Annotated in this window: 56 protein-coding genes (2 of these 56 cut by a window edge); 24 read left to right on the plus strand and 32 right to left on the minus strand. The window is 44.3% G+C overall.

Translation table 11 applies throughout. The features are described 5' to 3' along the window. Positions 1-779, plus strand: partial view of an NHL repeat-containing protein gene (locus tag K7G75_RS00995; protein ID WP_222981873.1) — the 3' portion only. It extends 82 nt beyond the left edge of the window; the window shows 779 of its 861 coding nt (coding positions 83-861); the start codon falls outside the window, past its left edge; its stop codon occupies positions 777-779. Here the strand turns inward: K7G75_RS00995 and K7G75_RS01000 are convergent. Next, the gene (locus K7G75_RS01000; RefSeq protein WP_222981875.1) at positions 776-4,492 is read right to left on the minus strand and encodes a metallophosphoesterase; all 3,717 of its coding nucleotides are present in this window, start codon (positions 4,490-4,492) and stop codon (positions 776-778) included. The two genes, K7G75_RS00995 and K7G75_RS01000, sit on opposite strands and share 4 nt — an antisense overlap. Before the next feature lie 53 nt (positions 4,493-4,545). On the opposite strand from K7G75_RS01000, the gene K7G75_RS01005 reads away from it, so the two are divergent. Next, a complete protein-coding gene (locus tag K7G75_RS01005; RefSeq protein WP_222981877.1) occupies positions 4,546-5,739 on the plus strand; it encodes a Pycsar system effector family protein in 1,194 nt (397 codons plus the stop codon). 8 nt (positions 5,740-5,747) lie between these two features. On the opposite strand, the gene K7G75_RS01010 is transcribed toward K7G75_RS01005, so the two are convergent. Further along, positions 5,748-8,120 carry a GAF domain-containing protein gene (locus K7G75_RS01010; RefSeq protein WP_222981879.1) on the minus strand — a complete coding sequence of 791 codons (2,373 nt, stop codon included), beginning with the start codon at positions 8,118-8,120 and terminating at the stop codon, positions 5,748-5,750. 130 nt (positions 8,121-8,250) lie between these two features. Between K7G75_RS01010 and K7G75_RS01015 the strand changes: the two genes are divergently transcribed. Further along, on the plus strand, positions 8,251-9,147 hold the full coding sequence (locus K7G75_RS01015) for a metallophosphoesterase (RefSeq protein ID WP_222981881.1): 897 nt from the start codon (positions 8,251-8,253) through the stop codon (positions 9,145-9,147). 117 nt (positions 9,148-9,264) lie between these two features. Beyond that, the gene (locus K7G75_RS01020) at positions 9,265-9,909 is read left to right on the plus strand and encodes a hypothetical protein (protein ID WP_222981883.1); all 645 of its coding nucleotides are present in this window, start codon (positions 9,265-9,267) and stop codon (positions 9,907-9,909) included. On the opposite strand, the gene K7G75_RS01025 is transcribed toward K7G75_RS01020, so the two are convergent. The 11 genes from K7G75_RS01025 to K7G75_RS01075 all read right to left on the minus strand — a co-directional run bounded on the left by K7G75_RS01025 (position 9,910) and on the right by K7G75_RS01075 (position 19,782). Further along, positions 9,910-12,072, minus strand: coding sequence for an acylase (locus K7G75_RS01025; RefSeq protein ID WP_222981885.1), 2,163 nt, complete (start codon positions 12,070-12,072; stop codon positions 9,910-9,912). Between the two features lie 51 nt (positions 12,073-12,123). Continuing rightward, entirely contained in the window at positions 12,124-13,173 is a 1,050-nt protein-coding gene (locus K7G75_RS01030; protein WP_222981887.1) for a TPM domain-containing protein, read from the minus strand. A gap of 78 nt (positions 13,174-13,251) precedes the next feature. Then, positions 13,252-13,584 carry a 2Fe-2S iron-sulfur cluster-binding family protein gene (locus K7G75_RS01035; protein ID WP_222981889.1) on the minus strand — a complete coding sequence of 111 codons (333 nt, stop codon included), beginning with the start codon at positions 13,582-13,584 and terminating at the stop codon, positions 13,252-13,254. A gap of 51 nt (positions 13,585-13,635) precedes the next feature. Next, positions 13,636-14,694, minus strand: a complete 1,059-nt coding sequence (locus K7G75_RS01040) for an NAD(P)/FAD-dependent oxidoreductase (RefSeq protein ID WP_222981891.1) — start codon at positions 14,692-14,694, stop codon at positions 13,636-13,638. A gap of 64 nt (positions 14,695-14,758) precedes the next feature. Continuing rightward, the gene (locus K7G75_RS01045; RefSeq protein ID WP_222981892.1) at positions 14,759-14,998 is read right to left on the minus strand and encodes a NifU family protein; all 240 of its coding nucleotides are present in this window, start codon (positions 14,996-14,998) and stop codon (positions 14,759-14,761) included. Positions 14,999-15,000: 2 nt separating this feature from the next. Further along, positions 15,001-16,140: an Mrp/NBP35 family ATP-binding protein gene (locus K7G75_RS01050; protein ID WP_222981893.1), complete on the minus strand. Its 1,140-nt coding sequence runs from the start codon at positions 16,138-16,140 to the stop codon at positions 15,001-15,003. 120 nt (positions 16,141-16,260) lie between these two features. Next, the gene (locus tag K7G75_RS01055) at positions 16,261-16,587 is read right to left on the minus strand and encodes an MGMT family protein (RefSeq protein WP_222981894.1); all 327 of its coding nucleotides are present in this window, start codon (positions 16,585-16,587) and stop codon (positions 16,261-16,263) included. 1 nt (position 16,588) lies between these two features. Further along, positions 16,589-17,218 (minus strand): LysE family transporter, encoded by a 630-nt coding sequence (locus K7G75_RS01060; protein WP_222981899.1) that lies wholly within the window; start codon positions 17,216-17,218, stop codon positions 16,589-16,591. A gap of 3 nt (positions 17,219-17,221) precedes the next feature. Then, positions 17,222-17,890 (minus strand): tRNA (guanosine(46)-N7)-methyltransferase TrmB, encoded by a 669-nt coding sequence (trmB, locus tag K7G75_RS01065; protein WP_222981901.1) that lies wholly within the window; start codon positions 17,888-17,890, stop codon positions 17,222-17,224. A gap of 144 nt (positions 17,891-18,034) precedes the next feature. Then, a complete protein-coding gene (locus K7G75_RS01070; protein ID WP_222981903.1) occupies positions 18,035-19,096 on the minus strand; it encodes a sensor histidine kinase in 1,062 nt (353 codons plus the stop codon). Continuing rightward, positions 19,096-19,782, minus strand: a complete 687-nt coding sequence (locus tag K7G75_RS01075) for a response regulator transcription factor (RefSeq protein ID WP_222981904.1) — start codon at positions 19,780-19,782, stop codon at positions 19,096-19,098. Before K7G75_RS01075 ends, K7G75_RS01070 begins: the two co-directional genes overlap by 1 nt. Positions 19,783-19,971: 189 nt before the next feature. Here K7G75_RS01075 and K7G75_RS01080 point away from each other — a divergent pair, with 189 nt between their 5' ends. The 5 genes from K7G75_RS01080 (at position 19,972) to K7G75_RS01100 (ending at position 25,971) form a co-directional block, all read left to right on the plus strand. Then, positions 19,972-22,800: a TonB-dependent receptor gene (locus tag K7G75_RS01080; protein ID WP_222981905.1), complete on the plus strand. Its 2,829-nt coding sequence runs from the start codon at positions 19,972-19,974 to the stop codon at positions 22,798-22,800. Between the two features lie 20 nt (positions 22,801-22,820). Continuing rightward, positions 22,821-24,005 (plus strand): autotransporter outer membrane beta-barrel domain-containing protein, encoded by a 1,185-nt coding sequence (locus K7G75_RS01085; protein ID WP_222981906.1) that lies wholly within the window; start codon positions 22,821-22,823, stop codon positions 24,003-24,005. A 144-nt stretch (positions 24,006-24,149) separates the two neighbouring features. Then, positions 24,150-24,458, plus strand: a complete 309-nt coding sequence (locus K7G75_RS01090; RefSeq protein ID WP_222981907.1) for a T9SS type A sorting domain-containing protein — start codon at positions 24,150-24,152, stop codon at positions 24,456-24,458. Positions 24,459-24,595: 137 nt separating this feature from the next. Then, positions 24,596-24,919, plus strand: coding sequence for a T9SS type A sorting domain-containing protein (locus K7G75_RS01095; RefSeq protein ID WP_222981908.1), 324 nt, complete (start codon positions 24,596-24,598; stop codon positions 24,917-24,919). A gap of 65 nt (positions 24,920-24,984) precedes the next feature. Then, a complete protein-coding gene (locus tag K7G75_RS01100) occupies positions 24,985-25,971 on the plus strand; it encodes a LuxE/PaaK family acyltransferase (RefSeq protein WP_222981909.1) in 987 nt (328 codons plus the stop codon). On the opposite strand, the gene K7G75_RS01105 is transcribed toward K7G75_RS01100, so the two are convergent. Together K7G75_RS01105 and tyrS are read right to left on the minus strand one after the other, a co-directional pair. Further along, positions 25,968-26,342 (minus strand): hypothetical protein, encoded by a 375-nt coding sequence (locus K7G75_RS01105; RefSeq protein ID WP_222981910.1) that lies wholly within the window; start codon positions 26,340-26,342, stop codon positions 25,968-25,970. The genes K7G75_RS01100 and K7G75_RS01105 overlap by 4 nt on opposite strands. Positions 26,343-26,396: 54 nt before the next feature. Then, positions 26,397-27,692, minus strand: a complete 1,296-nt coding sequence (gene tyrS / locus K7G75_RS01110; protein WP_222981912.1) for a tyrosine--tRNA ligase — start codon at positions 27,690-27,692, stop codon at positions 26,397-26,399. A gap of 84 nt (positions 27,693-27,776) precedes the next feature. Between tyrS and K7G75_RS01115 the strand changes: the two genes are divergently transcribed. Then, positions 27,777-28,781: an NAD-dependent epimerase/dehydratase family protein gene (locus K7G75_RS01115; protein ID WP_222981914.1), complete on the plus strand. Its 1,005-nt coding sequence runs from the start codon at positions 27,777-27,779 to the stop codon at positions 28,779-28,781. A gap of 2 nt (positions 28,782-28,783) precedes the next feature. On the opposite strand, the gene K7G75_RS01120 is transcribed toward K7G75_RS01115, so the two are convergent. From K7G75_RS01120 to K7G75_RS01130, 3 genes are read right to left on the minus strand one after another with little or no spacing between them, the layout of a single operon-like run. Continuing rightward, on the minus strand, positions 28,784-29,212 hold the full coding sequence (locus tag K7G75_RS01120) for a DUF4296 domain-containing protein (RefSeq protein ID WP_222981916.1): 429 nt from the start codon (positions 29,210-29,212) through the stop codon (positions 28,784-28,786). Between the two features lie 2 nt (positions 29,213-29,214). After that, entirely contained in the window at positions 29,215-30,549 is a 1,335-nt protein-coding gene (locus K7G75_RS01125) for a dihydroorotase (RefSeq protein WP_222981918.1), read from the minus strand. A 2-nt stretch (positions 30,550-30,551) separates the two neighbouring features. Then, on the minus strand, positions 30,552-31,280 hold the full coding sequence (locus K7G75_RS01130; RefSeq protein WP_222981921.1) for a polyprenol monophosphomannose synthase: 729 nt from the start codon (positions 31,278-31,280) through the stop codon (positions 30,552-30,554). Positions 31,281-31,401: 121 nt separating this feature from the next. On the opposite strand from K7G75_RS01130, the gene K7G75_RS01135 reads away from it, so the two are divergent. The 3 genes from K7G75_RS01135 to K7G75_RS01145 are packed head-to-tail and all read left to right on the plus strand — an operon-like array spanning position 31,402 to position 34,466. After that, positions 31,402-33,063 (plus strand): ArnT family glycosyltransferase, encoded by a 1,662-nt coding sequence (locus K7G75_RS01135; RefSeq protein WP_222981923.1) that lies wholly within the window; start codon positions 31,402-31,404, stop codon positions 33,061-33,063. Further along, complete coding sequence (locus K7G75_RS01140) at positions 33,060-33,716, plus strand: DUF4271 domain-containing protein (RefSeq protein ID WP_222981925.1); 657 nt, start codon at positions 33,060-33,062, stop codon at positions 33,714-33,716. The genes K7G75_RS01135 and K7G75_RS01140 overlap by 4 nt, the downstream gene beginning before the upstream one ends. A 6-nt stretch (positions 33,717-33,722) precedes the next feature. Beyond that, entirely contained in the window at positions 33,723-34,466 is a 744-nt protein-coding gene (locus K7G75_RS01145; RefSeq protein ID WP_222981926.1) for a uroporphyrinogen-III synthase, read from the plus strand. Positions 34,467-34,516: 50 nt separating this feature from the next. Here the strand turns inward: K7G75_RS01145 and pckA are convergent, their stop codons facing one another. Both pckA and K7G75_RS01155 read right to left on the minus strand, forming a co-directional pair. Beyond that, positions 34,517-36,133: a phosphoenolpyruvate carboxykinase (ATP) gene (pckA, locus tag K7G75_RS01150; RefSeq protein WP_222981927.1), complete on the minus strand. Its 1,617-nt coding sequence runs from the start codon at positions 36,131-36,133 to the stop codon at positions 34,517-34,519. A 63-nt stretch (positions 36,134-36,196) separates the two neighbouring features. Beyond that, complete coding sequence (locus K7G75_RS01155) at positions 36,197-36,589, minus strand: DUF423 domain-containing protein (RefSeq protein WP_222981928.1); 393 nt, start codon at positions 36,587-36,589, stop codon at positions 36,197-36,199. 79 nt (positions 36,590-36,668) lie between these two features. On the opposite strand from K7G75_RS01155, the gene K7G75_RS01160 reads away from it, so the two are divergent. From K7G75_RS01160 to K7G75_RS01175, 4 genes are all read left to right on the plus strand, one after another. Beyond that, positions 36,669-38,042: a saccharopine dehydrogenase family protein gene (locus K7G75_RS01160; RefSeq protein WP_222981929.1), complete on the plus strand. Its 1,374-nt coding sequence runs from the start codon at positions 36,669-36,671 to the stop codon at positions 38,040-38,042. A gap of 48 nt (positions 38,043-38,090) precedes the next feature. Then, positions 38,091-38,561, plus strand: coding sequence for an Lrp/AsnC ligand binding domain-containing protein (locus tag K7G75_RS01165; RefSeq protein ID WP_222981930.1), 471 nt, complete (start codon positions 38,091-38,093; stop codon positions 38,559-38,561). Between the two features lie 38 nt (positions 38,562-38,599). Further along, positions 38,600-38,926: a hypothetical protein gene (locus K7G75_RS01170; protein WP_222981931.1), complete on the plus strand. Its 327-nt coding sequence runs from the start codon at positions 38,600-38,602 to the stop codon at positions 38,924-38,926. A gap of 116 nt (positions 38,927-39,042) precedes the next feature. Continuing rightward, positions 39,043-39,567, plus strand: a complete 525-nt coding sequence (locus K7G75_RS01175) for a ferritin (protein WP_222981933.1) — start codon at positions 39,043-39,045, stop codon at positions 39,565-39,567. Positions 39,568-39,612: 45 nt separating this feature from the next. Here K7G75_RS01175 and K7G75_RS01180 read toward each other — a convergent pair whose 3' ends face one another. The 6 genes from K7G75_RS01180 to K7G75_RS01205 form a co-directional block, all read right to left on the minus strand. Further along, the gene (locus tag K7G75_RS01180) at positions 39,613-40,155 is read right to left on the minus strand and encodes a DinB family protein (RefSeq protein ID WP_222981935.1); all 543 of its coding nucleotides are present in this window, start codon (positions 40,153-40,155) and stop codon (positions 39,613-39,615) included. A 4-nt stretch (positions 40,156-40,159) separates the two neighbouring features. Continuing rightward, a complete protein-coding gene (locus tag K7G75_RS01185) occupies positions 40,160-40,507 on the minus strand; it encodes a winged helix-turn-helix transcriptional regulator (RefSeq protein ID WP_222981937.1) in 348 nt (115 codons plus the stop codon). 135 nt (positions 40,508-40,642) lie between these two features. Next, entirely contained in the window at positions 40,643-41,344 is a 702-nt protein-coding gene (locus K7G75_RS01190; protein ID WP_222981939.1) for a zinc metallopeptidase, read from the minus strand. Positions 41,345-41,437: 93 nt separating this feature from the next. Next, positions 41,438-42,538, minus strand: coding sequence for an alanine dehydrogenase (gene ald / locus K7G75_RS01195; RefSeq protein WP_222981941.1), 1,101 nt, complete (start codon positions 42,536-42,538; stop codon positions 41,438-41,440). Between the two features lie 191 nt (positions 42,539-42,729). After that, positions 42,730-42,984, minus strand: a complete 255-nt coding sequence (locus K7G75_RS01200) for a SemiSWEET family sugar transporter (protein WP_222981943.1) — start codon at positions 42,982-42,984, stop codon at positions 42,730-42,732. Positions 42,985-43,088: 104 nt separating this feature from the next. After that, positions 43,089-46,187 carry a leucine--tRNA ligase gene (locus tag K7G75_RS01205; protein ID WP_222981945.1) on the minus strand — a complete coding sequence of 1,033 codons (3,099 nt, stop codon included), beginning with the start codon at positions 46,185-46,187 and terminating at the stop codon, positions 43,089-43,091. Positions 46,188-46,275: 88 nt separating this feature from the next. Here K7G75_RS01205 and K7G75_RS01210 point away from each other — a divergent pair, with 88 nt between their 5' ends. The 5 genes from K7G75_RS01210 (at position 46,276) to K7G75_RS01230 (ending at position 49,736) form a co-directional block, all read left to right on the plus strand. After that, positions 46,276-47,154, plus strand: a complete 879-nt coding sequence (locus tag K7G75_RS01210) for a cell division protein FtsX (protein WP_222981947.1) — start codon at positions 46,276-46,278, stop codon at positions 47,152-47,154. Positions 47,155-47,163: 9 nt separating this feature from the next. Continuing rightward, complete coding sequence (locus tag K7G75_RS01215; protein ID WP_222981949.1) at positions 47,164-47,427, plus strand: DUF3098 domain-containing protein; 264 nt, start codon at positions 47,164-47,166, stop codon at positions 47,425-47,427. A gap of 1 nt (position 47,428) precedes the next feature. Further along, a complete protein-coding gene (locus K7G75_RS01220; protein WP_222981950.1) occupies positions 47,429-48,223 on the plus strand; it encodes an undecaprenyl-diphosphate phosphatase in 795 nt (264 codons plus the stop codon). A 31-nt stretch (positions 48,224-48,254) separates the two neighbouring features. Continuing rightward, complete coding sequence (truB, locus tag K7G75_RS01225; protein WP_222981951.1) at positions 48,255-48,944, plus strand: tRNA pseudouridine(55) synthase TruB; 690 nt, start codon at positions 48,255-48,257, stop codon at positions 48,942-48,944. 75 nt (positions 48,945-49,019) lie between these two features. Then, on the plus strand, positions 49,020-49,736 hold the full coding sequence (locus K7G75_RS01230) for a hypothetical protein (RefSeq protein ID WP_222981952.1): 717 nt from the start codon (positions 49,020-49,022) through the stop codon (positions 49,734-49,736). Here K7G75_RS01230 and K7G75_RS01235 read toward each other — a convergent pair. The 6 genes from K7G75_RS01235 to K7G75_RS01260 all read right to left on the minus strand — a co-directional run bounded on the left by K7G75_RS01235 (position 49,719) and on the right by K7G75_RS01260 (position 56,491). Then, positions 49,719-50,351: a thioredoxin family protein gene (locus K7G75_RS01235; RefSeq protein WP_222981953.1), complete on the minus strand. Its 633-nt coding sequence runs from the start codon at positions 50,349-50,351 to the stop codon at positions 49,719-49,721. The two genes, K7G75_RS01230 and K7G75_RS01235, sit on opposite strands and share 18 nt — an antisense overlap. Positions 50,352-50,442: 91 nt before the next feature. Then, on the minus strand, positions 50,443-51,384 hold the full coding sequence (locus K7G75_RS01240; RefSeq protein ID WP_417949810.1) for a YitT family protein: 942 nt from the start codon (positions 51,382-51,384) through the stop codon (positions 50,443-50,445). A gap of 3 nt (positions 51,385-51,387) precedes the next feature. Further along, complete coding sequence (locus K7G75_RS01245; RefSeq protein ID WP_222981954.1) at positions 51,388-52,803, minus strand: TolC family protein; 1,416 nt, start codon at positions 52,801-52,803, stop codon at positions 51,388-51,390. Beyond that, the gene (locus K7G75_RS01250; protein ID WP_222981955.1) at positions 52,787-54,139 is read right to left on the minus strand and encodes an HlyD family secretion protein; all 1,353 of its coding nucleotides are present in this window, start codon (positions 54,137-54,139) and stop codon (positions 52,787-52,789) included. The genes K7G75_RS01245 and K7G75_RS01250 overlap by 17 nt, the downstream gene beginning before the upstream one ends. Before the next feature lie 6 nt (positions 54,140-54,145). Then, positions 54,146-55,813 carry a peptidase domain-containing ABC transporter gene (locus tag K7G75_RS01255; protein ID WP_222981957.1) on the minus strand — a complete coding sequence of 556 codons (1,668 nt, stop codon included), beginning with the start codon at positions 55,811-55,813 and terminating at the stop codon, positions 54,146-54,148. Then, entirely contained in the window at positions 55,814-56,491 is a 678-nt protein-coding gene (locus tag K7G75_RS01260; RefSeq protein WP_222981963.1) for a TetR/AcrR family transcriptional regulator, read from the minus strand. Positions 56,492-56,633: 142 nt separating this feature from the next. Between K7G75_RS01260 and K7G75_RS01265 the strand changes: the two genes are divergently transcribed. Then, on the plus strand, positions 56,634-57,011 hold the full coding sequence (locus K7G75_RS01265; RefSeq protein ID WP_222981965.1) for a hypothetical protein: 378 nt from the start codon (positions 56,634-56,636) through the stop codon (positions 57,009-57,011). Positions 57,012-57,232: 221 nt separating this feature from the next. Further along, positions 57,233-57,671, plus strand: partial view of an NADP-dependent isocitrate dehydrogenase gene (locus tag K7G75_RS01270; RefSeq protein ID WP_222981967.1) — the beginning only. It continues 1,001 nt past the right edge of the window; the window shows 439 of its 1,440 coding nt (coding positions 1-439); its start codon is at positions 57,233-57,235; the stop codon falls past the right edge of the window.

Genomic DNA, 57,671 nt, shown 5'->3' on the forward strand with positions numbered 1-57,671 from the left:
AAGGAACTTTTCCATCCAACCTGGATGAAGTCTCTGGAATGGAGATGGATGATAACGGTGTATGGGTAATAGAGGATGGCGGCAATGATGACAGGATATATCAACTGGACAAGAAGGGCCAAATCATTAAAACCCTGAAAATAGATAACGCCAAGAACAGGGACTGGGAAGATTTGGCCATGGACAACAACGGCAATCTTTACATCGGAGATTTTGGGAACAATAACAATGACCGAAAGGATTTGACCATTTATAAGGTGTCCCAATCGGAACTGGCCAAAAAAGAACCCAAAGCTGAAAAAATAGAGTTTCGATTTCCAGAACAGCAGGATTTTCCGCCCAAAAAAAACAGCCTCTTTTTCGATGCCGAAGGCTTTTTTCATTGGAATGACAGTCTGTACGTTTTTACCAAGAACCGTACACGCCCTTATAATGGACAAACTTTTATTTACAAAGTCCCTGCCGAAAAAGGGGAATACAACGCAGAATTTTTGGGAAGCATAACCCTCTGCGATGACCAAGACCGGTGTTCCGTAACGGGAGCGGATATTTCCGAGGATGGTAAGACCATTGCACTGTTGGGGTACGGCCTTGTTTTTTTGATTTCAGATTTTGATTTTTCCAATCCCGGTGATTCCAAGGTAAAAACCATCAATCTTGTATATCGCTCTCAAACCGAATCGATAAGTTTTCAGGACAAGAATACCCTTTGGATTGCTGATGAAAGGAACAACTCAAACGGAGGCCAACTGTATTCGCTTGATATAAAAATGGATTAAAATCCAAATCCAACCCCAAACGAAAACCGAAGCCCATCGGCACTGCCGAAAAGTCCCATATTGGCCGACAAAATATCCGCTCCGTTCAAAAAGAAACCTCCCCCGTAGGAATTGTGCCATCTATCCGATGAATCTCCTGGAAACCAGACCCTGCCATAGTCAAAGCCCCCAAAAACCCCTGGGGTAACAGGAAGCAGCCCTGTTTTTCTTCGCCTGAAACTATAGCGCAGATCTGAATTCTGGTAAAAGGCCGATTTGCCGGTGAAACGTTGAAATCGAAAACCCCTGAGCCCATTGTTTGCGCCAATACTTGCTCCTTGGTAAAACTCGAAATCATCACCGAAATTGATATGGCCCTTGATCTTTGTGGCGAATACCAACCTGCCATTGGAGCTCAACCTATGGTCTACGGACAAACTGGGAATGAGGTATCCAAAAGTCCTACTGGATTCGTTCAAATTGGTCTTGTAACCCCCCACTAGGTTAAATCGCATGCCGATGGTCGGAAAGGCTTCATTATCGGAATTGGCATAGTCATATTCGGCCTCCGCTCCAAAAAACCGCTGTTGGTTTTCCTCCCCGTTTTGCACAAAGAATTGATTGATGAAACGATCTTCCGTCTCTTCCACCTCGATGTCCTCATACGAAACCCCCAACCGCACTTTGGAACCCAAATAACCCCTCCAAACCAAGGAAGGAGTCAATTTTATCGTTCTTAATCGGACCCTATTAAAATCAAGCCCCAAAGGTTCGTCATCATCATTGTTCTCGGTTTCGTTCCCAAATCCAAAAAAGTTCTGTGTGAAGTTGGGACTGGTGAACCTTGCTGCCAATTGCAAGTTTACTTTGTTGATCACATGTGAGAATTCCCCGCGATAGCCCAAATCAAAACCATTGGTGGCAAAATAAAAGGAAGCCGAAAAGATATGCTGTTGGGTAAAAGGGTTCTGTTTGAATGCATTGTAGGTATAGGTATCCGTAATCCCCACCTTTATGCCGTCATCCGGATTAAACCCAAGGAACGGCAAAAATTGATTGTTACTGGCCTTTACCTTCAAAAAGTTGTAATTGTTTGTATTATAATCGTTCACTGTATGCCTTCTGCCCGAGTAGGCTTCATCATAAGTGTTTTTCTTTGTCTTAAAATCATAGGTATGGACTTTTTTGGAACTTTCAGCGATTTTATAGGTGTCATTGTTGTGTCCTCCAATAACCCGTAGGGTTATCTTGGAAGAAACCGTGTTGATATCGAACACATCATCATCATCCAATCCATACAACCATACCTCCTTTGTGAACTTGGGACTGAATGTTTTTTGAAAGAACAGATCGGATTTTTTACCATCCTTTATTCGGTAACCCAAAATCTCCAGACTACCATCGGCCCCAGCTGTTATATTGAAATAGTCGTCCTTATCGGTTCCGGTGACCACACTGTACTTGTTGATAACCTCAAAATATTCCCGCGCCGTTTGGACCAATCCATTCTTTCTTGACAATAAGGCCCTTTTAATCCCATCCACAGTATCATCCCTAACTTCTTCCGGAAATTGTAGCAAGGCCCTGTCGATTACATCACCATTAATATGCTGCTGTATATACTTCGCCTGTTCTTCCCAAAGTTGCAGGTCTGTTTGGGACAACAATGCCATGTCCAGTGCAAATGTCCTCGGTGAAGAGGTAAACCCTTTTATGTTCCTAATTTCTTCATTGAATCCTTCAAATATTCCCAGACCGGGTATAGCCCTGGTCCCAAATCCCAGGATCAATCCGTCTCCCCATTGGGAAAATGCCTGGTCCCTGTCCCTTGGAATAGGTTTGTACACCTTGTTCCCGTTTTCATCCTCAAATTCTGCCCAACGCCACTGATCTACATGACGGTCCCAGTCGCCTATAAGGAAATCGAAAAGTCTTGCCTTTACATATTCCTTTTGGTCAAGTTTGTATTCCTCGTCTTTACGGAGTTTTTCCATCAAGTCGTTGGTACTCTCAATTTTCTTGGTCCTTCCAAAACTTTCCAGATCATCATGCCCGTCGGACACATGTTCCTCTATCATATAAAGGCCATCCCCAAATTCAGAATTATACGCTCCCAATGTTGACTGTTTTGGAACATAATAGAGGGTAGGATTTGTATGGTATATGTCTACCGCATCTGCCAAAACCCCAATGGTAAAAGGAGCATAGGGGTGAGCTCCGGTATACAGGTCCAAAAGCAATTCCTGGATATAGGTGTCCTCGAACTGCCCTATGATATATTGATCCTGAAATGCTATTGCTTGCAGATATCTTTCAGCACTTTTTCTCAAGTCACGCATCACAAATTGCCTACCGTCCCCATGTTCCAGTCGCAAAGAGTTGGATTGATTTCCCCCACCTTTCCGAACAACTTTAAGTCCACCATAAAGGGTGTCCAAAAGCACGGTAGGTGCCTTTACCTTGGTGCCATAATACTTTCTATATCTTTCTCCCCAAAGCCATTTATGGAATCCAGTTTTGGTGATCTCCTCCTGAGAATAGACCGATGCTTCCATAAAAGGAGGAAATTCCTCAGCATATTCTGTGGTCTCCACAGATGGATCTTTCGGCAATATCCCAGACTGAAATAATAAGCCCTCACCTGGTTCTTCGGCTCCATAAAAGGCAACCTCGGAGGAACCGTCGGTAAATACTTTCAAGACCGCATATCCCATTTTCCCAGTTGAAAATTTGCTTCCATTCAATAATCGCGTGGCCCCCGTTTTGGCCCCTGCCCCGCTCACAATCTGCGGTATCCCATCCTCCACAATATATTGTAGCGTGTGTTCGTGGCCCGAAACAAGGATGACTTTTTCTGAATACTGGGCCAAGGTCAACAACCGTTTTCTTAACGCATTGTATTTTTTATTCTGCATATCGGCTATTGATGCCCCCGAAGTTCTTCGCAAAAAATTTGCGACTGATCCCAAGATGGGCATGGGTACTTTGCCATTATTTGGAAAGAAGTGTTTCTTGAACGAATATTGTCCTCCATGAGTTCCGTAGGAGAACATGGGGTGGTGCATGGCTATGATCGTGGTTTTTTGCCTGTTGTCTTTGATTTCATCTTCCAGTTCCACAAAAAAACGATCCCTATCCTTGATTTCACATTCATCGTTAATGTCGGGTCTTTTATCCCAATTGGTAAGATACCATTCCGTATCGATGGTAATCACCAAGATGTCGTCCCCTATTTCAAAGGTCTCCATGGGACATCCGTTTTCAGGAAAAAAGACCTCTTTGCTATCCAATGCTTCCTCGATATACTTTTCCTGCCTTTTTAGTCCCACGAGTCCTTCGGTATACCAATCGTGGTTCCCAGGTATAAAAACCTTTTTGCCGCTAAAATTCTCAAGGGTATTAATCTGGGCATCCAAATGGTTCTTGGCCTCAATATAGGCCTTGGTAGAATCTTTCTTATCCGGTAAGCCTGCCGGATAGATATTGTCCCCCAGAAAAATTGCAGTGCTGTTTTTGGGGGCTTTGTCCAAAGCCGCTTTAAACTTTTTCAGGGCGGGGTTTAAATCCCCAATGGGTGATACGCCGGCATCCCCGATCAAATAGAATGTGTGCTCAATATCCTTTTCCAAACCATAATCTTGACCAATATCAAACGGTTCTGCATATTTTGCTTCATACGTTGCACAGCCAAATGCCAAAAGAAGGAAACAAGCTAGGAAGCAATGTTTTTTCATAGGGTCAAGGTTGATTCCAAAATTTCGTAATTTGGATACTTCAATATACAACTATGTCGGAAATCCTTCAAAAAGCTGAAACTTATGTTACAAATTTGTTGACCAATGAGTTAAATCCTGACTTTTTATACCACAATTTACGGCATACACAGCGTGTTGTGGAAAATGCCAAAGAGCTAATTGACCATTTCAAGCTGGACGCCAAACAAGCAGAAGAGCTTGAACTTGCTGCATGGTTTCACGATACGGGTTATACCAAAGGGGTTGAAAATCATGAAAAAAGCAGTTGTGGAATTGCAGAAAACTTTTTGAAAGAACACGGTTTGGATAAAAAGGGCATCAATACCATTTCAAGGTTGATCATGGCCACCAAGCGGTTTTATGAACCTGTCAGCTTTGATGAGGAGATCATAAGGGATGCCGATGCTTCGCATCTAGGGCAAAAAAGCTATCTGGAAACCACAGAGCTGCTCAGGGAAGAGCTTTCCCGGTTGGGCCTCGGTGATTATACCACGGAGGAATGGCGCGAGATGAATATTGAAATGTTCCGTGTCGAACACAGGTTCTACACGGACTATGCCATAGAAAATTGGCAGCCCCGAAAGGACAAAAACCTGCGAAAGCTCATCCAAGCGATAAAAGACCGTAAAAAGCTGGCCAAAAAGGAAGAACTAAAGGCCAAGTTTAAAAGTGAAAGCCCGGAACGGGGCATCCAGACCATGTACAGGGTTACGATGCGGAACCACCTAAAACTCAGCGACATTGCAGATACCAAGGCGAATATCTTATTGTCAGTCAATGCTATAATCATTTCGTTGGTGCTGGCAAACCTCATTCCCAAATTGGACAATCCGTCAAACACCTATTTGATATATCCCACGGTTATTTTCATAATTTTTAGCGTGGTCTCCATGATTTTGTCAATTCTTGCTACCAGACCCAATGTTACCCGGGGCGAGTTTACCAAAGAGGATGTGGAGCAGAAAAAAGTAAATCTTCTGTTCTTTGGCAATTTCCACAAAATGGCTCTGAAAGATTATGAATGGGCCATTCAAGAGTTGGTAAAGGACAAGGACTACGTGTACTCCTCCCTGACTAAAGATCTTTATTTTTTGGGTTTGGTGCTTAATAGAAAATACCGCATTCTCCGGCTTACCTATACCATTTTTATGGTAGGCATGGTCATTTCGGTGATTGCCTTTGGTATTGCCTTTCGGTTTTTTGGACCTGACAGGGTGCTGCCTTAACCACTACATTACGATTTCAATTCCTCCATCAAGTCGTCGTAGGTATAGGTCTTTTCCGATTTTTTATCCTTGCGGTACAGTATTTCGGCACGAATGGCCTTTAGGCCGGATACGCCCTGAAGTCCTTCCAACTCAACAATTTCAATGTTGTTGGTAAAGTAACCTTTCGCTTTTAGGAACTGAATATACCGCATGTATTCCCTTTCGTCCTTGAGCTGGGAGTAAACAATGGCCAGTTTACCTTTTTGGGTCAATCTTTCATTGGTTCCCTTGATGTACGACTTGTCTATACGCTTTTTGATCACCTCGTACCTTGCGTTATAGGTGCCATCCACGTCGAAGCGCTTTTCATCCATCCTAAATCGTATGGAAAGTGAGGTGCTGTATACCAAAATCATTGAAGCTACATCCAATTTTACGGGCAATTTGGGCTTCAACTCATAGTACCTGTTTTCCATGTCGCACATCACCTGGAGCTGCCATAAGCGTAAATTACTCAAATACAGATCATTAAAAGGTTTGTCATGGGCAATTGAACTCCCTATGTACATATTGTGTTCCACACCGTCGGTCTTATACCGTTCAAAGTAATGTGGGAACATGGCCTGTGCCTCTTCCTGTTTTTTGTCCAAAAGCGCTGCCAACTGCATATTGGCTTCCATCACGCTTTCGTCATAGTTGCGTCGATGATCGTAGTACGACTCGGTATTCTCATCAATTTTAGCTTCGTATGCCTCAATGTGGTTGGCAAGGATTTTGTTTTCCTGTTTCAAGTGTCTCAAAACCGGGGTCACTTCTTCCTGAACAAAATCGAAAACGGCTTGCTCGGTATGGGTGTAAAGTGTTTCCTTGACTTCTTTGAGGTACATATCCACACGGAACATGAGTTCCTCATAAATGGGAAGCTTATATTCCTTCACGGCTCCTTCCAAAATACCGTTGATCTCAGAAAGCTGTATCATCAAATCCCTTTGGATGGAAATGTTGCGCTCTCGTGACGAATCCTTGATATCCACCTGGCCGTAAAGGGGGTAAACATCTTTGAAAACAATATCGTTGAAAACAGGCTGTTTTCCGGCGAGGTCGTCCACCATAAAACGTTTGGCCTCTTCCTGAAACTTCCAATATACCGAAGCGTGCACCGTAGTACATTCGTGCTGGATGATGGCATCCACAAGGTTTTGTTCCTCCTCTATAGATCGCAGTACCGCAGATACGATATACGGCATTACATCGTCCAGTTTGTTGGCGTTGATGCTGTTGAGTTCGTTTGCCTTTTTGGAAACCAGTTCCAGGACACCCAGTAGGTTACCATCCTCAGCAATTGGGGCCAAAATGGCACTTTTTATTCCCTGCTCGTGAAGGTTCTTGTAGGGTTGTGCCCCTCCGGATTTTTCAAAATACTTGGCCACATTGGGAATGGCAAAATATGAGTTTTCCTTAAAAAGTTTGGTATGCGAATAATCACAAAGCATATCATTGCAGGACTCTCTTTCCTTGCCCTTTAGAACATAGCTTTCAATTCCCTTGCCATGTATCTTCAAGAAACGATTGGAATTGACATCGTATCCCGCAAACCCAACATTGATGCTCTTTAGGTTGAACAATGACCTAAAGGTGGCCTGAAAATTTTCCATGAAACTTTCATTGCCCCGTTTGTTGCTTCCGATCAAAGTCGATTTTATCTCGGAAATGGAGTGCTCCGCAGTGACATCGAACATGTTGCAAATAACGAACCCTTTGGAAACAAAGCTGTTCGGTGGTATTTTTTCCTTCCAAAGTTCCAGATTGTCAAAATTCTCCAACAGTTCATCAAAATCGGCCTGGGTAAGGTTCTTTGCCCTTTCGGTCGGCTCCAATTCCATGAAATCTGCATTGTACAAAATGCGATAATGCCTCATTACTCCATTGGCATCGGGAATGTCAAAAAAGAGCGGACGTCTAAAATCAACTTTGAACCCATAGTAAAAACCAAGAATCACCGTACACTGCATGATGTAGTGTATGTCATCCGACATGTTTTGGATTTCCAGTTCAAAACCGTCGCCGGCATCCTCCAAAATCTTCTGGAACCTTTTCGATGAATTGAACACTACATTGGCAAAAGCTATGGAAGCAGCCTTTATCTCATTGTGCGTCAAAGCAGTGGAAAAAGTGTCGCCCAAAATGGTTTGAATGACATCTTTCCGCTTTTCCAAAATGGAAAGGTCATCAAACCCTTCCCGAAGTTCCGGGTAAGGTCTCTGCGCATCCAAAATATATTGGGCCCGTGAAGCAGCAAACTCGTCCTTGCTCTTCGCCAATTCGTCATAGTGTTCCAACAATTTGTTGAAACTGACCAGTTGGATCAAAGGGGCTTCACCCTGATTGCATTTTTCCATTGTCCGAGGTTGTATGCGATTGGTCGCAATTGGACTGGTAAAGTTACAAAAAGTTGAACATGCCTTCCCATAACAGTCTTAATTCTGTGTTAATAGCCATTTTTTCATGATATTTAGGCAAATTTATTCCATGTCGTCCACGAGTAGATTGAACCGGGCCTACCTGCAAGCGAAGCTCATCCCCTTTGATGATGCTTCCAAGTTCATCTTTTTCAGCGATTGCCATCGGGGCGACAACAGCTTTGCGGATGACTTTGCCAACAATAGGAACATCTACTTTCATGCATTGAACCACTATTATCGGGAAGGCTTCCATTATTGTGAGCTTGGCGACGGTGACGAACTATGGGAGAATCTGAGTTTTGAGGCTATTTTCGAGGCCCATAAAAATGTGTATCAGCTCCTTAGAAAATTCCATTTGGAAAAAAGGCTGCACATGGTATGGGGCAACCACGATATGATTTACCAGAGCAAGCCGTATGTGGACAAACATCTTTCCCATTATTTTGAACCCATTGATGGGAAGGACAAGGAGCTTTTTGAGGACATAAGCTATCACGAAGCACTTGTGCTTCAACATGAAAAAACCGGACAGACCCTCTTCTGCACCCATGGGCATCAAGCCGATTGGTGGAACTATGTTTGCTGGCGAATTGGACGCTTTTTGGTCCGGGTACTTTGGAAACCACTTCAGGTATGGGGCATTGCAGACCCCACCAGTCCCGCAAAAAATTACAAGGAGCTCATCAGGATTGAGAAAAGAATCAAGCGATGGATAGTTAAGAACAAACTGCAGATCACCATTGCCGGACACACGCATCGTCCCAGGTTTCCAGAACCTGGTCAGATTCCGTTTTTTAATGACGGTAGCTGTGTACATCCTCGAAGCATTACCGGTATTGAGATTGAAAGTGGACATATTTCCCTGATCAAGTGGCATATTGATACAAAAGTGGACGGCACACTCCAAATTGTAAGGGTGCTGCTGGAAGGTCCCGAGAAGTTGATAGATTATATTTTGGATTGATTCGGTCGCAAGCCATAAATGGCGGGGTCAAGCATCCTCTTAACGATTTAACGCCATTTTATCACCTACATGGCAAGGTATTTGTTAACTTTAATAAACACATTCGACCTATTTGCTATGAAAAGGCTGATTTTTGTTTTCCTTGGATTTTCCCTGTTGTTTCCCTTGACCATGTCATCGCAAGGCGACATTTCCACTACGCGACCCTTGCAGATCGGAGACAACAACAATCTGGATGTAAAGGCCAGTGATCAAGGGACATTGCTTCGCATGCCTTCCGTAATAGATGAAAATCTTACGTCAAAGGATGACAAACCGGGTGTAAAAATGCTTCCGGACAAGGAATTGGTCCAAGCGGGACATGACCTTGTCATCGACCCCAAGGTGGGGGAAAAAGAAAAGAAAAGCTCCAACGAACATTATGGGGACCAATATTTGGGTGATGTAAAGACTTCCTCAAGATTTGTGGGCGTCGTATGCCGGGACCATGAATATGTGGATGGCGATCGCATAAAGATATATCTCAATGGGGAGGTTGTGGAATATAATGTGCTCCTAAGCGGATCCTTTAAGGGTGTTAATATAGACCTTACGGAAGGTTTCAACCGCATAGAATTTGAAGCCCTCAATCAAGGTTCTTCTGGGCCCAACACCGCCCAAGTGGTGGTGGCCGATGAAAAAGGACAAGTTATTCATAATAATCGCTGGAACCTTTCCACAGGGTCTAAGGCAAGCCTTATAATAGTAAAGGAGGGAGAATGATCATTCCCCTGGTTTATAGCTCCTAACCGCCCGTTTCAGCACATCATCCTTGTAATAGGCTACCTCTTTAAAGTCCACATCGGCGTAGCGCTGGGCCTGATCATCAAAGTGGGGAGAATTTGGATCCCCACTCTGTCCACCAGCCAATATTGTCTTGGCTTTGACTTTTTCCCCAAACTCAACCACGGCCACAAAACTGTTTCCCCGGGTACCGTATATTTTTTTGGTATCATTGTCGTACCTGGCGCCATAGGCGGCCAAAGCCCCCCATGTGCCACTGGCAAAACCAATGGGAATGCTTGGTTTGGCATCATCAAAGGCTTGAAAAATATCCCCATTTAATCTTTGGTAACGGTTGACCTCTCCCCAAGGAATGTTCCAGGTTCCAAAATCGGCTTCAAGTTTTTCAACAGCTTCGCTGAACAGGGCAATCTTTTCCTCGTCAGGGGATTCACTCCCCCAATACTGCACCCATTGCATCGCATACATGCCCTCCGGCCTCTCTGCCTTTTTATAACAAAGGGTTCCATAAAAATGGGCCAAGGTCATGGCTACAGATTCCTTGGAAGTCCTAAAATCCCAATTGCGAAGCATTTCTATGGGATCTTTCAAAGATTTTGACCGGTCCACCTTGTCATAGGCTGCGACCAATCCGGGAATAAGCGCCTCAAATGCGGGGAGATGGGAATCGTGGGCCAATTGAATCAAACTGTCCAAAGTGTACCCTTCTTTTCCCTTCAATAAATTGATGGCGTGCACACCCCTGAAATTTTCTTGGTCCCGCGACATATATTTGGGGTAATCCTCTCTTTTTGGACTAAACTCCAAAGCTGCTGTATAGGGTGTGGAATTGCAATTTTGAATCCATCCGTTTTCAGGATTCAGAATCAAAATATTCTCTTCAACGGTATGCAGTCCTTGCCAATCCGTCCTTGGGTCGCTCCCATCCACCGGTTGGGTATAATCAAAAATGGTATCCCGCTTTGGAATGAAGTTACCGTGGAAATAGGCAATATTTCCTCCTGCATCGGCATAAACGGTATTGTTGGAGGAGTTGGTCCTTATGTCCATCATTTTTCTAAAGCCTTCATACCCATCCTGTTTCGCTCGGATATAGGATTGTTCCAAAGCTTTCGCCGGCTCCCACATCATGGCAGAAGCCGTCCACTGTCCATTCACGGAATGGGTGATAGGGCCATGATGGGTGCGATATACGGGAAAGGTCTTTTCCTTTATTTCATCTCCGGATTTATAGTTGAGCGTGACCTGTAACGAATCCACAGGGCGCAATTCTTCCCCATATTGGTAAAATAGATTTCCATCATTTTGGATTATGGTCTCCTTAAATTCGTCCAAAACGTCCGTATAGGTCGAGGTATGCATCCATCCTGTTTTCTCATTGAAACCCTGGTAGACAAAAAATTGGCCCCAGGTAACTGCCCCATAGGCATTCAGACCTTCTTCGCTCACCACGTGCACTTCGCCCCTAAAATAAAAGGAAGTATGTGGGTTGATCAACAACATGGCATTCCCGGATTGCGTCAATTCTCCAGAAATGGCAATGCCGTTGGATCCCTGCGGTTCGGCCAATTCCCTTTTTCTCTCTTCTTCCATCAATTCCATTTCTGGAACTCCCATACCACCCTCATAAAAGGCCTTGATTTTTTCGGTAGAAATGCGTTCAATATCTCCGCCAATGGACCCTTCACTGAAAAACATGGGCATCCAAGGTTCAAAACGGGTTAGGAGTTTGGGGTTCACCTCGGGGTGGGTGTATAGGTAATAGTTGATGCCATCGGCAAAGGCATTGCAAAGTTCTTTCAACCAAGCGGGACTGCTCTCATATTGTTTTATAGCTTCTTCCTTTGTCATGAAAAGGTTGGCCCGCAAATCGCTGTACAATGCCTCCTCTCCCTCTACCTCAGCCAATCTGCCAGTGGCCCAGATATAATTTTGCTCCACACGGTTAAAGTCATCCTCGCATTGGGCATAGAGCAATCCAAACACCGCATCGGCATCAGTTTTTCCATAAATGTGGGGGACTCCAAAATCATCCCGGATTATGGTTGCGTTTTCGGCTTGACTTTTCCATTTCTCAAGCTCGTTGTTTTTTTGGGAACAGGAAACCAGAAGGGCCAAGGCGGCAATCGCAATATATTTCATTTTGAATCTATTAAAACTTGCTATGGTGAAAATACGGGAATTCCGGTTCATTTACCAACTTCCGCTGGCCCCGCCACCGCCAGAACTGCCCCCACCCCCTGAAAAACTGCTCGAGCTACTGGAACCCCCACTGGAGCTTGATCCAAAAGAGTGGCTTCCCGAGGAGGAAAAAGTCTTGCCCATATAGGTGCTATCCGACTTTACCCAAGATAGTTTGAATCCTTCATTCCCCTTTATGATGATTTTTAAAATGGCCAATAGTATTGCAACGCCAAGGAAACCAAAAAGCACATAGTAGGCCCAAGATACATCATCAACAAGACTGTCAAAATCAATATTGACGTTAAAAACCATGGAAAGAAAGAACAGGGGCATAAGCATAAAAACCAAGCCGAATCCCGTCGGAAAAAGCGATGTAAATGCCATGAACATACCAGGTATAATTCCCAACTTGCCAACGAACATCCCCCTGAAAACTTCAATCAAAGACCTATAGCTTTTATAGAAAACAAACCCTCCGGCAAAAATGAAAACAGAAAGGAAAAGGGTCATTATCAAGAGTGCCCACCATGGCCAATCTTCCTGATTTTCCATTTCTATTTCCCTCTTGAATTCCTCAAGGGTCTCCGGATATTCCAAAAACCCAATGATCTGATCGGTGGCAATGTCGATTCCCTCAAAATATTGCCCTTCCTTGAATTGGGGGACCATCGTGTTTCTAATTATTCGGGATGCCACGGCATCGGTAATGTACGGTTCCAGTCCATAGCCTACTTCAATACGGACCTCTCTATCCATCTTGGCAAAAAGGATCAATATGCCATTATCCGTCCCCTTCTGTCCCAATCTATTTTTATTGAAGGTGCCATTGGCATATTCCTCTATGGTCTCCGCACCCAACCCATCAATGGTAAGCACCACCAATTGATTGGTAGTCTCGGTCTCGAATTGTGTGAGCTTTGTCCTTAACCCATCCAGCTGCGTCGCAGTAAAAATTTGGGCTTCGTCTGTTACAATCTGGGTCAACTGTGGATAGTGTTCTTGACCGAAACCTCCCGAATGAAAAACGAAAAAGAATATGAAAAGAAAAGTCTTCCTCATAACTTGACACAAGAAAGACTAAATATAGTGTTTTGTTCAGCTATCAATCATCATGATTTGATAGATAAGGGATTTGGATCAACCTTCTTCTGGGGCCAATTCAACTTCCAGCCCATCCAAGTCATCCGTAATATGGATTTGACACCCTAGGCGACTGTTCTCCTCAACAAAAAAAGCCTCTGCCAACATAGCCTCTTCGTCATCCGATTTTTCTGGTAGTTCGTGATTGGATTTTATGTAGCATTGACAGGAGGCACACATGGCCATACCACCACAGATACCAATGGTGCCCTCGGGTGCTAGTTCGTACGAGCGCACCACTTCCATCAAGTTCATGTTCATATCTGTGGGCGCATCCACTTCGTGAAGTACACCTTCCCTATCGGTAATCTTTATTTTGATGTCACTCATAATCAATCAGGGAAACAACTCCCAATGCCCTACAAAAGGGGATTAAAATCCTTAATTAATTGCCTTGACCACTGCCTTTGGCGCTTCTTTTTTACTTCCGTCAAAACCAATGACGCCACCAACCGTGGTATATTTCATCACATATTTTTTGTTGGGGTATATTCGTTGATAGGCGCTTTGGCACATCAATGTTGCCTCGTGGAAACCACAAAGTATAAGCTTTAGCTTGCCAGGATAGGTGTTGACATCCCCAATGGCATATATTCCTGGAATGTTGGTCTGATAGTCCAAGGAATTGTCCACTTTTATGGCATTTTTTTCAATTTCAAGGCCCCAATCGGCAATGGGACCCAGCTTGGGAGACAGTCCGAACAGTGGGATAAAATTGTCTACTTCAACTTCCAGTTCCTCTTCAGTATCCGTCCGCTGCACCGTAACCTTTTCCAATTTGCCTGCACCATGAAGTGCCACAACCTCCGCTGGGGTGATCAAATTTATTTTGCCCTTATTTTTAAGCTCCTGCACCTTCTCCACCGAATCCAAAGCCCCCCTAAATTCGTTGCGGCGGTGCACCAAGGTGACCTCCTCGGCCACATCGGCCAAAAAAATGGACCAGTCCAAAGCGGAATCCCCTCCCCCGGCTATCAAAACTTTCTTATTACGATAAATTTCGGGCTCTTTGATCATATAGGCCACGCCCTTATCCTCATATCGGGATAAGTTCCCCAACAAGGGCTTTCTAGGCTCAAAGCTTCCCAGACCACCTGCTATCGCTACTACGGGCGCATTGTGTTTTGTTCCCTTGTTGGTTGTCACCACAAAGGACCCATCTTCCAGCTTTTCAATGGTCTCTGCACGCTCCCCTAGGGTAAAACCAGGTTGAAATGGTTTGATCTGTTCCATAAGATTGTCCACTAGTTCCCCAGCCAATATCTCGGGAAATCCTGGAATGTCATAAATGGGCTTTTTGGGATAAATTTCGGCACATTGGCCGCCCGGTTGGGGGAGGGCATCGATCAAATGGCATCTAAGTTGTAAAAGTCCCGCTTCAAAAACGGCAAAAAGACCCGTGGGTCCGGCCCCAATGATCAATATATCGGTTTTAATCATTTATACTTGTTTTTGGGAGCGCAACATATTATTTGCGGCGGAAAGAGACCATGATTTTTGTCATTTAACTCAGGTTGATGACTTCCTCAATTTGGGGTGCATATTTTTTGATGGTCATCTCCACCCCACTTTTTAAAGTCATTTGATTGACACTGCAACCGATGCAATTGCCTTCCAACCTCACTTTTACTGAAGTATCGTTATCTATGGAAACCAATGTTATATCTCCCCCGTCACTCTGCAAAAAGGGCCTTATCTCCTCCAGGGCTTTTTCAACGTTGTTCTTGATTTCTTCGGATGTCATGCTCATTTCTTTTTAACGGCGGCACAACCGGCCATCGTTGTTATTTTGATTGCCTCCGTAGGAGGCAGATCTTCATTTCTTCTTACCAATTCGCGGACCACATTTTTAGTCAGTTCCTCGAAGGCTTCCTCCAATGGGGTAGCCGTTTGCAAGGCGGCAGGTCTTCCCACATCTCCTGCTTCACGAATGCTCTGTACCAAGGGAACTTCGCCCAAAAACGGCACTTCTAAATCCTCCGCCAGATTTTTTGCCCCATTTTGTCCAAAGATATGGTATTTGTTGTTAGGCAACTCTTCCGGTGTGAAATAGGCCATATTCTCGACAATCCCCAAAACAGGGACACTAATGGCCTCTTGTTGAAACATAGCGACTCCCTTTCTGGCATCTGCCAGGGCAATTTCCTGGGGTGTGCTTACCACCACGGCTCCTGTAACGGGCAGTGCCTGCATTATGCTCAAATGTATGTCGCCTGTACCGGGTGGAAGATCTAGCAATAAAAAGTCCAACTCGCCCCAATGGGCATCAAAAATCATCTGGTTCAATGCCTTTGAGGCCATGGGACCCCTCCAGATGACTGCTTGGTTGGGCTGGGTAAAAAACCCTATGGAAAGTAACTTCACCCCATAGTTTTCAACCGGCTTCATCTTCGTCTTTCCATCTACGTTCACAGACAGTGGTTTTTCCAGAGCAACATCAAACATAATGGGCATGGACGGTCCATAGATGTCCGTATCCAACAACCCCACCTTAAACCCCATTTTGGCCAAAGTAACTGCCAAGTTGGCCGTTATTGTTGATTTTCCAACGCCTCCTTTTCCCGAGGCCACGGCAATGATGTTCTGGATTCCTGGGATGGGTTTCCCTTTGATTTGATTCACCTTGGGCTTTTGGGGCGCATCAACCTTTAGGTTGATTTTTATTTTTGCCTTTTGATATACTTCGGTGTGAATGATCTTCAAAATCTCCACTTCGGTCTTCTTCTTGGCCTGAAGGCTTGGATTCTTGATGGTTACGTCCACCTCAACCTCATCGCCGAATACCTGCACATTGGTCACAGCCCCGCTTTCGACCAAATTCTGGCCTTCTCCCGGTGCGGAAATTTTTTCCAGTGCCTTTAGAATATCTGTTTTTTTCAACGTCATCAATCCTGTTTTTTCCTGCAGTCGTTCGCATTTATGCTGCCTTACAAAGATACGCCATAAGGTGGATATGTAGAAGTTCGTTCATTGAAAATGAAGATGGTGGGATTGCGATGAATTATACTAACCCAATTCCTTGGCCGGGTCCCAAAAATGTTTCTGAAAATCCACAATTTGATTGTCGACCACCTTAATGCCCTCATTTTCCAAAAGTTGTTGCATCAGGTTGGTCCCATCGAAGTGATGCTTCCCGGTCAATATCCCAACCCGGTTCACCACCCTATGGGCCGGGACATCTTTGGAACCAGAATTGTTCATGGCCCAACCCACCATGCGGGCACTACGTGTCGCTCCAAGATACTTTGCAATAGCACCATAAGAGGTCACTTTCCCGTAGGGAATTTGCCTTGCGACCTCATAGACTTTGTCAAAAAAATTTTGCTCTTCCATTTTAGCGATAAAAAATCCGGATTACAGTAATGACCAAAAGTACAAGCATTAAAGCACTAAGGATGTAATTGGAATTCTTTGAAAACCTATTGGTCCTGGTTTCCAACTTGTTGAAATAAAAAGTATATAGATATAATACTGAAAATGTCCCCATTCCGGCGGCAAGTACAAAGGTGATGATGTCCTGGGCCTTAAACTGGATCCATCCGGCCTCGTTCCACATGGCATTGAGCCCGCTGTAGTAGGGAATGGTCAATAAATTCAACGCGGCCAGAAGCATTCCTTTGTAAAAACTGTTCTTCTTGCTGACCTTGACCTCCTTTGGTCTTTGATCTTTGTTCCGCTTTGCGGTAATAAAGAAATAGATGGCGAAAAATGCAAAAACCGCTATGGCAATCTTCAACAAAAGATCAATGACTTCCGGGTTACGATACAAAAATTTGGAGATTAGCACCGCAATATAGGCCTGAAGCATGATCATGGAAGACACTCCCATACTGAAGATAACTCCATTTTTCTTGCCTTTTTCCACACTGGTCTTGGCCGCGTTCATGTTGAGCAGCCCAGGGGGCACTGTGGCCATAAAAGCAGCCGAAAATGTGGCAAAGAATAGAATGAGTATATGGGTCATTGGTCAGTTGATCCTAAATTGGATATAGGTTATCGGTTTTCCTTTTTCAAGATACTGTTTTTCATAAAAGGTCTGTATTTCCAGAACTTCTGCTGGGCTACCCTCGTTTCGGTACACATTATGGTTCGCATAGCAGATTTCGTGTCCAAGGCCCTGGAGCAGTCCTAAGGTGTAACCGTGCATGAACTCGCTGTCGGTTTTCAGGTGTACAGTTCCTTCCTTCTTCAGAATGCGTTGATACCTCTCCAAAAACTGGGGATTGGTAAGCCGATGTTTGGTACGTTTGTACTTGATCTGCGGATCGGGAAAAGTAATCCAGATCTCATCCACTTCGTCTTCGCCAAAAAAACAGTCGATCAGTTCAATCTGTGTTCTAAGGAATGCCACATTCTCCAGGCCTTGTGCCAGGGCCGACTTGGCCCCACGCCAAAAACGGGCTCCTTTAATATCAACCCCAATATAGTTTTTGTCAGGATTTCTTTTGGCAAGCTCTACGGTATATTCCCCTTTTCCACAGCCCAATTCCAGAATAATTGGGTAATCGTTCTTAAAGAAAGAGGCCCAATTGCCCTTCAGCGAAAATCCTTGAAGGGCTTCATCCCTTGTGGGCTGGACCACATTTGGGAACGTTTCGTTCTCCTTGAATCGTTTTAGTTTGTTTTTGCTCCCCATGGAAAAGGATTGTGAAAAAATCAATTTTTGTCAAAGCTAAGGAAACTAAAGGCAACCTTGATGCTGATTTTCATCCCAGTAAATGATAAAAGCAAAATCCTGAATCCGAAACATAATAGGTTAATCAGACTGCGGAGCACCCCCTTACTTTTTAAGGCCAGTATTTGCTGTTTTTTCCAAAGTGAATGAAAATTCGGAACCTACCCCTTCCTCACTTTCCACGTAGATCTTTTCGCCATGGGCCTCAATAATGTGCTTTACAATTGCCAGCCCAAGCCCTGAACCTCCCTCGCTGCGGCTACCGCTTTGGTCTACCCGGTAAAAGCGTTCAAAAAGTCGGGGGATATGTTGCCTTGGAATGCCCTCGCCATTATCCGTGACCCGGACTATCACCCTATTCTTTATCAGGTTTTCCACGCTGACTTCCGTGGTTCCGTTTGGTGAGCCATATTTGATGGAATTCACGAGCAGGTTGCTGATCACCTGTTGGATTTTTTCCCTGTCGGCATTCACATAGATTGGGTTTTTGTATTCCATATCAAAGGTTAGGGAAATCTCTTTCTGGGCCGCTTTCATCTCCAACAAATCGAACACATTTTTGATCAGCTCGATTATGTCAAAATCCTTGCGTTCCAATTTAAGCCCGCCAACTTCAAGTTTTGTGATAAGGTCAAGATCTTTTACGATATAGATAAGGCGTTCCACGCCCTTGGCGGCCCTTTGCAGATATTTTTCCCTGAGTTTCCTGTCCTTCATGGCTCCATCCAGCAAGGTCAAAATGTAGCCCTGTACCGTAAATAGTGGGGTTTTTAACTCATGGGAAACATTACCAAGAAAGTCTTTTCTGTATTCTTCGCGAATCTTGAGTGTATCTATCTCTATTTTCTTGCCTTCGGCAAATTTTTCAATTTCCTCGGTAAGTGTTTTCATGTCAGTGGTCACAGGTCTGGATGAAAACGTGGAAGATTCAAGGAGTGACACGTCATCATATATTTTCTTTATCCTTCTGTAGATGAACCGCTCTACCCGAATTTGGAGCACCGTAAAGCAAACTATGAAACAAATGATCGCAAAGGGAAAGGCGTGCAGCCAATCAAGGCTTTCATTGGCCAAAAGAAAAACCAGAAATAAAGCAGTGATAATGGCAGTGATGAAAAGGGAGGACCTAAAGGCAAATTTATAGGATTTCCTAAGCTTTATGGCCATTACAGAACAAACTTATACCCCACTCCCTTGACGGTCTTAAAGTGATGGTCCCCAATTTTTTCACGAAGTTTTCTAATGTGTACGTCTATGGTCCGGCCCCCGACAACCACTTCATTGCCCCAAACCTTGTCCAGGATCACTTCACGTTTGAACACTTTGCTCGGTTTTGAGGTGAGCAGGGATAAAAGTTCAAATTCCTTTCTTGGCAGGATGATTTCCTCCCCATTGTTAACGATTTTGTACTCTTCCCTGTTGATGACGATATTGCCAACCTTGAATATGTCGTCGACTTCCTTTTTTTCTTCCTTCAAACGACGGAGCAACGCCTTTACCTTGCTCACCAAAACCTTAGGTTTTATGGGCTTGGTTATATAATCATCGGCCCCGGCATCAAAACCGGCCACTTGGGAATAGTCTTCACCACGCGCCGTTAAAAATGCAATGATCGTGCCCTCCAGTCCCGATGTGCTTCGTATGATCTCACAGGCCTCAATGCCGTCCATTTCCGGCATCATTACGTCCATGATTATCAAATGTGGTTTTTTCTTCTTGGCCTTGGCCACCCCTTCCAAACCGTTTTTGGCGGTAAAAACTTCATAGCCCTCGACAGATAGGTTATACCCTACAATCTCCAAAATGTCCGGCTCATCATCCACCAAAAGAATCCTTATATCCTTGTTCTTCATCCGAAGTTTTTTTTGCTGTTAGTCATCCAAATGTAAAGATAATACTATAACCGCATAAATGCTTAACGTTCATTTAATCTGGTAACCTTATTGTAACGGTTTTAAAATAAACACTTAACAAACAGCTAACACCCCTTTTACAACCTCCATGTTTCTTTGCCCCCGAAATCAAATTGTACCAGAAAGTAAATGAAAAATTCACTGATATTGCTCTTTTCACTGTTTACCATCCTAGCCTATGGTCAAGAAAATGGAAGCATTGTAGGTAAACTGACAGACAAAGAGCTCAACGATGAACCACTGGCATTCGCCAACGTATTGATAAAAGGAACCACCAGCGGAACCACATCCGATTTTGACGGTCTTTTTGAAATATCTGGCTTGGAGCCTGGCTCATATACGGTTGTGATTAGCTTTTTGGGTTATGAAACCTTGGAAGTCCCCAACGTGGTCATTGAACCGGGAAAAGTGACCCAAGTAAGTGCAGGACTGGGGGCAGCCAGTGTGGGTTTAGATGAAGTGGTGGTAACCACGTCTGCAAGACAAGACTCCGAAGTGGCCCTGTTGTTGGCCCAAAAACAAGCATTGGTAATCCAGGAAGCTATCAGTGCAGAGGCCCTTACCTTAAAGGGAATAGACGATGCGGCAGCGGCCGTTGCACAAATTTCCGGGATTTCCAAACAACAGGGATCCAGCAACGTATATGTAAGGGGTTTGGGAGATCGTTATCAAAACACAACGATGAACGGCCTTTCCCTGCCTTCCAATGATGTCAATAAAAAGAACATAAACCTTGACCTGTTTTCATCGAGCATAATTGAAAATGTTGCGGTGAGCAAGGCTTACAACTCCACTTTTTTCGGCGACTTTTCCGCGGGGAATGTAAACATAGACTCCAAGGAATACACTGGTGATGGATATATTGAGGTGGCTTTGGGGAGTGGCATCAATACAAACGCATCGGGAGAGGATTTTGTGAGAAGTGAAGGACCCAGTAATTTTGGATTCTATAACCGTTATGACAACGACCCTTTTGCCATAATACTTTCGCATGGGGTGGATCCGCAGGAGGCATGGAGCCCCATCAATATTTCTGCGGCCATTGAAGGGGGCTACTCCTTCAACTTCAACAATGAGAAATCCAGGTTGAGCTTTTTTGGGGCTGCAAGCTTCGAGAATGGTTATGAACTCTTGGAAGGGCCCGCCCGAGATTTTACCAACGTACTGAAATTCGACTTTCCGAGTGTAAGGGAGTTTTCCTATAAAACGGCCACTACGGTTTTGGGGAATGTCACATACAGGATCAACAACGAAAACAAGATAAAATTCAGTTCGTTGTTCGTAAACAATTCCACCGACGCCGTTGGGTTTTACGGGATTGATGGAGACGGTTTCAACCGGGATGGGATCACCTCCGATGATGGGTTTTTTATCCAGAACACCCAGTTCAACCAAGACATGATATTTGTGAACCAGCTTACCGGACAACATGTTTTCAACGAAACATGGGATCTGGACTGGGGCATTGGTTTTAACAAGGTGTTTTCCGATGAACCGGACAGAAAGCGATTCACCATCGAGAACTATCAATTGTCCTTGGATGATGATCCTGATACCAATCCTGTCTTCTTTACCAATACGGCCTTTGAAAACCAGCGGTTTTTTCAAAGCATTGAAGATGACGAGCTGAACAGTTTCATTCACCTTGGGCACCAACTTTCCGAAAAAGTCAAACTGAACTTTGGGTACAACGGTAGAAGAAAAGAACGAAGATTCAATAGTATTCGCTATGGATATAGAATCTTTGATAGGACGACTATCATTCCAGATGTGAACAATCTGAATTCCTTCTTCACCATTGAAAACAGCAGCTTGACAGGAAGTGAGGATGCACTTTATGAGATTAGAAATCTGAACCCCATCAACAACGAAATTGGTTCCGTGAACCGACCCGGTCTAGCGGACAATACCTACAAAGGCAATCTGGATATCCATGCCGCCTATGTTTCCCTCGATGTGAAACTAGGTGAAAAATTGACCGTGGTTCCCGGTCTGCGTGCCGAATCGGTAAGCCAGAACATTGTTTACGATGTTATCAACCTGCCTCCCGATGATCCAGGCTTTCGGGATGTTTACGAAAATTTGTTCCTGCCGAGCCTAAATGTCCGTTACGCCATAAATGACGATTCCAATCTAAGGCTTTCATTCAGCAATACGGTCTCATTTCCCGAATTCAAGGAAACGGCTCCCTTTGTGTACGAAGGTGTTACCCAAAGGGTGGGTGGAAACCCCGATTTGTTTGGGGGCAAGGATGGTACAGGGGTCAATTATTCTGATATCTACAATTTTGACATAAAATATGAGTGGTTCTTGGAGCGCGGTGAGATAATTTCATTAGCTGCCTTTGGAAAATTGATACAAGATCCCGTAAACCGTGTAATTGCGGCAGACGCCACTGGTACACAACGTTTTTTCAGAACAGGCGACCAAGCGGAAGCCTTTGGCGTGGAACTTGAACTGAGAAAAAATCTGGTGACCGATGCAGAGGACAACGCTACGCTTTCCGTTGGTTTGAATGCGGCTTATACCTATACCAACCAAGATCTAAAGCCAATTCCAGCTGGGCCGGACACCAATAATACCTTCGGAACCTCTTTCGACCGGGAGTCGGATCAGCTTGAAGGAGCATCTCCATTTATCATGAACGCGGACATCAATTATAGTCCTGTGTTCAAGAATTATTCCCCAAAGGCAACCCTAGCTTTTTCCTACTTCTCCGACCGCATTTTTGCGTTGGGCGCGGGTAGCTTGGGCAACATTGTGGAAAATGCTGTTCCCATATTGAACTTTGTTTGGAGAAACCCTATAGGCGAACATTTTGAGGCAAATTTCAGTGCCAAGAACCTATTGGATCCAGACATCACACTAACACGTGAGGGTACAGGAAGTGGGGATATCATAATAAGAGAGTATAACCTTGGGGTTAACGTTGGGCTAACCCTTAAATATAAATTTTAATTTTTTTTAAACTCAAACAAATGAAAAACAAGTTTTTATTTTTAGGTATAGCCGCCGCATTGTTCATTGCTTGCGAAAGCGACGATACCGCTGATATCATTATCAATGATAACAGTATTACCAATAACAATACCAATCCCTCTGTTCCAACCGAGACCGAGGTAAGATTGAGTGGTGTTTACACGGAGGACCTTACATTAGACCCGGACATGGATTACATTCTTTCCGGAGCAACAATTATGGCCAGCGGGACCACGATAACCATTCCGGCCGGCACCACCATTAGGGCACAGGCAGCAGGTACAAGCGTTTATCTGGCCATATCCCAGGGAGCACAGATCATTGCGGATGGTACGGCGGCAAACCCGATTGTATTCACTTCCGCTTCAAGCAATCCCTCCGCTGGAGACTGGGGCGGGCTTATTCTTTTGGGAAGGGCTCCGTTGAACTCGGTGACAGGAACCGGAACCTCTACTTCAGAAATAGGAAACCTACCCTATGGTGGAAATGTTGCCGATGACAACTCAGGCATTTTGCGCTATGTGCGTGTCGAGTATTCTGGTGGTGCAGCAGATGGACAATCCGAAAACAACGGATTTTCCTTCTACGGCGTGGGCAACGGAACCACTGTTCAATACATTCAGGCGTTTGAAGGTGCCGATGATGGCGTTGAATTCTTCGGTGGGACCGTGAATGCAAGCTTTATTGCTGTTGTGAATGCCCAGGATGACTCGATTGACTGGACCGAAGGCTATTCTGGGACAATTACCGATGCTTATGTACTACAGGGAGATGGGATAGGCGACGAGGCCTTTGAGTGTGACGGTTTCAATACCGATTTCACAAATGCCACTGGTACTTTTTCAAATCCTACCGTCTCCAATGTAACAATTGTAAGCGAAAGCACCGCTGACAGCACCCGAGGGTTCCTATTGCGAGCTGGTACACAGGGAACGTTTACCAATGTTGAGATCATAGGAAAAGATACTGGGATTTCTGTTGACGATGATGAGGCTGCAACGCCTACTTCACAAAATGTGACTGATGATACCCTTACGTTCACCGATGTAACTTTTACAAGCGTGAATGCCAACACTGCCATTGATGGCGGTGTTATTGAAGCCGATTTGGTAACAGGTATTGGAAACGGTACTGGTACCGATGTCGGCACTTGGGGTGCCAACTGGACCGTGGGCATCAACTAAAATAATCTTGATCAATACTAAAAAGCCTCTTTTTAAGGGGCTTTTTTTTGTATCCGTCAATTAAAAACACCTTTTCGTCAAACTGCACGCCGTCACTTCCTTATTTTTTTATCTTTGTGGCACAGCCTTTGTTATCAATAGTTTATGAAGCAACTTTACTTTATTCTCTTCTTTATGGTCTGCTCCCTTGGTCTCGCTCAAAATGACCAAGCGGGAACCGATATCGATGGGCTAAAGTTGTATCCCAATCCAGTCACACAGGGCAAAGTCTTCATAGAAACTCCAAAAAACGCCCCCAAGCAAATATTGATTTTTGACGTACTTGGCACCAAAGTCCTGCAAACGACCATTTTGGGAAGGGAACTGAATCTTTCAGATTTGGACAAAGGTGTATATATTCTAAGGGTTTTTGAAAACAACCGTGTGGCCACAAGAAAGCTCATTATCAAGTAACTTTTATGCTTTTTCGCCGGCCCTAAACATCATATTTTTCGTCTTTACCACCAGAATTGCCCGTTTCACAACATTTTATAGCCCTTCCCTACTGATTTCCATACTTTTATATTCCGCATAATCCCAAATCGGAGTATATGAAAAAACTCTACTTTATTTTTATAATGGCTTTACCTATATTTTCATTCGGTCAGGAGCTGGTTACCGTCAACACGGAACAGGTTCAGGAATTGAAAGGATTCAAAATGTATCCCAATCCGGCCTATGGAGAGGAAATCTACATTACCACCGAAACAAACGGAAACAAACAAATAAAGATATTCGATGTTTTCGGTGATGTGGTACTCACGGAAAGAATAGCCACGAACACCTTGAACATTTCCAGACTGGTTCCAGGGGTATATGTACTTCAGGTGACCGAACAGGAAAAGACCATGACCAGAAAGCTGGTAGTGAAGTAAAAGAACAACATTCCAAAGCGTTTCCAACCGAAACGCTTTTTATTTTTGGGTACTTTTATGCCCAAATGGACCTACACCGTATTCAAGACATTTTTTCAATTTCCAATGCCGCCGCGTTTGATGGGCTGGCTTTGGAAGTTTTTCAATATCAATATTTGAACAATCCTGTTTACCAAACCTTTTGCAAGCATTTGGGAAAATCCATTTCCAATGTTTCCCAGGTGGGGCAAGTGCCATTTCTGCCCATCGAATTCTTCAAAACGCACAGGGTGGCTTCAACAAACCAAGAACCAGAAGTTGTTTTCACCAGCAGTGGCACCACCGGAAGCAACACAAGCAAACACCATATTGCCAATCTTTCTCTGTACACGCAAAGTTTTAGACAAGGTTTTGAACACTTTTACGGTCCGGTTGAAGATTATTGCATCCTAGCCTTGTTGCCATCCTATTTGGAGCGCCAAGGTTCATCATTGATCTATATGGTCAACGATATGATCCTTCGGTCCAAGCACACGGATAGTGGGTTTTATTTGGATGATCTGAAAGCACTACATCTAAAACTCCGGAAACTGGAAGAGAATCATGTAAAAACCCTATTGATTGGGGTTTCCTTTGCTTTGTTGGATTTGGCGGAACAGTTCCCGATGACTTTGGCGCATACCACAATCATGGAAACCGGTGGGATGAAAGGAAGACGCAAGGAACTGATTCGTGAAGAACTGCACGCCATCCTAAAAAATGCCTTTGGTGTTCCCAAGGTACATTCCGAATATGGAATGACGGAATTGCTCTCCCAAGCCTATTCAAAAGGTGATGGTCTTTTTCATGCACCACCTTGGATGCGAATCCTTTCGCGGGACACGGAGGACCCGTTTTCGGATCAATCGTTGGGAAAAACAGGGGGGCTCAATGTGATTGACCTAGCCAATTTCCATTCCTGTAGCTTTATCGCCACCCAAGATCTGGGTAAAATTTATAAAGATGGAACTTTTGAGGTGCTGGGACGTTTTGACCATTCCGATATAAGGGGCTGTAATCTGATGGCCCTTTAGTTCCTAATGTAATAGTAGGTAATCTCATCGTCCGCGATGAGTGGCTCATCCACATAGGTCAATGTAAGGGTATTACCTTCTTCCAGATATTCATACTGCCTACCCTCAATCGTGATAACAGTGCCGTCTATCGAATAGGGATAGGACCCAGTGGGGGCCAAAAATTCATTGTCCCCATCATTCTGGATGAAAACTGTATTCGGACCAGAATCAAAGCGAATGGAATGGGTGCTGAAATCGTAATCATCCCCGAAAAAACAAAAACAAACCACATTGTCCAAAATCCACATTTCCCCTGGCGGAACAATATCCTCTTCCCTAGAGCAAATTGCGGCCAAGAAAAAAACCGATAAAATCAAAAACTGTTTCATGCTATGAGGTTTATACACAGTATAGATGGGGTACTGGCCACTGCGTTGCGTGCCTTATTCCGCCACCAAAACAAAATAATTTTTCTTGCCCCTCTGGAGCAATACAAATCTATCGTTTATCAAATCGGATACGGTAATAAGATAGTCCTCCTTTACCTTTTCCTTGTTCACCGAAATGGAATTTTGACCCAACTCTCGCCGAGCCTCACCATTGGATGCCAAAAAACCGGTCTTTGCTGCCAACGCTCCGATCATGTCCAGCCCCGCTTCCAATTCCTTTTTTGATATTTGCCCCTGCGGCACACCATCAAAAACATCCAAAAAGGTCTTTTCATCCAATTGTTTAAGGTCTTTGGATGTCGATTTCCCAAAAAGGATGGAACTCGCCCTAACCGCATTTTCCAAATCTTCCTTGGAATGCACCATAGCGGTGATTTCTTCTGCCAACCGCCTTTGAAGGGCCCTTGTATGGGGTGCTTCCTTGTGCGTATTTATCAATTCCTCAATCTCGGTACGCTCCAAAAAGGTAAAAATCTTGATGTATTTTTCCGCATCCTCGTCCGAGGTGTTCAACCAATATTGATAAAACTTATAGGGAGAAGTGCGCTCAGCATCCAACCACACATTTCCGCCTTCCGTTTTCCCAAATTTGGTACCGTCCGCCTTGGTAATCAGTGGACAGGTAAGGGCAAATCCTTTGCCATTTCCAATCCTTCGGATCAGTTCCGTACCCGTTGTTATGTTGCCCCATTGATCACTGCCTCCCATTTGAAGGGTGCAATCGTGGTGTTGGTATAGGTACAAAAAGTCATACCCCTGTACCAATTGATAAGTGAATTCGGTGAACGACATTCCCTCTTTTGCATCCGAAGTCAATCTTTTCTTAACGGAATCCTTGGCCATCATGTAGTTGACGGTGATATGTTTGCCTACATCACGGATGAAATCCAGAAAGGAAAAATCTTTCATCCAATCGTAATTGTTCACCAAAACTGCTGCATTGGATTCCTTACTATCAAAATCCAAAAAACGCCCCAATTGCTCTTTTATGGCCTCCTGGTTGTGTCTCAATGTCTTTTCATCCAGAAGATTGCGTTCCTGTGACTTTCCGGAAGGATCGCCTATCATGCCTGTTGCCCCGCCCACCAAGGCAAAGGGCTTGTGCCCTGCCAATTGAAAATGCTTTAGCATCATTACGCTCACCAAGTGGCCAATATGCAGTGAATCGGCGGTGGGATCTATTCCCACATAGGCCGCGCGCATACCCTCCATAAGATGCTCCTCGGCACCGGGCATAACATCATGTACCATTCCCCTCCATTGCAGTTCCTGAACAAAATTCTTCTTCATTGTAATCAATTAGGATAGCTGCAAATATAAAATGAACTTCCAACTTCCTTCAATAATTCCAGGACAAATGGGTACTTTTATCAAATGATTTTGGTAACCGGGGGCACGGGCTTGGTCGGGTCCCACTTATTGTATCGTCTAGTAGACCAGGGCAAAAAAGTCAAGGCTCTTTATCGCACCCAAAACTCACTGAAAAAAGTCCTTGAGATTTTTGGGTATTATTCCGAAAATCCCCAAACCTTGTTTGATCGCATTCTTTGGGTGGAGGGTGACATTGTTGACCTGGTCACTTTGGAGGGTGTTTTCGATGGGGTTGACCAGGTATATCATTCAGCCGCATTCATCTCTTTTGATCCCAAGCATTACAGGTCTCTGGTAAAGACCAATGTGGAGGGAACCGCCAATATTGTCAACCTTTGTGTTAAGCACAAGGTGAAAAAGCTTTGTTATGTCAGTTCCATTGCGGCAATCGGAAGTGCTGCCAAAGATGGGATTACCACCGAGGATAACGACTGGAGTGATCTCAATGTTTCGGTCTATGGATTGACTAAGCACCAAGCGGAACTGGAAGTATGGCGTGGTACACAGGAAGGACTCCCTGCAGTGATCGTTAACCCTGGGGTGGTGATCGGTCCGGGATTTTGGAGAACAGGCAGCGGCACTTTTTTCACTTATGCCGCCAAAGGCAAAAAAACATACATTCCCGGTGGAACGGGCTTTGTTTCGGTCAATGATGTGGTATCGGGCATGATTTCCCTTATGGAATCCACAGTGGAGAAAGAGCGCTTTATCCTTGTAAGCGAAAATTGGTCATATCAACAGCTTTTTCAAAAAATAGCTCCCAAACTGGGTGTGGAGCCTCCGTCAAAAAAGGTGCCTTTTTGGGTACTGGAAATTTTTTGGCGATGGGACTGGTTGCGGAGCAAACTGAGTGGCAAAAGAAGAAGGCTTGCCAAAGCCATGGCCAAAAGTCTTTACCATCAGCAACATTATAGTAGTGAAAAAATAAAGAACGCCATCAACTTTAAGTTTGAGGATTTGGACAGGGCCATTTCATTCTGTTGTGAAAAGTTCAAGAATCGGCGGTGATCTTATTCCAATTCGGATTCCTCATCTTTTATAGTGCCCAGACTGTCCCTCATTGCCTGATTCACCTCTTTGATGCTGTCATTTCTTTGCTTGGTCAGGTCTTCCAGTGCCTTCTGTTTTTTCTCCAGCATGCCATCTACCTGTTCATAAATGGACTGATACTCCAATGGGACCGAAGCATAGTATAGGTCACTTTGGGCAAACTGGACGCTATCTATTCCATATTGTTTGTAAAGAAACTCCATGGTTTCCATTCCATGTTGGTCCCATGTGCTCTTAAAAGAAGATTTGGCCGCTTCCAAAATGGCAAGATCATGCAGTATGAGCACCATTTTCTCCTTTGGAATAAGATTTTCTGGTTTTTCCATGACCTTTTCGGCACAGTTCCAGAGCAAGAAGGGCAAAAGAAAACAAACTATGGATTTTTTCATTCCTATCTATTGAAAGTAAGCCTTCTGGCATTTTTTTTCTCGGAAAAACTACCTTGATCGTAGGCCAAATGACCGTTGACAAAAGTACGAACAACTTTGGACCCAAAGGTAACGCCCTCAAATGGGGACCATCCACATTTATACAAAATATTGGTCCTATTCACCTCTGTTTTTGCATTCCGGTTCACTTGCACCAGATCGGCAAAATATCCTTCCCTGATATAGCCACGTCTATCCAAGTCAAAAAGTTTGGCTGGATTATGGCACATTTTTTCAACCATTTTTTCCAAACTGATCTTACCCTCCTTTTCCTTTTCCAGCATGGCCTGCAGGGCATGTTGCACCAAAGGCCCGCCCGAAGGCGCCTTGGTATAGGGATTGTTTTTTTCCTCGAGGGTGTGCGGTGCATGATCCGTGGCGATCACATCAATTCGATCATCCAAAAGTGCTTCCCAAAGTCGGTCCTTGTCTTCCTTGGTCTTTACAGCGGGATTCCACTTGATCAACGTGCCCTTTTCGGCGTAGTCCTCATCGGTAAACCAGAGGTGATGGATGCATACCTCGGCGGTTATCTTTTTTTCTTCCAAGGGAATGGAATTGATGAACAAATCGGTCTCCTTCCCTGTGGAAACATGAAAAACATGCAGTCGGGCACCTGTTTTCTTGGCCAAGGCAATGGCTTTTGAGGATGAAAGATAGCAGGCTTCGGCACTTCGAATGATGGGATGGAACTGAATGGGAATGTCATCCCCGTACTGCTCTTGATATATGGCCATATTGGCCCTAATGGTTGTCTCATCCTCACAATGGGCAGAAATCACCATTTCGGTATTGCTGAATATTTTTTCCAGGACCGCTTCGTCATCAACCAACATATTTCCCGTGGATGACCCCAAGAACAGCTTGACCCCTGAGCATGCATTCTTGTCCAGGCGTTTCAACTCTTCCAAATTGTCGTTGGTCCCACCAAACTTGAAGGAATAGTTGGCAAATGAGCTGTTGGCCGCTATGGCAAATTTTTCCTCCAATTTGGCAATTGTGGTCGTCTGTGGATTGGTGTTGGGCTGTTCCATGAATGTGGTGATCCCGCCCGCAATGGCTGCCCTGCTTTCTGTGGCTATGGTTCCCTTGTGCGTAAGTCCAGGTTCGCGAAAATGGACTTGATCGTCAATTATTCCGGGAAGAAGCAGGTCCCCTTTTAGGTCGATTACGTGGGCATTGGCATCGGAAATATCAGCATCGATTCGGGCAATATAGTCCCCATCCAAGAGCAGGTCTGTTTCAAATATGGTATTTTCATTGACCACTTTGGCATTCTTCAATATGGTTTTTGACATGCTCAAAACTTTTTTCTGTAGAAAATGCTTCTCAATTTCATGGCGATCACACCAAAAATGGCCTCTCTAATGATCGCCGAATTCATTTTGGATTTACCGTTGACCCTATCGGTAAAAATTATGGATACTTCTTCTATCTTATATTTTTTAAGGTAGGCCCTATATTTCATCTCTATCTGGAAGGCATAGCCTATGAAGCGGACGTTGTCCAGGTTAATGTTCTCCAACACTTCCCGTTTATAGCATACAAAGCCTGCCGTTGGGTCGTGCACTTTCATGCCCGTGATGAACTTTACATAGAATGAGGCCCCATAGGACAACAAGATTCGGAAGAGTGGCCAGTTGACCACATTCACCCCTTTTTTGTAGCGTGAACCGACCGCCACATCGGCACCGTTGAGGCACGCCCTGTGCAAACGGGCCAAGTCCGCTGGACGATGGGAAAAGTCGGCATCCATCTCAAAAATATAGTCATAGCCCCTGTCAATGGCCCATTTAAATCCATGGATATAGGCCGTGCCCAATCCGGATTTTTCCTTTCTCACCTCCAAAAACAGTCGTTCTGGAAATTGTTCCTGTAATGTCCTTACCGCATTTGCGGTTCCATCCGGGGAATTGTCATCCACCACCAAAATGTGAAAATCCTTTTTAAGGTCGAAAACCGTTTTAATAATGGCCTCAATATTTTCAATTTCGTTAAAGGTGGGTATGATGACCAAACCGTCTGCCATTCGCACAAGATTAGAGCGTAAAAATACGTTTTTCTGTTTTGTTGTATATGTGAACGGGCTATTTTGATTCATTTGTGCTCGGTCATTATTTGTAACTTTGGCCCATTGTAAATCAAGTTTGATGATCCAAAAATTTCCCCGGTTATTTCTCATTTTATCCGCTGTGCTTTTTGTCCTCAATTTGATTCAAGGTCATTTTACGGAGCTCATTTACGACGAGGCCTATTATTGGTACTATGCACAGGATTTGGCTTGGGGGTATTTTGACCATCCTCCGATGGTCGCTTTTTTAATTTGGATGAGTGGTCTGTTCTTTAAGGGTGAACTTGGGGTGCGCTTTATGAGCTGTGTGCTTTCGGTGGGCACTTATTTTCTTTTGTGGCTGTTGATAGACAATCCCAAAAAAAAGGATTATGTCGTGCATTTCTTTCTGTTGACATTCTCCTTTACCCTAATGAATGCCTACGGTTTTTTTACCCTTCCAGATACTCCATTACTGTTTTTTACGGCCCTTTTTCTATTGCTTTACAAAAATTACTTGAAAAACCCATCGGTTTTGGTAGTCCTTGCGCTGGGTGCGGTAATGGCCGCCCTGATGTACAGCAAGTACCACGCGGTGCTGGTGATTTTGTTCGTTTTTCTTTCCAATCTTAAGCTGATAACCCAGTGGAAGGCGTGGTTGGCCCTGCTATTGGCACTGGTATGCTATTTCCCACATTTTCTTTGGCTGTACCAAAATGATTTTGTCTCCATTGATTTCCATCTTTATGAGCGCCCGAACCAACCGTATTCTTTTGAGGGTTTTACCCTAGGATACTTTTTGAACCTCATCGTGATCATTGGGTTGCTTTTCTATTGGGTTTATGCTTCCTTTTTTCGATTCAAAGCAAAGGATTTGTTTTCCAAAGCCTTGGTCTATTTGGTGTACGGGGTACTTATTTTCTTCTTTATCTCCAGTTTCAATAGAAGGGTCCAGGCACAATGGGCCATAGTCATTTCCATTCCGCTGATCATCATTGCTTTTGAGCACCTACTGGAAAATGCGAAAAGTAGAAGGTGGATGTACAGGATAGGTTTTGTGAGCATGCTCCTCCTTTTGTATGCCAGGGCCTGGCTCATCCATCAACCTTTGTTTCCCGGTCTTATATATGAAACCCATGGGAACAAGATGTGGACTGCAGAACTTAGGTTAAAGGCTGGCGATATCCCAGTTGTATTTGAGAACTCGTACCGACGCGCACCCAAATATGAATTCTATACCGGCATTCCCGCCATTTCGCTCAACAATTATATGTACAGGAAAAACCAATATTCCATAGATGGTTCGGAAGAACGGGTACGGGGCAAAAAAGTGGTGTATGTCACCAAATACAGAAATAAGGGGGACATCCGTTATATGCATCTGGACAGTACCGTTTTTCATGGATTTTTTATGGATGATTTTCAACCCTACCGAAGACTTGAGTGCATTGTGGAACAATCAACGAATGGAACGGAAAACCTTTTGAAAGTCCACAATCCATACGATTTTGCCGTTCCATTGGATGCGCTGTATTATACGATTGCCTATTCCAACAAGCACAAACAGGTAAAAGAATTGATAAAATTAGAAGTGAGACGTGAAAAACCGCACCAGCAATTTTTGGAACCGAAGGATACGGCTTTTTATTATTTTGAACTGCCCATGCCTAAAATGGAACATCCGGGCTATTATAGAATCGGTATTTCTGAACATGGCCTTCCACCCGGGCTGAATGGCAAACCAATTAGTTTAGCACCATGAACTGGATAGAACGCCCTGACTTTTCATTGGATTGGATGACCATTTCCCTGCTGTTGAGCCTGCTTTTCCTTGCAGTTGGAAAGTACCTCTTTCAACTGCGTTTTGTGAACTTTATGGTCCTTCCGTTTAATGATAAGTATATGGCCCTGCACAACAAAAGGGGAGAACTTTTTAATGGATTCCATGTGCTTTTAACCATATTCCAGGTCATCAATCTGTCCCTGTTCATCTTTCTGGCGCAGAAAATTGTGCTGGACTCCGTTTTAGGATCGGACAGTGCTACTTTTTTCTTTATCCTTGGTGGCGTAGTTGCGTTTCTGGCGGGCAAGTACATCCTACAAAAGACCAAGGCCTACATTTTTAATACGCAAGGTTTGGTTTCCGAGTTGCTATTCAGCAAAATATCCTACCTCAACCACAGCAGTCTTGTCATGTGCATGGGCAACATACTTTTAATCTATGTGCTAAAGGACTCCAAAACCGTGATTTATGGAACAATTTTGTTGATTGTTTTTATTAATTGCATTGGAATTGCCAAGCTGTTGAAGAACTATCAAAATACACTCGTGCCCAATTTTATCTATTTTATTTTGTACCTTTGCGCACTCGAAATTGCACCCTTAGTGGTAATTGGAAGCTATCTAAAAGATTGAAAGCTTATGAAAGTAAAAACAATTTTGGTTTCCCAACCTGAACCTAAAATCGAAAATTCCCCCTATTCCAGACTGATAGAAAAGGAAAAGATAAAGGTAGATTTTAGGCCCTTCATTCATGTAGAGGGCGTTGAGGCCAAAAATGTAAGGCAGCAAAAAATTGACCTACACAACTTCACTGCCATTATACTTACCAGTAGAAATTCGGTGGACCATTTTTTCAGAATTGCAGAAGAAATGCGTTTTAAGGTGCCGGATACCATGAAATATTTTTGTCAATCCGAGGCAGTAGCCTACTATTTGCAGAAGTATGTGGTCTATAGAAAGCGTAAGATATACGTGGGAAAAAGAACTTTTACCGATTTGATCCCATTGATCAAGAAGTACAAGGACGAAAAATTCCTTTTGCCCTCATCCGATACGCTAAAGCCTTCTGTGCCCGAGGCCTTGGATGAGCTCAAAGTGGATTGGAAGCGCGGCATATTTTACAAAACTGTCATTAGCGATCTTTCTGACCTAAGAGATGTGTACTATGACGTATTGGTTTTCTTCAGTCCCTCGGGAATAGAATCCTTACTGAAAAACTTCCCCGATTTTAAGCAGAACGATACCCGCATTGCTGTTTTTGGTAACAGCACAATAGATGCTGCAACGGAAGCTGGTCTTCGTATCGATATTCAGGCACCAACGCCAGAAACACCTTCGATGACCATGGCATTGCAGAAGTACATTACCAGTGTCAATAAATAGATTGAGATCATAACAAATAAAAAAAGCCCGGTTTTACCGGGCTTTTTTCTTTAGAAAGCATAGCGCTGAGGGCCACCCCTTCGTATTTCCTCGCTAGCGTAGGGTTCAAATTTTTTGAAGTTTTCCCTGAATGCATTGCTCAACTTAAAGGCTGTTTTATAGTAGGCCTCATCGTTGTTCCATGTAGCACGTGGACTGAGTACGGTGGTGGGCACTCCAGGGCACTCACGCGGCTGGGCCACCCCGAACACAGAATGGATATGATAGTTCTCGTAGGAATACAGTCCCAGTTCCCCACTCAAAGCAGCGCTTATCATGGCGCGGGTATATTTTAATTTCATTCGGGTCCCTACACCGTAGGGTCCACCGGTCCATCCCGTGTTGATCAACCACACATCCACACCGGATTCTTTCATCTTACGGCTCAACATCTCGGCATATTTTGTTGGGTGCAAGGGCATAAAGGGAGCACCAAAACAAGCAGAAAAAGAGGGTTGGGGCTCTACCACGCCAGCTTCGGTTCCCGCAACTTTGGCCGTATAGCCCGAAATAAAATGATAGGCCGCTTGGGCCGGTGTCAACTTAGAAATGGGAGGCAGGACTCCAAAGGCATCTGCGGTAAGGAAGAAAATATTTTTGACATTTTCACCAATGGAAGGTTCCTCAATGTTTTCAATATGGTAAATGGGATAACTTACCCTTGTGTTCTGTGTAATGGAAGTATCCGAATAATCCACAACCCCATGGTCATCCATGATCACATTTTCAAGGATAGCCCCTTTTTTGATGGCGCCATAAATCTCGGGTTCATTTTCTTCGGAAAGATCTATGACCTTTGCATAGCAACCTCCTTCAAAATTGAAAACGGTATTCTTGGCCGTCCATCCGTGCTCATCATCCCCGATCAACTTTCTGTTGGGGTCCGTGGAAAGTGTTGTTTTTCCCGTGCCGGATAATCCAAAGAACAATGCAGTATCCCCATCTTCGCCCACATTGGCAGAGCAGTGCATGGGCAATACGTTCTTGAAAACCGGCAAAATGAAGTTCAGCGCAGAGAAAATTCCTTTTTTGATCTCGCCCGTATATCCTGTTCCCCCTACCAGGGCAATTTTTTTGGTGAAATTGAGAATGGCAAAATTATGTTGCCGTGTCCCATCCACTTCGGCATCGGCCTTAAATCCAGGCGCATTGATCACCGTCCATTCGGGTTCAAAATTTTCAAGATCATCGCCCTCCGGTCTTAAAAACATGTTATAGGCAAACATATTGGACCAAGGATATTCATTGACCACCCTGATGTTCATCTTATATTCCGGATCGGCACACACATAACAATCCCGAACATACAGTTCCTTTTCGTTCAGGTAGGCTATTACTTTATCGTATAGTTTATCAAACTTTTCACTCTCGAAGGGGATGTTGATTTTCCCCCACCATACCTTGTCCTCGGTAATGCTGTCCTTGACAATAAATCGGTCCATGGGCGATCTGCCCGTAAACTCGCCAGTGCTAACCGCCAACGCCCCAGTAGAGGCCTCTTTGCCCATTTCTTTTTCAAGTGTATGGTCATGCAGTTCATCCGGTGAAAGTTGGTAGTGCACATTGCCGTGCCGTATTCCATAAGGTTTTAACGAAATCGTTTTCGAAGCCGATGTATGAGCTTTCATTTCTTGTGTTTTATTTTGGTGCAAAGCTAGAAAAATAAATGCTTTTGGTATAGCATATGGGGTTTAATTGATGGCTTTTTTGGTCAAAATGAAGTAACCGGTCAAAAACCAACCAACCACCAGAAAAGTACCTCCAATTGGGGTCAAAAATCCGAAAGTCTTGAAGTCAAAACTCATTAGCGCATTTAGGGCAAGGGCATAAATGGAAAAGGAAAAAAGCAGGGTGCCCAGCAGGATAAACAAGTAAACAATCTTTTTTCCATTTGTCTCCAGATTATGCCAAGACCCCAGGAAAAGAAGAAACAAAGCATGGTACATTTGATAGCGCACACCTACCTCAAAGGTTTTTACAGCCTCCGGTTCCACCAACTTTCCCAAACCATGAGCTCCAAAAGCACCAAAAACAACCGCCAAAAGACCCAAGATCACTCCTGTCAATAAAATTGTTTTGTTCATAACTTTAATCTCCTCTTTTTTTAGAAATATAACAATTTGATACTTTAGTATCCGTTTATATCAAAAGTAATTAAAACGTATGTCCCGCACTATTTTGGTTCTCGGCGCAGGAAAGTCAACCTCCTATCTGTTGGATTATCTTCTTAAAAAATCCGAAGAAGAAAAGTTGCTTTTGACCATTGGGGACCTGCATCCTGAGAATATCCCAACGCAATTTTCGTCCCATCCCAATTGCCAGGTCATTGCCCTTGACATTTTGAATGATGAAAATAGAAAAAGGGCCATCGCCTCCGCTTCCATTGTGGTCTCCATGCTCCCTCCCAAATTGCATATTAAAATTGCCGAGGATTGCATCCATTTCAAAAAACACTTGGTCACTGCCTCTTATGTCAGCAACGAAATAGAGGCGTTGGACAAGGAAGCAAAAAAGCATGGCCTGGTGTTTATGAACGAAATTGGACTAGATCCAGGGATAGATCATATGAGTGCCATGGAGGTTATAGACCGGATACGGGAAAAGGGTGGCAAAATGCTTCTTTTTGAGTCTTTCACCGGAGGTTTGGTGGCCCCGGAAAGTGATTCCAATCTTTGGAACTACAAGTTTACCTGGAATCCGAGGAATGTGGTCATGGCCGGGCAGGGCGGAGCGGCCAAATTTATTCAGGAGGGCACTTACAAATACATACCCTATCAAAAACTTTTCAGGCGGACCGAATTTTTGGATGTGCAAGGTTATGGAACTTTTGAGGCCTATGCCAATAGGGATTCGTTAAAATATAGAGAGGCTTACGGGCTTCAGAATGCGCTTACGCTGTATCGTGGAACCATGCGAAGGGTAGGGTTTTCCAAAGCCTGGCACATGTTCGTGATTCTGGGGATGACGGACGACACCTATATCGTTGAAAACTCCGAAGGTATGTCCTACAGAGAATATGTGAATCTCTTTTTGCCCTATTCACCCACTGATTCTGTAGAACTGAAGCTTCGACACTACCTTAAAATAGACCAAGACGATATTCGTTGGGGTAAGCTATTGGAGCTGAATATTTTTGATAGCTCCAAAAAGATTCCCCTCAAAAGGGCAACCCCGGCCCAAATGCTGCAGTACATTTTGGAGGACAGTTGGACGCTACAGGAAGATGAAAAAGACATGATCGTGATGTACCATAAGTTTGGTTTTGAGATGCACGGACGAAAACAACAGATTGATGCCAACATGGTCGTATTGGGCGAAAACCGGACCTTCACCGCCATGTCCAAAACAGTGGGGCTTCCAGTGGCCATGGCTACCCTCCAAATCCTTAATGGAAAGATCAATACCCCAGGCGTACAAATTCCGATCAGCGCCGAAGTATACCAACCTATTCTTTCCGAATTAAAAACCTACGGTATGGCGTTCAGGGAATACGAAGTGCCCTATTTGGGATATAATCCTGACAATGTGGGGGGGTGACGTTCAAAGGCTTTTGGCTATCTTTAGGTTTCACATTGAAACAAGAAGATGAAAACCAACAACAATTCGGTGAAGATTGATGGCATTGACAAGAAAATTCTAAGATTTTTGATGGAAGATGCCCGAAGGCCCATTCTTGAAATTGCTCGCAACATTGGAATTTCCGGAGCCGCCATCCACCAAAGACTTCGCAAGCTCGAAAAATCGGGTTTGCTCTCTGGGTCAAAGTTCATTATCAATCCCCGCGTTTTGGGGTACACCACTATGGCCTATATTGGTATCTTTTTGGATAAGGCCATGTCGAACCCCATAGCGGTAAAGGAACTGGAGAAGATTCCAGAAGTATTGGAATGCCACTACACAACAGGCAATTGGTCCATCCTTATCAAAGTCCTATGCAGGGACAACGAGCACCTGATGCAGGTTTTGAACAAAAAAATACAACAAATTGAGGGCGTATCTAGAACCGAAACCTTCATCTCCCTGAATCAGCAAATCGACCGGCAAATACAAATCTAATATTTGTATTCAATCTAAATAAGCTTTACCTTTGTTCTGTGAAGTTAGTATACAGTACTAAATATTATTCCCTTTATCAACCCAGTGGCGAGCGATGCTTTTACGTGGACTTTGGCCAAAAAACGGTTCGGATGTCCCTTTGCCAGCTCCTGTCCTTGAGACAGCGGGTATTGGGAATCGACATTGAGCATCATTTTGACAGTGATTTGAACCGGCACGGTTTTGAGATATTGTTGCTTTGCAACAAGGAGCATCTTTTTATTCTGAATACCTTGGAGATATTGGATCTAAAGGAGCTAATCCAAAGCGGATTTGTGGCCTTGGGCCTTGCCTCGGAAAGGATAGCTGCACAGGTGACAGTCTGATTTCGTGTCACATTATTTTTATTCAATCTTAAACCGCCTAAAAACTAAGCACTTACTTTTTATTGGTGTTAAATTTCAGTATTTTTGTTAAAATAATTTGATTAAAAGCTAAACGGATGAAAGATATAGCAAGACAGAGCATGAGCATTAAAGTTGAGTCCATGGATATGCTCAACGCACAGATAAAAATGGAAGCTAAGGCATCAGCCATTTATTTGGCCATGGCATCTTGGTGCGAGCAGAACGGCTTTTTTACCAGTGCCAAGTTTTTCTTCAAACAAACCGAGGAGGAACGCCAACACATGATGAAAATATTCAACTTTTTGATTGATACCGGAGGAAGCCCTGTTTCCCCGGAAATCACCAATATCAACCACGATTATTCCTCCATAGTCGATGTTTTTGAAAGCACACTGGAACATGAAGTTTCGGTCACCAAAGCCATCCACAACATCGTGAAAAAGGCGAGGGAGATTGGAGATGTGGCAACAGAGCGTTTTTTGGATTGGTTCGTGTTGGAGCAGGTGGAGGAAGAAAACACCATCAGGGATATCCTGGACATGATTGCTGTTACCGGCACAGAAGGCGTGGGGCTCCAAATGATCGACAACCAAGTTGGCAATTGGATAGAACAAGCATAAAAACTTATAAAGTTTATATAGGAAAAGGGGCCGATGGCTCCTTTTTTAGTTTACATATCTTTCCTTGATGATGTTGAAATGACGGAGTTCATGGCCCGCAATATGATAGGCCAAACCACGGACTGTTCTTCTGTTTATGATACTGCCATCAAAATCGATTCCTTCGCCACCCCACGTAAAACTCTCCTCTGGCAAATATTCAAATAGGGCGATGGTGGACTTTCTTACCCATTCATACTCCTCAAAAATGCTATCCAAGCTACGTTCATTGGCCCGGGAATATCGTGCATAACTGTCCTGATCAAATCCATGGAGCGGAGTGTCATCATTTCGGGCATAGCGAAGTGCCCGGTATGCAAAAATGCGCTCGTCGTCAATCAAATGAACCAAAATCTCTTTAATGGTCCATTTGTCCTCGGCATATCTATACAGCAATTTATTTTCTGGCAAGCCATAAACATATTTTTTGATCTCCAAAAAATTTTGCCATAAATGCTCCAATACCTTGCCGTCATCTTCCAATAAATCCATATAGATATGTGAGTAGACCGGATATTCATCCTCGGTCGGTTTTTTAATGTATCTCATTGCATTACTTTTTACTGCCTTTTTCTTCAAAACTTTTGGCCCATCGATGTCGCGCCCAACTCCCCATGGGCTCTAGGAGTTCGTACAACTCCCTACCATATTCGGTTAGTACATAACCTGCCAGGCTTCTTTCTACCAAATGGCACTTTTTGAGTTCGCCAAGTCTTGTGTTCAGTGTGGTCGGCGAAATCGATTCACAGTAGTCCTGTAATTCTCGAAAAGTGCTAGGGCCCTGGTAAAGATGCCAAACAATCCCCATGGCCCAACTTCTTCCCAATAAATCCAGTAAAGCCATGATGGGCTGACCAGTTTTGGATCCTCGCACGGGCATTCCAGGTTTGGGTGTATTCATTTGCTACATTTTTGATAGCAAAACTACAAAAAATGTAGCGTCTTAAAAACTTCTTATTAGTTTATTATTTCATTGGAACAAAAAAACCTGTTTGGGAATTCCCAAACAGGTTTTTTTGTTAGATAGTGCAACTTTTTAATCCCGACCACCAAACACTTGGAAAGCCCAATAGAGAAGGGACGCCAATGCGCCCAGTGCAGCCACCAAATAGGTTCTCGCCGCCCATTTCAAGGCATCCTCGGCACCAGCATATTCTTGTTGGCTCACCATATTTTTCTGCTTTAGCCAAACCAATGCACGCTTACTGGCATCGTATTCCACGGGAAGTGTGACAAAACTGAATAAAGTGGCCATGCCCATCATGCCCAATCCTGCCACGGCAATGTAAAATCCAATCCCTCCTGCCACTCCAGTTGCTGCCATTAAAGCGATGCCTCCGAAGACAATCCAAGTAGACATTCCTGACGTCACACTGACCACGGGCACGAGTTTGGAGCGCATGGTCAACCATTCGTATGCTTGAGCATGCTGCACCGCGTGTCCACACTCGTGGGCCGCCACGGCCGCCGCTGCCGCATTGCGTTGGCTATAAACTCCTTCACTAAGGTTTACGGTCTTGTTTTTTGGATTGTAGTGGTCCGTCAACATTCCGGGGGTGGAAATGACCTTGACATCCCTTATTCCATGATCGTCCAACATTTTTTGGGCAATCTCGGCACCACTCATTCCATTGCGCAGGTGCACCTTGGAGTACTGTTTAAATTTGCTCTTCAGTCTGCTGCTGACCAGCCAGCTCAACAAAGCAATTCCGCCGATCAATATATAATATGTCATCATAACTTTTCTGCTTTTTGTATATATAAATATAGCACAATAAAGCAAAAACCCCGCCAATCTATGACAGGGTCTTTTTTACTGACAAAATGTATGTTATGCCAATACGGACTCCCAATTAAAGGTCTCCATAATTTCTTTGTAAACTACTTCCCCTTCCACAATATTCAATCCCTTGGCGAGCGATTTATCCAGATTGCAAGCACTTCGCCATCCCATATTGGCCAACTTGAGCACATAGGGCAAAGTTACATTGGTCAGGGCAACGGTAGAGGTGTAGGGCACCGCCCCTGGCATATTTGCTACGCAGTAGTGGACCACATCATCAATGATATAAATGGGGTCTTCGTGCGTGGTGGGTTTGGTGGTTTCCACGCAGCCGCCTTGGTCCACGGCAACATCCACGATCACCGTTCCGGGGTGCATTTCCTTGAGCATGTCCCTGGTAATCAAATTGGGTGCCTTGGCTCCCTTCAGCAGCACACCACCAATGATCAAGTCATGGTCCTTGATATGTTTTCTGATGTTGAACTCATTGGAAAACTCTGTTACTACGTGATTGGGCATAATGTCGTTCACATAACGTAGTCTTTTCATGTTCACGTCCATAATGGTCACGTGCGCACCCAAACCTGCTGCCATTTTTGCAGCTTGGATTCCAACAGTTCCGGCACCCAAAACCAAAACTCGGCCCGGGGACACTCCAGGGACACCTCCCAAAAGCACTCCTTTTCCCTTAACCGGTTTTTCCAAAAATTTGGCCCCTTGCTGAATCGCCATGCGGCCCGCCACTTCCGACATTGGGGTAAGCAAGGGCAACGATCCATCCTCATCTTCCACGGTTTCATAGGCAATGCAAACCGCCTTGCTATCGATCATGGCTTGGGTCAAGGTTTCACTGGATGCAAAATGGAAATAGGTGAACACAATCTGTCCTTCCTTTATAAGGCCGTATTCTTCACGAACGGGTTCCTTCACTTTTACTATCATATCGCTCTTGGCATACACCTCGGTCATCGAATCCAAAATCTGTGCCCCAGCCTCCAAATAATCCTTGTCGAAGAAACCACTGCCCTCACCTGCGCCAGACTGCACGTAAAGGGTATGGTTATGCTTTACCAATTCATAAACCCCAGCCGGTGTCATGCCGACCCGACTTTCGTTGTTCTTGATTTCCTTAGGTACCCCTACGACCATTTTGTTATTGTTTTATGGTTAACACTTCAAAAATGTTATAAAAACAACTCTCAAGAAAATAAAATCGATGAAATGCAGGGGTGCTTTGACAAAAATGTTGTTTTTCTATTCTATGCCCCTACAAAAATAGGGGTATACTTAAAAATATATTAGTTTTTTACTCTCTTAAAATCAAAATGGACGGGGTGTAGCTATTTGTGTTTTAATTTTAAGATCAACATGGTCAAGGCCAAAATCCCCGTGATCACATTGGCCAATATGATGCTCAGACTGTTGTGGTACACGCCATAGAATATCCAAAGAATTAGCCCAATGAGGAGCACGATGTACATGGTCAGTGAAACATCGGCGGTGGATTTATGCTTTAATGCCTTATAAACCTGGGGAACAAATGCGGAAGTGGTAAGGGTGGCGGCGACCAGGCCCAAAATTTCTATAGTGTCCATGAAAAATTGATTAGAGCCTAAAGGTAGGACTTAAATCAATTTCTTATGGGCACCGCTAAAGTTCGACTTCGCTCAGTGTGAACTCTCAAGGGAACAGCGGAACGCTACCCTACAATATTTACAATTTTACCCGGCACCACGATCACCTTTTTTGGCGTACGTCCCTGCAGTTGCTCTTGGGTCTTTTCATGGGCCATAACCGCGGCCTCAATGGCCTCCTTGCCCATATCCAAAGGAATTTCCAGTTTAAAGCGAAGCTTTCCATTGAAGGAGATGGGGTATTCCTTGCTGCTTTCCACCAAATATTTCTCCTCGAATTTGGGAAATGGGGCCTCGGCGATGGACTCGGTATGGCCCAACCGTTCCCAAAGCTCTTCGGCAATGTGCGGTGCGTATGGCGAGACCAAAATGGCCAAAGGTTCCAAAATAGCCTTGCTGGTACATTTTTGGGCGGTCAGCTCATTTACACAGATCATAAAGGTGGAGACGGAAGTGTTGAACGAGAAGTTCTCGATATCCTCCTCCACTTTTTTGATAGTCTTGTGCAGGGTTTTTAGGTTTTCTGCTGTGGGTTCAACACCCCCTTCGCCCCCCTCAAGGGGGGAATAAAGTTTCCAAAGTTTTTTGAGGAAGGAATGCACACCTGTAATCCCTGCCGTGTTCCAGGGTTTGGATTGCTCCAAAGGCCCTAAAAACATTTCATAAAGGCGCAACGAATCGGCTCCATATTCCTCACAAATGGCATCGGGGTTGACGACATTATATTTGGATTTGGACATTTTTTCTACCTCACGATGGACCTTGATGGTTTTATCAAAATATATGGGTTTAAATTCTTTAAATTCCTTGAATTTAGTATCGTTTAAAAATTCCGACAAAATCAAATCATCAGAGTTGGATACATGGTCAACATCAATCCTAAAATAGGATCTGCTTATTTCAATCCTTTCTTCCAAATATTTTATAAGTCCTTCTTTTGATATTTTTAAAAGTGAACGCAAAGTCTTTTCGCCAATTGCGGGTGCTCCTAAAAGTCTGTTTATTTTATGTAATTCATCTAAAGGCCGATATTCATCAGCAATTCTTTTAATAAATAACCTTTTAACTTCCGCATCTTCAGTATGAGTGTCCTGATCAGATATAATGAAACTCTTATAAAATAAAGCTGCCTTGGAACTACCATCTCCTTCATCTTCCAATATCTGAGGTGTTGCTAGCTTTATAAAAGCACTAGTCCCCGTAATCATCCCCTGATTGATCAACTTTTGGGCATACTCATCCTTGGGCACATAGCCCCTGTCAAACATAAACTTTTGCCAAAAACGGGAATACAGCAAGTGTCCCGTAGCGTGCTCACTTCCACCAATATAGAGGTCCACGTCTTGCCAATAGTCAATCGCCTCTTTTGAGAATATGGCCTCATCATTTCGGGGATCCATATACCTATTAAAGTATTGGGAACTCCCTGCCCAACCCGGCATGGTGTTCAACTCCAATGGGAAAACTTTCTTGTTATCGATTAATTGATTACTGACAACTGTGCATTGTTCAAGGTCCCAGGCCCAATGCGTAGCATTGCCCAAAGGCGGTTCTCCCGTTTCGGTGGGGAGGTATTTTTCCACTTCGGGCAGCTCCAAGGGCAGGTGTTGCGCATCAATCATCTGGGGCATACCATCCACATAGTATACTGGAAACGGTTCTCCCCAATACCGCTGACGGCTAAAAACCGCATCACGAAGGCGGTAATTGACCTTTCCTTTGCCGTGCCCGATTCGTTCCAACGCTGCAATAACTTTCTTGACGGCTTCCTTATAGGAAAGTCCGTTCAAAAAATCAGAATTGGCAATAACGGTATTGGCCTTGTCGGCAAAAGCCTCTTCGGAAATATCCACCCCTTCAAAAATATTGGGAATGGGAATGTTGTAATGTTTGGCAAAATCGTAGTCCCGTTGATCCCCACACGGCACGGCCATCACGGCTCCCGTGCCATAACTGGCAAGCACATAATCGCCTATCCAAATGGGAATGGGCTCCTTGGTGAACGGATGCTCCGCATAGGCTCCAGTAAAAACGCCCGAAATGGTTTTTACATCCGCCATACGATCTCGTTCAGAGCGTTTTGCCGTGGCCTCCACATAGGCTTCCACCTCTGCTTTTTGGGCCGCGGTCGTGATTTTTGGCACCAAGTCATGTTCGGGAGCCAAAGTCATGAAGCTTGCACCGAAAATGGTATCGGGGCGGGTGGTGAAGACTTCGATTTCAAGCGATGGATTTTGAGTTCTGAGTTCTGAGTTTTCACTCTCATTGACTCTTAACTTTTCACTCATAACTCTAAACCTAACTGACGCTCCTTCGGAGCGACCGATCCAATTGGTCTGGGAATCTTTCAAGGGCTGTGGCCAATCGATTTTGTCCAATCCATCCAGCAAACGTTGGGCATAGGCAGTGATGCGCATGCTCCATTGGGTCATTTTTTTTCGGATAACGGGATGCCCGCCACGTTCCGAAACGCCATTTACGATTTCATCGTTGGCCAATACGGTGCCTAATGCGGGACACCAGTTGACCTCGGTATCCGCCAGATATGTCAATCTATATTTCAGTAAGAGTTCCTGTTTGGTCTTTTCTGAAAAACTGGCCCATTCGTCTGCAGTGAAAATGGGAGTATCGTCATCACAAGCAGCTTCGATGTTGGTATTCCCCTCCTTTTCAAAAAGGGAAACCAAATCGACAACATCCTCAGCTTTATCTGTTTTTTTATTGTACCACGAATTGAACAATTGAATAAAAATCCACTGCGTCCATTTATAATATTGCGGGTTCGAGGTTCGCACCTCACGGCTCCAATCAAAGGAGAAGCCCAATTGGTCCAACTGCTCCCGGTATCTTTTGATGTTGTTCTCGGTGGTTATGGCCGGATGCTGCCCCGTTTGGATGGCATATTGCTCAGCGGGCAATCCAAAGGAATCGTAACCCATTGGGTGCAGTACGTTGAATCCCTTGTGCCTTTTGTAGCGTGAATAGATGTCCGTGGCGATATATCCGAGCGGATGGCCCACATGCAATCCCGCTCCTGAGGGATAGGGAAACATGGACAGTGCGTAAAATTTCGGTTTGTCAGAATCGTTGGAGGCCTTGAAGGTCTCGTGTTTAGCCCAATACTCCTGCCACTTGGCTTCGATTTTACGGAAATCGTAGTTCATGCTATTCACTTTCATTTTCGAGTGCAAAAATAGGTTTAATCCCCTAAATACAATTTACTTTTCTATTTTTACATACTGATTCCGCTATATGAGTCAATATATTGAACGATATCAACGTAGAAAGTTGATTTCCTCCTACTTTTCTGTGGTTTTGAGCATAGCATTGGTGCTTTTTTTGTTGGGTGTCTTGGGACTTTTGGTCCTGAACACGAAAAAACTCGCAGATCATTTTAAGGAGCAGATCACCATTTCGGTCTTCTTGAAGGACAATGCCAAACCTGTGGAGATCGATCAACTCCAAAAGAGTCTCGCCCTTGCGGAATACACCAAATCGGCCGATTATATCTCCAAAGAGGATGCCGCGGAGCAGTACAGTGAGGATATCGGTGAAAATTTTGTGGAATTCCTGGGCTACAATCCGTTAAAAAATTCCATAGACGTGCATTTGAAGGCCGATTTTGTGTCGCCGGACCAAATCGCCGAAATAGCCAGTGATATTTCTTCCAAAACCTATGTGGATGAAGTGAGTTATGATGAACCGCTTATTGAACTTTTGAGCGACAACGTGAAGAAAATAAGCCTTTGGATCTTGATTGCTAGTGCCATATTCACAGTTATAGCAGTACTGCTTATCAACAGTTCCATTCGCCTTTCCATTTATTCCAAGCGATTCATCATCAAGACCATGCAAATGGTTGGCGCCACCAAAAAGTTTATCCGAAGACCTTTTATCTGGACCAATATTCAATTGGGGGTGCTTGGTGCCGCCCTTGCCCTGATTGCACTTGGGGTCTTGCTGTATTATGTGGACCAAAACTTCCCGGAACTGAACCTTTTTCAGGACTATATATTATTGATCGCTCTTTTTGTGGGTGTATTTGGACTGGGGGTTATCATTTCATGGGCCAGCACCCATTTTGCCACGCAACGGTTCCTAAACCTAAGGACAGATGATCTTTATTATTAACTTTGCCCCATGAGCAAGAAAAACAAGCAAGTCCAAAAACCGACTTCCGAATTTGTCTTTCAAAGAAAGAACTACATTTTCCTTTTCGTCGGTTTGGCGTTTATCGTCCTGGGATTCATTTTGATGAGCGGCGGGGGCAGTGATGACCCCAATGTGTTCAATCCCGAAATCTACAATTTTAGGAGAATCCGTTTGGCCCCTACCTTGGTTTTGATCGGATTGGGAGTCCAGGTCTATGCCATTTTGTTGAACCCTAACAAAAACAACAAATAATTTGGACATAATTGATGCCATCATCCTTGGAATCATTCAGGGGTTGACCGAGTTTTTGCCCGTTTCCTCCAGTGGCCATTTGGAGTTGGGCAAGGCTATTTTAGGAGCACAAGCCCTTCCCGAGGAAAGCCTTTTGTTCACCGTGATACTGCATTTTGCCACTGCGCTGAGCACCCTGATTGTTTTTAGAAAGGATGTTTGGGAGATTCTCAAAGGTCTTTTTCAGTTTACATGGAATGAACAAACCCAGTTTTCGTTGAAAATTGTCATCTCCATGATTCCGGCAGCCTTGGTGGGCATCTTTTTGGAAGACTTCATTGAGGTTTTCTTTGACGGCGCAATCATCATTGTAGGCATAATGCTCATTATCACCGCCATTTTGTTATACTTGGCAGATTTGGCAAAAACAACGGACAAAGCGGTTTCCTTCCAAAGTGCCTTTATTATTGGCATTGCGCAGGCCGTGGCCATTTTGCCCGGTATTTCCCGAAGCGGGGCAACCATTTCAGCCGCTGTACTGCTGGGCGTGGACAAAACCAAATCGGCCCGGTTTTCTTTTTTGATGGTGGTGCCGTTGATTCTCGGTAAAATGGCGAAAGACCTTTTAAGTGGCGAAGTCAATTTTGTCGGCGACCAAGCAGTGGCCATGGGCGCTGGCTTTATTGCCGCCTTTATTGCCGGTCTTGCGGCCTGTACCTGGATGATCAAATTGGTCCGCCAGAGCAAGCTTTCCTATTTTGCCATCTATTGCCTAATCGTTGGGCTGATTGCCATAGCATGGAGTGTTTGGGGCTAGATCAGTACTTTTGTTCCAAACCCCAAGAGCATTGAAAACCAAAGAAGATTTTCTAAATGGTCAAATTTTGTTGATCGACAAACCACTTGAATGGACTTCCTTTCAGGCGGTAAACGCATTGAAATGGGCCATCCGAAAAAAGTTTGGGCTGAAAAAATTCAAGATTGGTCATGCCGGAACATTGGACCCACTGGCCACTGGGCTTTTGATCATCTGCACGGGCAAATTCACCAAAAAAATACCTGAGCTTCAAGGAATGGTCAAAGAATATACCGGAACATTCACACTTGGTGCCACTACCCCTTCTTATGATTTGGAGACAGAAATTGACCAGACTTATCGCACAGACCATCTGACCGAAAAAAAAATCAACGATGCCACCAAACAGTTCATTGGCAGGATTGAACAGATTCCACCCATGTTTTCAGCATTAAAAAAAGATGGAAAACGCTTGTATGATTTGGCCAGAGCTGGAAAACAAGTGGAGGTAAAGGCCCGCCAAATAGAAATTTTTGAGTTTGAAGTTACCGGCATCCAGCTTCCCGAAGTCGATTTTAGGGTCGTATGCAGTAAGGGAACCTACATACGTTCCCTGGCCCACGATTTTGGAAAAGCATTGGGCTCAGGAGGCCATTTGTCGGCACTGAGGAGAACCAAAATAGGCGATTTCAACGTAAATAATGCTAGCACGCCCATCGTTTTCAAGGAAACCTTGGCTTAAATCCGCTCAACCAAAATGAATTGCGGGTGTCGATAAAATAAAATATTTTGGAAAAAAAACGGTTATACTAAAACCATGAACCTCAACAGAAGTCAATTATCATTGATAATAACTCTCTTCTCCATGTCCATTGTGGTGCTGTTGTTATTCAACATCCACTTGGGTGGCATTAAGGAGGATGAATATGTTATTGAGATGAGCCTTGCTGACGAGGATATCCAAAAACTGCTTGAAGAGGAGGAAAAACGCTTGGAAGAGCTTTCCCAGAACGACCCCATAAAAAGCCACATGGCCTTCAACGAGACTGCAAAGCCCACCATTGGCAATCCGGAACCCTTGAAGACCTTGGAAGAATTGATGGAGGAAAGGCAGTTGAGCAGCGAAGAAGGTGAGTTGACAGGAGACCCCCATTTTTCTGAACAATTAAAACAATTGGCTGCCCAACGGGACGAGAAAAAACAAAAATTGGGGGAAAGGGAAGCCCAAAAAGAGGAGTTTACCAATGTCCTTAAGGATAGACGAACTTCCATTTCCTATTCCTTAGTGGACCGGAACGCCTACTATTTACCCCCGCCCATTTATACTTGTATAGAAGGAGGCAAAGTGGTCATCAACATTAAGGTAGATTCCAGTGGATTTGTTACCGAGGCGGATTTTAATGACAAAAGCTCAGGGACAAGCAATGGTTGTTTGGTGGACAATGCCATCGCCTATGCCTTGCAGGCACGCTTCAGTTCAGATTCCAAGGTGTCACAGATTGGAACCATTACCTATTTATTTCAGGGGAAGTAAACCCAGGAGGTCTTCCAGAATATTTTTCCCCTTATCCTTGTTGTACCACATTTGAAGGTCTTTCTTAAACGCTGCGGACAACGTTCCATGTTGCTGCTTGTAGGCTTCGGCCATTTGTGTGGCCGCAGTTGGCCTAGGGCCCCATTCCCCTAAAATGCGTTCCCTTTCCACGTCAAAAATGATGAGTTTGGGAATACTGCGTGCACCATGGGTAAGGAAGGCATCCATCAGTTCCAAATTTTCGTCGCGGAGGACCATCTTCAGTTCGATGTTGGGATTCAGTTCCGCTATCTTGTTCATGACAGGCAAGCTGGGAGAGGCATCCCCACACCAACTTTCGGTAATCACAAGAAATAAGAGCTTGGTCTCCAATTCGGCTATTCTCTTTTCAACCTCAACGGGAAATTTAAGGGTTTTGTCCCATCGGGCCATTCGACGGTCATTGAGTTGGGTATAATCTATGTTGGCCTCGGATTGGACAGGTCCTGTGGTTTGTCCTTTCCTGGCCAAATCCTGGACCAAATTCCTGTACTCCGCATAGTCCATTCCTTTTAAGGCGGTATGCTGAACCAGCTCGTGTTCTGTGATCAAACTATCGTTTTCCAATGATTCCATAATTCAAATTGTTGTGCTTTGCTGGCACTCCTGATTTTTATATCCTACTTGTCGACTTTAAAAGGAAAACTTTACACTATGTGCCTTCTGATCAGCGTTTGGTCTTGGATGTGGATTTATCCATAACCCTTTTTTTGACCATGCCACCCCGGGTATCATTTATGCTGTTCATCACCACAAAGGCGTTGGGGTCGATCTTGTTAAGTTCCAAGTTCAATTTGCGAATCTCCAATCTGGTGATTACGGTATAGATTACGTCATACTCGTTTTTAACCCCTTCTCTCCCATATCCACCCTCAGCCTTGTAAATGGTCAATCCGCGACCCAATTTTTCGGTTATCATGTGGCGGATTTCAGCACTGCTTTTTGATATAATAGTGACCCCAGTGTATTCCTCGATCCCATCCAACACAAAATCCAGTGTTCTGGAGGCGGCCAAATAGGTCAGCATGGAATACAATGCTGCCTCTATGGAAAGCAAATAGGCGGCTGCCAAAAAGATGACTATGTTTATCAGAATGATTACATCCCCAATCTTGAGGGCAAATTTTCTGCTGAGAAAAATAGCCAGCACCTCGGTACCATCCAAAACACTGCCTCCCCGAATGGAAAGGCCAATGCCCGCTCCCAAAAAGAAGCCCCCGAAGACGGCGACCAACAAACGATCTTGGGTTACTTCGGGAAAATTCACCAGGGCCAGCACTGCCGCCAATCCCAATATGGCAAAAATGGCCCTAATGGTGAATGCCCGGCCTATGGCACGATAGCCCAAAACCAAAAAGGGAATATTGACCACTATGATCAGCAGCCACAGGGGCAGGTCAGAAACCTCGGCTATCAATAAGGACACGCCAGTGGCGCCGCCATCAATAAAGCTGTTGGGCAGCAAAAAGCTTTCCAGTCCAAAAGCTGCGGAACCAATTCCCAATAGAATAAACCCCACATCCTTAAGAATGATTTTGATTTCGGTGCCAAACCTATTTTTCCTGGGGCTCTGGGACTGGTTTTCCATATTTCTGCGCCTAGACTCCATGATCTATAGATTTTGTGGATTTATTGCCAAGCTTTTGAACAATTTTGCTTTGGCCTCGAAAAATTTGTTCTGCATCTCATTCCTTTTCAAAAAGGCATCTATGAGCTTGCTTTCCCTTGAATTGATAAGGAACAGGGAACTTTCACCAAAACTGAACTTTCTTTCTTCGGCTTCCAACAAGGTTCCATAATCTCTTACGATATTGGAAATCAAACTGTTCTGGGTGGTATAGGAATCCAGTTCCCGATAGATGGCAATCACCTTGTTCTGTATCTCAATCTGTGCATTGTCCAATTCATATTCCGCATCGCGCAGCTTAAACTTGGCCAATTTCAGGTCGCCCCGTTCCTTTCTCAAGAATAACGGAAAACGAAAAGCCACGCCTCCCTTGTAATTTTCTGTCACAAAAGAATTGGAAAGCTCCGGGGTTTCGGTCAAGAAATTGTATTCCACGTCCAGTTTTGGAAGCAATTTGTTGGCCTTCAGCCGCCTGTCCACCACAAGACCGTCAATTTTGTACTCCAAGGACCTTATTTTTGGATGATTTTCCAAAGTAAAACTGTCCAATGGCCTCCCCAAAATCTCCAATGTGGTGTCTATTTCGGCTTCAGAGTCCAAATTGGGCACCACGTTTGGCTGGAGTTCCACGGGCACATCATTGATCCACAAAAAGTTGGACAGCTCAAGGGATCTCTTGATCAATTTGACCCTGGCCTGTTCCAATCCCAGTGCCCGGTCCTGCACCGCAATTTTCGCCTCAACAGTATCGATTATGGCTATGTCCCCAGCAAGTGCACTGCTCTTAACCCCTTGAAAGCGTTCTTCGGCATTGCTCAGAAAGTCTTGGTACACCTCGGCATCCCGATATGCCCTTAACCAATCAAAATAGGCCAGGGATGCACTGTAGAGCACCTCGTTGACCAATATGTCCTGATCGGCCTTGGACTGCTCCCTAAAGAACTTGGCCTTCCGCAAGGTGGCCATTCTTTCATTGATCCAAAAACCCTGAGCCAGGGACATGGATACACCTGCACTATAAAGTCCATCAGTTGGCACGGTCTCATCGGGATTTATGAAGCTTCCTTCATTTTGTTCCAAATTCCCCTTAAGTTCAATCCCGAACCAGGTAGGAATTTTAAAGGTGGTGTTTAGCCGGTCCCAATACTCGGTGCCCTTAAATTCCTTTCGCTCGTAGTCTACCTCCACTTTTGGGTCAAAACCTCCCCTGGCCCTCATCAGATTGGCCTGACCGACTGGCAGGGTCAACTGGGCCTGTTTGGCAATGGGGTGGTATTTCTTTACATAGCCCAAATACTCCTTAAAGGTCAATACCAGCGTATCCTGCTGTGCCACAAGAGGCAAGGATGCCATGAAAAAGAGTAGGTAAAAGAAAAGTCTTATGCTATTTCTTTTTGACATCGGCTGTCGTGTTTTCAGGTTGATAATAATTGGGCGGGAAGCCATTTAGCTGTCGCCAAAGTTCGAACCAAATGGGCACATCTTCCAACAGGGCTATGGTATTTGCACCAGATCCCACCCGCAAATCCTTGGGCCAAGGCACATCTTCTTTGTCCGGGGCCAACAATATGCGATACTTTCCATTGTCGCTGATGAAGGTTTCAATGGCAACCACTTCGCCGCCAAAGGTACCATAGGACACATTGGGCCATCCACTGAACACAATGGCCGGCCATCCATCAAATTGGATACGGACCTTTTCACCAATATGAATCAACGGCAGGTCAATGGGCTCCACAAAGGTTTCCACCGCCATATCGTATTTTGAGGGCATGATTCCCACCAATTCATCTCCCTCCTTAAAGGTCTCACCCAAGCCCGATTGGATGGCCTTGTTTATGAAACCGCTTTGTGGCGCCCGTATGAACATCAAGTTGTTCCTCATTTCATAATTGGTGTACTCATTCTCCAATTTTGTGACCTGTGCCTCGGAGTCGAACTGATTGGATTGGGCGGTGAACATGTCGCTCTGCGCCTTGGAAATTTTGTCCGTGTATTCGGCCCTTATCCTATTTATCTCTACCTGGGCGTTGATTATTTCATTTTTACTGGCCAACAGCTTGTTTTCTTGTGAAATGAGCTTTGCCTGGGTCTCCTGTAGCTTCAGCCTTTTTTCTTCCACATCGGTCACAGCCTTGAGGCCCTCCTTCTCCAACTGTACCACCCGGTCATACTGCCTCTGGGCAATTGTGATATTGGTATTGGCCGCTTCCAGGTCGATACTGTCGCTCTCCACCTTCAACTTGGCCTGCAACAGTTTGTTTCTGGCCTGCTCCAGTTTCAGCTCGCGCTCCTGGGCAAGTGCTCCAATTTGCATTTCCAGCGCCTTTACCTTTCCTTGATAGGAATTTACCGCCATGGACTTTGCCTTGATCTGCTGGCCTGTTCTTTCTACAAGATCGGGGTCAAAATACTCGCTCTTTACCTCAGAAATGTGAAGTATGGTATCGCCTTTCTTCACATAATCCCCTTCGCGGACATACCACGCTTCTATACGTCCCGGAATTGGTGACTGAATGGTCTGGGGCCGTTGGTCGGGTGTCAATGTGGTTAGGTATCCCTTGCCGGAAATGGTCTGCGTCCATGGTAAGAAGAGCACAATCAGCATAATTATTGAAAATGCTGCCAAAAACCGGTTAAAATGCTTGTAATGCCTTGCATGGAACACCTTTTTCCCAGCCTTATAGCCGGTTATGTCCACTTTCTGATTTAACTTATTATGTGTGATATTAAGCATCGTCTTTTATCTTTCGTTTACCAATCGGCCATTCTCCATGGTTATGATTCTTCCACAGCGTTTCGCCCATTTTGGGTTATCGCTCACAATTACCAAAGCCCATCCATTTACGGGATCAGTGAGGAAATCCATTATTCTTTCGGATTCTTTTTCTCCAAATTGATCCAAGGGATCTTTCAATACCAACATCCTGGGCCTGTTCACGATACTCCTTGCCAAAACTATTTTCTTGGAAATGGTATAGGGAATTTGCCTTCCTTCAGGATAGAGTATGGTTTTTAGCCCTTGTGGCTGTTCCTTCACAAACTGGGTCAATCCCGTATTCTCCAAAGCCCAATACACATCCTCTTGGGGTATGCTCTTGTTTCCAAAGGTAATGTTGTCCAAAATGGTTCCCTCAAAAGGGGATTCCTCGGTCAGGGATTGCCCCAGATTTGCCCGATAATGGTTAAGGTTCAACCCCTGAAGTGCCACATTGTTGACAAAAACCCTGCCCTGATCGGGTTCCAAAATACCTGCAATGAGCCGTAGCAGGGTAGATTTTCCTGACCCGCTGGGCCCTTGCAATAAAATGATGCAGCTCGGGGTTATGGTCAACGAGACATTATCAATGATCTTTTTGTCCCTGTCAGGAACTTTATAGGTCACATCTTTCAGTTCGACCGTGAACCCTTCCCCATCTTTAAATGGAATTTCACCATCTTGTGGCTCCAATTCTTTATCGACCACCTGGCCCAATTTTTCCAGGGAAGTCAACAGGTCGTAAAAAGTCTCCAGTCCCAAAATCAGTTTTTCAACAGAGCTGATAACCAAGAGAATGATGATTTCCGCTGCGACAAACTGCCCGATGTTCATTTCTTGGTTAAGCACCAAAAGTCCTCCTATCAGCAATAATCCCGCAGTGACCAGCACCTTGAACCCAATCATTTGTATGAACTGAAGTACCAACACCTTGAAGTGACTTTCCCGAGCATCAAGATATTTGGCTACCAGGGTATCGTTCTTGTCAAGGGCGTGCGAGGTTCTACCGGAGAGTTTAAAGCTAACTATGGACCTTGCGATTTCCTGGATCCAGTGGGCCACTTTGTATTTGTTCTTGGACTCTTCCAAACTGGTCTCCAACCCGCGTTGTGCGGTAAACTTGAACACAACATAGATCAACAATAGCAACAGCAGTCCATATATTATGAAGAATGGATGGTAAAATGACAACAGCAAAAGTCCGAACACTATTTGTAAGAGTGCCGCCGGAAAGTCAATCAGAATCTTGGAAAGTCCCTTTTGAATGGTCAAAGTATCAAAAAAACGATTGGCCAGCTCCGGCGGATAGTAATTGCGCAGCTCGCTCATCTTTATTTTTGGGAAGCGATAGGCAAACTCAAACGAAGATCTTGTGAATATCTTTTGCTGTACATTTTCTATAATCCGTATCTGCATCAATTGAAGCCCCCCAACAAAGGCGACTCCCAAGGTTACAAAAATTACCAGCACTACCCAGGAGGTGCTCACTTGGGCCCCTTGGATCAAATTGATGATCGCCTGTATTCCCAGAGGTAGGGAGAGGTTTACCAAGCCCGCAAAGATGGCGTAATAAAATACTTGGAGAATATCCTTTTTGTCCAAAGCCAGCAATCCCATAAGGCGTTGCCAGGCCGTGAGTATAGTTTTTGTCATTTATGCGATATTAAGGGTTCTGGAAACCAGGTCCATGAAATATTGTGTTGGGGTTATATTGTGGTCACAGTCCGTAAGCATGGGAAAGTGCTCCTTTAAAAAATACTGGTGCAGTGATCCTTCCAAAATGGAACTTGCCAAACTTGAGGGATAGGGATACTCCCCATCGACCTCCACAATCATATCGCTCAGCCGCTGGACCAGTCTTTTGTATATCTCAAAATACCCCTCCTTATTTTCTTGGTCTACCACTTTGGTCAGATACGATTTGGAGTATTCGTTGATCACTATCTCATTCAACTTAACCTCATCAATATGCGAAAAAGAAATATCCTTTTCCACGGTTTGGGTAAGAATTTCAAGCGCCCTTTCCAGTTTCTCAACTTTGTTTGCAATGCCATTGGTGGCAAACACCACTTTATATTCCATCCAACCCCAATACCATGAGGTCAAATAGAGGAGCAATTTGTGCTTGTTTTCAAAATACCTATAAATGGAGCTTTCGTTGGATCCGATGCGTTCCCCCAGTTTTCTGAAGGTGAAGCTTTCAAAGCCCATTTTATTGATCATAATAATACTTTGCTCCACAATACGCTTTCCCAGATCTGAAGATTCGGGATCCTTTACATAGATCTTTTCATTTATTCCTATGCGCAAAGACTGCATCAAACGCTCCATAGCCAAACAATTTTTGATTTAATCAGGTCAAATATAACAGTATTACTATCATATATTGATAGTTTAACTAGTTTTTAACAATAGTATTACTTTTTCACAAGCGATTAATGCTTATATTGGTTAAGTTCAAATCAATAAGGCTATGAAAAGAAAATTACTTTTGGTTTTGATGCCGCTCTTCACCTATACTATATATGCCCAAGAGTCGCCTCAACGGATATCCATAGAAAGCTTTTCCCAAAGTCGGGGCGACGCTGAAGAATCGCAGCTTTTGGAAGTGCCGCATTCCCAAATTGTGGTGATGAACAACTCCCTGCAAACCTCTTCAGGTTTTGGGATGACCCTTAACCTATATGGCAGCGTGGTTGTGGTAGATCAAATGGAGCGGATGCCCGATGGAACCACGCAACTGGTGCTGCGCCGCGAGGATGGAAAGGACTTTTATGGTTTTAAACCGACCATCCGTGCCATTTTGAGCCCAAACCCACAACCTGTCTCGGAAACAGTTGTACAGGAGTAGGAGTCAAATTTTGCACGTTGACGTGGTTCTTTCTTTAAAAATATGCATAGCTATCCCTTTCCCATTTGGGTTGGGGGCTAAACATGCTATGTACCAATGCCCTCCACAGCTTATCGGGGTACAAGCCCACATGAAATATTAATTTATTTAATGTTATAGATAATTAATATAAATAAAAATATATGTAAAAATAATTTCAATTTTGCTGCAAAGTTTTAACTATGGATAGAATTACAATAGCAAAAGGGGACGGAATCGGTCCCGAAATCATGGATGCCACCCTAAAAATACTGAAGGCGGCCGGAGCCCAATTGGAAATCGACGAGATTCAGGTCGGGGAAAGCGTTTATCTTCAAGGGAATACCTCGGGTATATCCAAGGATTCCTGGGATGTTATCCGCAGGAACAAAGTCTTTTTGAAAGCTCCCATTACCACTCCCCAGGGAGGTGGCTATAAAAGTCTCAACGTGACCACCCGAAAATCCTTGGGTCTGTTCGCCAACGTTAGGCCATGTCGCAGCATCCACCCCTTTGTCAAAACCAAACATCCCAAAATGGATGTGGTCATAATAAGGGAAAATGAGGAGGACCTCTACGCCGGAATAGAGCATCAGCAAACAGACGAAGTGGTACAATGCCTCAAACTTATCAGCCGACCGG

It is taken from the genome of Flagellimonas meishanensis (assembly GCF_019880545.1).
Taxonomy (GTDB): Bacteria; Bacteroidota; Bacteroidia; order Flavobacteriales; family Flavobacteriaceae; genus Flagellimonas; species Flagellimonas meishanensis.

Coding starts and splice junctions, on each gene's coding strand:
- K7G75_RS01115 (WP_222981914.1), top strand. CDS start 27,777: ATGATTTTGGTAACCGGGGGCACGGGCTTGGTCGGGTCCCACTTATTG.
- K7G75_RS01245 (WP_222981954.1), bottom strand. CDS start 52,803: ATGTCAAAAAGAAATAGCATAAGACTTTTCTTTTACCTACTCTTTTTC.
- K7G75_RS01125 (WP_222981918.1), bottom strand. CDS start 30,549: ATGTCAAAAACCATATTGAAGAATGCCAAAGTGGTCAATGAAAATACC.
- K7G75_RS01185 (WP_222981937.1), bottom strand. CDS start 40,507: ATGAATACACCCAAACCTGGAATGCCCGTGCGAGGATCCAAAACTGGT.
- K7G75_RS01025 (WP_222981885.1), bottom strand. CDS start 12,072: ATGAAATATATTGCGATTGCCGCCTTGGCCCTTCTGGTTTCCTGTTCC.
- K7G75_RS01045 (WP_222981892.1), bottom strand. CDS start 14,998: ATGACATCCGAAGAAATCAAGAACAACGTTGAAAAAGCCCTGGAGGAG.
- K7G75_RS01255 (WP_222981957.1), bottom strand. CDS start 55,813: ATGACAAAAACTATACTCACGGCCTGGCAACGCCTTATGGGATTGCTG.
- K7G75_RS01010 (WP_222981879.1), bottom strand. CDS start 8,120: ATGGAAAAATGCAATCAGGGTGAAGCCCCTTTGATCCAACTGGTCAGT.
- K7G75_RS01020 (WP_222981883.1), top strand. CDS start 9,265: ATGAAAAGGCTGATTTTTGTTTTCCTTGGATTTTCCCTGTTGTTTCCC.
- K7G75_RS01055 (WP_222981894.1), bottom strand. CDS start 16,587: ATGGAAGAGCAAAATTTTTTTGACAAAGTCTATGAGGTCGCAAGGCAA.
- K7G75_RS01240 (WP_417949810.1), bottom strand. CDS start 51,384: ATGGAGTCTAGGCGCAGAAATATGGAAAACCAGTCCCAGAGCCCCAGG.
- K7G75_RS01105 (WP_222981910.1), bottom strand. CDS start 26,342: ATGAAACAGTTTTTGATTTTATCGGTTTTTTTCTTGGCCGCAATTTGC.
- K7G75_RS01085 (WP_222981906.1), top strand. CDS start 22,821: ATGAAAAACAAGTTTTTATTTTTAGGTATAGCCGCCGCATTGTTCATT.
- K7G75_RS01080 (WP_222981905.1), top strand. CDS start 19,972: ATGAAAAATTCACTGATATTGCTCTTTTCACTGTTTACCATCCTAGCC.
- K7G75_RS01210 (WP_222981947.1), top strand. CDS start 46,276: ATGAGTCAATATATTGAACGATATCAACGTAGAAAGTTGATTTCCTCC.
- K7G75_RS01100 (WP_222981909.1), top strand. CDS start 24,985: ATGGACCTACACCGTATTCAAGACATTTTTTCAATTTCCAATGCCGCC.
- K7G75_RS01075 (WP_222981904.1), bottom strand. CDS start 19,782: ATGAAGAACAAGGATATAAGGATTCTTTTGGTGGATGATGAGCCGGAC.
- pckA (WP_222981927.1), bottom strand. CDS start 36,133: ATGAAAGCTCATACATCGGCTTCGAAAACGATTTCGTTAAAACCTTAT.
- K7G75_RS01250 (WP_222981955.1), bottom strand. CDS start 54,139: ATGCTTAATATCACACATAATAAGTTAAATCAGAAAGTGGACATAACC.
- K7G75_RS01230 (WP_222981952.1), top strand. CDS start 49,020: ATGAACCTCAACAGAAGTCAATTATCATTGATAATAACTCTCTTCTCC.
- K7G75_RS01130 (WP_222981921.1), bottom strand. CDS start 31,280: ATGGCAGACGGTTTGGTCATCATACCCACCTTTAACGAAATTGAAAAT.
- K7G75_RS01090 (WP_222981907.1), top strand. CDS start 24,150: ATGAAGCAACTTTACTTTATTCTCTTCTTTATGGTCTGCTCCCTTGGT.
- K7G75_RS01120 (WP_222981916.1), bottom strand. CDS start 29,212: ATGAAAAAATCCATAGTTTGTTTTCTTTTGCCCTTCTTGCTCTGGAAC.
- K7G75_RS01060 (WP_222981899.1), bottom strand. CDS start 17,218: ATGACCCATATACTCATTCTATTCTTTGCCACATTTTCGGCTGCTTTT.
- K7G75_RS01235 (WP_222981953.1), bottom strand. CDS start 50,351: ATGGAATCATTGGAAAACGATAGTTTGATCACAGAACACGAGCTGGTT.
- K7G75_RS01005 (WP_222981877.1), top strand. CDS start 4,546: ATGTCGGAAATCCTTCAAAAAGCTGAAACTTATGTTACAAATTTGTTG.
- K7G75_RS01180 (WP_222981935.1), bottom strand. CDS start 40,155: ATGAGATACATTAAAAAACCGACCGAGGATGAATATCCGGTCTACTCA.
- K7G75_RS01000 (WP_222981875.1), bottom strand. CDS start 4,492: ATGAAAAAACATTGCTTCCTAGCTTGTTTCCTTCTTTTGGCATTTGGC.
- K7G75_RS01145 (WP_222981926.1), top strand. CDS start 33,723: ATGAAAGTAAAAACAATTTTGGTTTCCCAACCTGAACCTAAAATCGAA.
- K7G75_RS01165 (WP_222981930.1), top strand. CDS start 38,091: ATGAAAACCAACAACAATTCGGTGAAGATTGATGGCATTGACAAGAAA.
- K7G75_RS01260 (WP_222981963.1), bottom strand. CDS start 56,491: ATGGAGCGTTTGATGCAGTCTTTGCGCATAGGAATAAATGAAAAGATC.
- K7G75_RS01015 (WP_222981881.1), top strand. CDS start 8,251: ATGTCGTCCACGAGTAGATTGAACCGGGCCTACCTGCAAGCGAAGCTC.
- trmB (WP_222981901.1), bottom strand. CDS start 17,890: ATGGGGAGCAAAAACAAACTAAAACGATTCAAGGAGAACGAAACGTTC.
- ald (WP_222981941.1), bottom strand. CDS start 42,538: ATGGTCGTAGGGGTACCTAAGGAAATCAAGAACAACGAAAGTCGGGTC.
- K7G75_RS01175 (WP_222981933.1), top strand. CDS start 39,043: ATGAAAGATATAGCAAGACAGAGCATGAGCATTAAAGTTGAGTCCATG.
- K7G75_RS01135 (WP_222981923.1), top strand. CDS start 31,402: ATGATCCAAAAATTTCCCCGGTTATTTCTCATTTTATCCGCTGTGCTT.
- K7G75_RS01070 (WP_222981903.1), bottom strand. CDS start 19,096: ATGGCCATAAAGCTTAGGAAATCCTATAAATTTGCCTTTAGGTCCTCC.
- K7G75_RS01050 (WP_222981893.1), bottom strand. CDS start 16,140: ATGACGTTGAAAAAAACAGATATTCTAAAGGCACTGGAAAAAATTTCC.
- K7G75_RS01200 (WP_222981943.1), bottom strand. CDS start 42,984: ATGGACACTATAGAAATTTTGGGCCTGGTCGCCGCCACCCTTACCACT.
- K7G75_RS01190 (WP_222981939.1), bottom strand. CDS start 41,344: ATGATGACATATTATATATTGATCGGCGGAATTGCTTTGTTGAGCTGG.
- K7G75_RS01140 (WP_222981925.1), top strand. CDS start 33,060: ATGAACTGGATAGAACGCCCTGACTTTTCATTGGATTGGATGACCATT.
- tyrS (WP_222981912.1), bottom strand. CDS start 27,692: ATGAAGAAGAATTTTGTTCAGGAACTGCAATGGAGGGGAATGGTACAT.
- K7G75_RS01205 (WP_222981945.1), bottom strand. CDS start 46,187: ATGAACTACGATTTCCGTAAAATCGAAGCCAAGTGGCAGGAGTATTGG.
- K7G75_RS01155 (WP_222981928.1), bottom strand. CDS start 36,589: ATGAACAAAACAATTTTATTGACAGGAGTGATCTTGGGTCTTTTGGCG.
- K7G75_RS01265 (WP_222981965.1), top strand. CDS start 56,634: ATGAAAAGAAAATTACTTTTGGTTTTGATGCCGCTCTTCACCTATACT.
- K7G75_RS01215 (WP_222981949.1), top strand. CDS start 47,164: ATGAGCAAGAAAAACAAGCAAGTCCAAAAACCGACTTCCGAATTTGTC.
- K7G75_RS01030 (WP_222981887.1), bottom strand. CDS start 13,173: ATGAGGAAGACTTTTCTTTTCATATTCTTTTTCGTTTTTCATTCGGGA.
- K7G75_RS01095 (WP_222981908.1), top strand. CDS start 24,596: ATGAAAAAACTCTACTTTATTTTTATAATGGCTTTACCTATATTTTCA.
- K7G75_RS01035 (WP_222981889.1), bottom strand. CDS start 13,584: ATGAGTGACATCAAAATAAAGATTACCGATAGGGAAGGTGTACTTCAC.
- K7G75_RS01040 (WP_222981891.1), bottom strand. CDS start 14,694: ATGATTAAAACCGATATATTGATCATTGGGGCCGGACCCACGGGTCTT.
- K7G75_RS01160 (WP_222981929.1), top strand. CDS start 36,669: ATGTCCCGCACTATTTTGGTTCTCGGCGCAGGAAAGTCAACCTCCTAT.